The sequence below is a fragment of the Alteromonas sp. CH_MED4-4 genome (assembly GCF_037029575.1).
Lineage (GTDB): Bacteria > Pseudomonadota > Gammaproteobacteria > Enterobacterales > Alteromonadaceae > Alteromonas > Alteromonas macleodii.
This window is the reverse complement of the sequence record NZ_JAYMEU010000033.1, coordinates 1-54913: the sequence shown is the minus strand read 5'-3', so window position 1 is coordinate 54913 and position 54913 is coordinate 1. Positions and strand designations below refer to the sequence as shown.

Genomic DNA, 54913 nt, shown 5'->3' with positions numbered 1-54913 from the left:
ATACGGACGCAAACCATTTTAGTCAAAACAGCATGTTTACTCTTGCAATAACGGGGGAGACCATATACAGGCCCTAGAAGTAGCAAATCAACTTTTCGTCCACAAATTTTAACCGGTAAGCGTTATAACTACAGGTCTTTTAAGTAAACGTGTGGTGTCGTGTAGGCTGGAATTTGTTAAGTAGACTGTGTACTACATAAATAACGCACAGGCTAAGTGCAATAGCTACGACTACCGATGAAAAGCGATACAGCGCACTATAAAAAATATCCTGTTGTGGAGAGAGTGACTGGCCGTACAAAATGCCAAATGTGGTAAGTACGCCAAAGCCCGTGCCAGCACCACCACCGCTAAGTACATGCTGGCGGCTGATGAAAAATACCAATATCCATAAGCTGAAACTTGCGAAAAACAACGTGTCACTGTAGTTGAGCAAAATGAGCTGGGCGAGCAGGGCAAGATTACATCCAATTAGCGTGCCCAGCGCTCGCTGCCAGCCACTCAATGTGGCTCCTTTCCAACACAGTGGAAAAAGAATCAATACACTTGCTGCTTGTGCTGATATCGAATCTACTAAGTCGAAGGTTTGAAATACAGCAAACGATAGCGTGGCGACAGTGGTGCATAATATGACTTCGTGGCGAATACTTGCTTTATCTTTTGCCGCTTTGGGTAAAGGCGTGCGCGGCTCCTCATCGGGAAAAACAATATGCAAAGCGAATGCAATTATTAATGCCAACAGAATTGCACCGATGTTTGATATCACTAATGCGTAGATATCTATTCCATCGCTGCTGTAGCTGGCAAAGTGTAGCTGCAGCGAAAGTCCTACAAGGGAAAACGCACCGAATAAATACAGCGTACCTTTACTCATTTGCCAAAACAGAAAAGCGAAAGTGATGGCGATTAGCGGCGTGATCAGCAATGGGTGGCTTCCGAACAAGCCGTATACCACTAAAACAGCCGCCGCCGGAAAGATAGTTGCGGCAAGAAATTGTCGAATAATGTGACCATTTAAAACGGCTACCAGTCCAAGCAACAAAATAGGGTACAAGGTAAAAAATATCGGATTAGGCCAATCCAGCGCTTTCGATATAGCAAAGCCCAACGTGGCGCCGGAGGCGATCCTAAGCATCTGCTGGACATCATTTTTACTTAGCTGTGAATCCATAATTTAAGTCTAATAAATGAAGTGCAGCAGGCTTATAAAGTGAATTTGAATGTTCGCTGCCACACTTTCAATAGGGTTGTCTGGAACTATCTGCACGGTAGCGCGAGCGCCACTGGTGAGGTGGCTTAACGATATTTCTTGTTCTTCAAGCTTAATGTGGACACGTTGGCGCTGTGCATCTCGTACCCATCGATTCGACTTTTCAACGCTTGCAAGGGTGCCGTTGGCGGCAAGTTGGCCGTCGCTTACACCAGCTTCAAATTCTTCCACTTTAGCTTCAAATACTTTACCCGGTAGTGCATCAAAAACGACGTTAGCGCGAATGCCTTCTTTTACATTGGCGAGTGATTTCTCTCGAAAATCTGCAACCACATCTAGCGTGTTATCGACAACTGAGGCAAGGGGCGTACTTTGTTTAGCATAAGTGCCTTGAGTTACCTGCATGTTTGCCATTATGCCGTCATGCGGTGCTTTAATTTTGGTATAGGCTAAGTTCAACTCTGCCCGTTTAACCGCATTTACCGCTTCTAGATATTTTAGATTTTTGTCACCTTGCTTACCTCTTGCAACAACTTGCTGGTTTAGATCGGCTTCAAGCGCACTAATTTCGGCTTCAGCGCTTTTAAGTTGCGCGTACGCTTTGTCCACGTTTTGTTGAGATACCGCTCTAGTTTGAACTAAGGAATTAAGTCGTTGAAATTCACTGTTGCGTTCGTCGTAAACCGCCGATGCAGCCTCTATCTTTGCTCTAATCGCTTCCGCTTTCGCATCTATCTGAGCATTCTCTAACTCTACATTTGCCAAATCAATTTGCGCCTTTTCAAGGGCAATTAGGTAAGGTGTCTCATCTATAACAAATAAAACCTGCCCTTCCTTGACGGTTTGGTTATTTTTGACAAGCACCTCGTTTATCGGCCCATTTATCTGAGGAGAGATTTGCGTGACCTGATGATAGACTCTCGCCTGTGGTGTCATTGGCATGCGTATATCTGCAATAATAAAGTAGATAAAACAGATGGCAAAAGCGACTAAAGCCAGCTTTATGTACCTAGCAAATTCCTGATCTGGGGTTCGTTGACTCACTTAAGTGACTCCAATAATTTTGCGGCATTAACTTCAATTTTTTGAACACATTTAGCCATAATGCGTAACTCTTCTTCAGATACTCCTGCGTACACTTCATCTCGCAGCGCCATCAATGTACTTTCGATATCATTCATTCGACCTTTGCCCATATCTGTGAAGTAAAGTAAGCGACTTCGTTTGTCGTTAGTATCTGTAACGCGTTTGATTAACCCGGTAGTTTCGAGCTGTTTAATTGTGCGAGTTAAGCTAGGCATTTCTATTTCCAAGCTTTCAGCCACCATCTGTTGCGTACAGCCCTCACCAAGTAATGACATATGAATCATTACGCGCCATCTTGACTCTGTAAGGTCGAGATGAGCGACCGATTCAGTGACAGTTCTTCTGCACTTTTGCGCAGTGCGGGCAAAAAGCGCAATAAGTTGAAGTGGCATAGGTTCTGAAAATGACATGTAAAAACCGTTAATTTAATTAGCATGCTAACTATTTTATTTGTTTAGCATGCTAAGTAAATGGCATTGAGATGAGAAAGAGATTTTGCAAGTTGAGCGTGAATTGAACGGGGGAAGGCTCTCCATTGAGCAGGAAAATGGGGAAATTTCCTTACGGTGCCCGAAAATCAGGCATACTCTCTCAGTCCTTTTTAAGTTAATGCAGCCTTTGTGGAGTGATTAAAGCGTTAATAACGACTTTAGCTTTTTGAGATATCGACGGCTCACGGGAACTGAATCTCCCGTCTTCATTAGAAGCGTAGCAAGGCCATTATCCAGGAGTTTAATTTCCGCAACGCATGATAACCTCACCAAGTATTGACGGTGACATCGAACAAGCGCGGTTCTCTCTTCTAAGGTTTTCAATGTGAGCTGCGTGTCTGCTTGTTGTTCTAGCGATCTAACATGTACGCCCGCCACATCGCTGTAAGCAAAATGAATATCAGATTCGGGTAGCAGTAATATGCGCTGATGACCTACGCAAGGAATATGTACTAACGTGGGGGAGGCAATAGCGTCAATGTCAGTTTGGGGCTGAGTTCTCTTTTTAAGCCTGGCAACTGTTTTATCAAGCCGCTCTGGTTCCACAGGTTTGAGCAAGTAATCAAACGCGTTATCTTCAAATGCCTGAAGGGCATACTGTTCAAATGCGGTGACCAGCACAACATAAGGCATGGTGTCTAAATCAAGCATAGCCAGCATATCGAGTCCAGAGAGCTGGGGCATTTCTATATCAAGAAATATAACATCCGGACGGTGTTGTTTAATTAATGCCAACCCCTCTATGGCGTTCGCGGCTTCCCCTAAGACATGTACTTCATTGGTTTCGTTGAGTAACTGGCAAAGCTCCTCTCTGGCGAGCGGTTCATCGTCAATAACAAGCGCGCGAAATGCTGAGTTCTTAGTCATTGTTAGCCCTGATGAGAATGATAGTGAGTGTGTGGAATGGAAAAGGACATCCGAGTGAACTGGTTAGTTCGACACTCGATCACCAGGCCTGCTCGTTGACCAAACTGATGAATAAGCCGTTTATCTACAATATCCATCCCTAAACCTGCGTGTTGTTTTTTTGTAGGTTTGTACAAGCCAGCATTATCTTCAACGAGAATGTGAATGTGGTTATCTGTTGTACATCGTACATTCAAAGTTAAATGCCCACCCTCTATTCGTTGGGCGATACCGTGTTTAACCGCGTTCTCAACCAGTGGCTGTAACGTAAAACTTGGTAGAAGCGCTGACATGGCAGCATCGTCACACTTGATGGTAACCTGTAGGCGTTCGGCAAAACGCGCCTTCTCGATTGCCAGATAAGCATTAACGTGGTCAATCTCTTCTTTTAGTGTCACCACCGCGGTGTTTAGCTTTAAGTTTATTCTAAAAAAGCGTGACAAGCTTAGCACGAGCTCTCTGGCCCTTTTGGGATCGCGACGAATAATAGCGCTAATCGTATTGAGCGCGTTAAATAGGAAATGAGGGTTGACCTGTGCATGCAGCAGCTTGATTTCAGACTGTGAGAGCAGATCTTTTTGCTGCTGATACGCGCCGTAAACAATCTGACTTGACAGTAATTGAGCGATACCTTCTGCCATTGACAGGGTAACCGTCGACATAAACTTCCGTTTGGGTTCGTAAAGCTTAATGGTACCTACCACCTCAGAGCCTGAGTGAAGTGGAATAATCAACACTGAACCCAGCGGACAACTTTTGTTTAATGTGCACTGATAAGGGCGCTCAGCGCCATCTAAATGGACTATTTTGTTATTGTTCAGTGACTCCATTGTACTTGATGACGATATGGGGGTGTTTGGTAGGTGATGATCGGCACCCGTTCCGATAAACGCCAGAATCTTTTCTTTATCAGTAATCGCTACCGCACCCACATTCGTTTCTTCATAGATAATACGTGCTACTTTTTCTGCATTAACTGGGGTGAATCCAGATGTGAGCACGCCCACTGAGCGATCTGCTATGGATAGTGCACGTCGTGAAAAAGTGGCAGAGTACTTTTCAAAAATCGTTTTTTTGTCAGATAAGATACTGATAAAAAGTGCGGCCCCCACAGAATTTGCAATGACCATAGGTGCGGCTATAGCGCTGACCAGTGCGTAAGACTTTTCAAAAGGCTCGGCAACGGTAAGCAGTATAGCCATCTGAAACAACTCTGCTATGAAGGTAATGACACCAACTTTCCATGGGTTGAAAAGATCTAGACTTTTGTTCTGGCGAACATAGTAAACGTGCATGAGGCCGCCAATAAGACCTTCCAGCGTGGTGGAAATAGCGCAGGCAACATCAGTAAAACCACCCAATGAATAACGATGGAGGCCGCCGGTCAATCCTACGGCAAACCCAACTACTGGACCGCCTAGTAATCCTCCTATAACTGCCCCAATGGCTCTGGTATTGGCAATGGCGTCGTCTATTTGCAGACCAAAATACGTGCCCAGAATACAAAAGGAAGAAAAAACTACATACACCAAGTAGCGGTGTTTGCGATGAGAAGAAATGCTGAGAATAGGAAGAAAAAGCGGTGTTTTACTCAGCATATATGCGAGCACAAGATACACACACATTTGTTGAAGTAGCGAAAGTATGAGTTCCATGCTTGCCAATATTACCGCCGGTTAAAAATGAGCCTCATTATAACCCATGTCAAAAGTACAAATTAAATAGCCGCCCTATATAAAGGGCGGCTCATCATATTACACGTGTTTAGTGTAGGTAGTTACGCGTCTACCGGTTGGGAGGGCTTTTCAACATTCACAGATGATGGCTCAAGCGGCGCTTCACCTTTCCCCTTGGAAATTCGAATGAGGTAAACCGTGGTTATTAGCGATGCGATAAGCCCGATGGTTGTCGATACATTCATCGCCATACCGAAACCCAAGGTGTCGTTGTTTAGAATAAAGGTAACGCAAACGGCCGTCATAAATATTGCTGGTACCGTAGTTATCCAGTGCAGTTTATTATGTCTTAGTAAGTATGCAGATGCGGTCCACAGCATCATGACGGCTGTTGCTTGGTTGGCAAATCCGAAGTAGCGCCAAATAACGCCGAAATCGACTTGGGTAAGAATACCGCCAAGCACAAACAATGGGGCGGCCATGAACAAGCGGTTACGTATACCTTTTTGTTCAACGTTAAAGTACTCGGCCATGATAAGACGACTTGAGCGAAATGCGGTGTCGCCAGACGTAATAGGAAGAATAACCACGCCAAGAAAAGCCAGTACGCCACCAACAACACCTAAAAGACCGAATGATGAGGCATAGACAACGTTTCCAGGGCCACCATTGGTAATAGCTGCCGATAGTCCTTCTAAATTGTCGAAGTAAGAAAGGGCAATGGCACACCAGATAAGGGCAATCACACCTTCACCTATCATTGCACCAAAAAACACAAAACGTCCGTTCTTCTCGTTCTCCATACAGCGAGCCATAAGTGGGGACTGGGTGGCATGAAATCCAGAGATAGCGCCACAAGCAATAGTGATAAAGAGCGCCGGCCAAAGAGGCATATCGTTAGGATTCAAATTCGTCAGCATATCACTTGCCGTGAATTGGCTAAGTATCGAGTGCTGGTCAGAATAGCTGGCAGCGGCTAATAATCCCACCGACATGAAAATAAGAAGGGCTCCGAAAAACGGATAAAAACGACCAATAATTTTATCTACGGGAACAATGGTAGCCAAAATATAGTAGGCAAAAATAATGGCGACCATGGTGCCAACTTCAACATGCCATGATGTCTGATCATTAACGAGATTTGTGATCATGCCTGCGGGCGCTGAGACAAAAACTACACCTACCAGTAGAAGCAGCACAATAGCGAACAAGTTCATAAAGTGCTTAGCGCCTCGGCCCAAATAACGGCCAGATAAGCTAGGCACAGATTCACCATTGTTGCGAACTGACAGCATGCCTGAGAAATAGTCGTGAACAGCGCCGGCAAAAATGCACCCTAATACAATCCAAAGCATGGCAGCTGGGCCATATAGTGCACCCATAATAGGGCCAAATATAGGGCCTACGCCAGCAATGTTGAGAAGCTGAACGAGATACACCTTCGGTGTAGACATGGGAACAAAGTCTACGCCGTCTTTTTGGCTATGTGCAGGAGTGGGGCGTGCTGGTGTGACGCCAAATACCTTCTCAACAAAGGCGCCATATATAAAGTAGCCAGCAATAAGCGCGGCTACGCAAATTAGAAACAATATCACAGGGCGTTGTCCTTATTTTTATAAATAGGGTTTATAAAAAGGGTCTGTCACTTGTGTTGTAAACGGTGTGTACAACAATGTTTGAAATAGGTTAACGATGTGAAAGTGTGTATGCATGAAAAAAAGCAGTGAGTGGTCGCATAGCAAATTAAGCGGTAGGGAGTATGTAATTTCGCTCTACTGTTACGTGCAGTAAAATGCTAAAATCCGCGCAATTAATTACCAAGCCGTATCAAGCGTTTTACCGCAATACTGAATTTGCGCGGAAAAGCATTGCTTATCCGTTATAAAACGCGCCTGTAAGTAATTGTTTTACAGGGATAATAGATAACGAAGATAAGTATTGATGTCAGATAAGAAGCTTCTAGAAGAGATTAAAAAGCGACGTACGTTCGCAATCATATCGCACCCGGATGCGGGTAAAACCACGATTACCGAAAAAGTATTGTTATTCGGACGCGCCCTGCAAACTGCCGGTACCGTAAAAGGTAAAAAGTCAGGTCAGCATGCTAAATCTGACTGGATGGAAATGGAAAAAGAGCGTGGTATCTCGGTAACCACCTCGGTCATGCAGTTTCCATATAGCGATCACTTAGTAAACCTGCTGGATACTCCGGGACACGAAGACTTTTCTGAAGATACCTATCGTACACTGACGGCCGTTGACTCATGCCTTATGGTTATCGACGCCGCGAAAGGTGTAGAAGACCGGACTCGAAAGCTAATGGAAGTTACCCGTCTGCGCGATACGCCGATTGTAACTTTCATGAACAAGCTTGACCGTGATATTCGCGATCCTATGGAACTGCTCGATGAAGTAGAAACCGAGCTTGATATCCTGTGTGCACCAATCACTTGGCCAATTGGCTGTGGTAAAAGCTTTAAAGGTGTATATCACCTTCACCGCGACGAAACTATTTTGTATCAAAGCGGCCAGGGTCACACTATCCAAGACGTGCGCATCATCAAAGGGTTAGATAATCCTGAGTTAGATACTGCAGTAGGAAGTGACCTCGCTGAAACCTTGCGTGACGAGCTTGAGCTTGTACGCGGTGCATCTAACGAATTTGAACAAGAGCTTTTCTTGGAAGGCCAGTTAACGCCAGTATTTTTCGGTACAGCATTAGGTAACTTCGGTGTTGATCATATGCTTGACGGTTTGGTTGAGTGGGCACCTGCGCCACTTGGCCGCGAAACCGAAGAAGGGACTATCGAAAGTACCGATGGTAAGTTCAGTGGCTTCGTATTTAAAATTCAGGCCAACATGGACCCGAAACACCGAGACCGCATAGCATTCTGTCGTATTGTGTCGGGCAAGTACGAAAAAGGCATGAAAATGCGCAACAGCCGATTAGGTAAAGATGTGCGTATTTCTGATGCATTAACCTTCTTGGCTGGTGACCGTTCATTGCTAGAAGAAGCCTATGCCGGCGATATCATCGGCTTGCACAACCACGGTACCATTCGCATAGGGGACACCTTCACGTCAGGCGATAACTACCGCTTTACGGGTATTCCAAACTTTGCGCCTGAGCTATTTAAACGCATCCGCTTGAAAGATCCGCTTAAGCAAAAGCAACTGCTGAAAGGGCTGATCCAGCTTTCTGAGGAAGGGGCGGTACAGGTGTTTAGACCGCTTGCCAACAACGATTTGATTGTTGGCGCAGTAGGTGTGCTTCAGTTTGACGTGGTAGTCGCGCGATTAAAAGCCGAATACAACGTAGACGCACTTTATGAGCATATTAACGTGAGCACTGCCCGCTGGGTTTACTCTGACAATGAGAAGAAGCTTGATGAGTTCCGCCGTAAAGGTGAGCAAAACCTTGCACTAGATGGCGGCGATAACCTGACGTACATCGCACCTACTATGGTGAATTTACAGCTAGCGCAAGAGCGCTACCCTGATATTCAGTTCAAGAATACGCGCGAAAATTAAGCTAATAAAGATTAAACAAAGACACAATATATTATGAATATACATGCACTATTAGTTAACCGTTTCACTGAAGCTCTACAAGAAATGGGCGTAGAAAATGCGCCAGTGCCAGTTTCGCGCAGCGCTCGACCTGAATTTGGTGAATATCAGTTTAACGGCGCGATGGCGCTAGCCAAGCAGCTTAAGCAAAAGCCGCGCGATATTGCAGAGAAAATTGTTGAGACTGTAAAGCTCGACGATATTGCCAGCAAGCTAGAAGTGGCGGGCCCTGGTTTTATCAACGTTCATTTAAATGACGAATGGCTGTCTAATCAGTGTGAGTTGTCGCTAACCGACCCACGTTTAGGTATTGCTAAGTCAAAAGAACAAAACATTGTTGTTGATTACTCATCGCCTAACCTGGCCAAAGAAATGCACGTGGGCCACCTGCGTACTACTATCATCGGCGATGCTGTGGTTAAAGTGCTTGAGTTCTTGGGCCACAACGTTATTCGTCAAAATCACATGGGCGACTGGGGCACACAGTTTGGCATGTTGCTTGCGCACCTTTCAGACAAGCTACAAGATGAAGTGGCTGAAACTGCGCTCTCTGATCTTGAAGACTTTTACCGCGAAGCCAAAGTACGCTTTGACGAAGAAGAAGGTTTTGCCGACCGCGCCCGTGAATACGTAGTGAAGCTGCAGGGTGGTGACGCTCAGTGTCTGGCGCTATGGGAAAAGTTCATTGACGTGTCTATTGCTCACTCAGAAGAAGTGTACGACAAGCTAAACGTAAGCCTGACCCGTAAAGATATTATGGGTGAGTCGGCTTACAACGACGATTTAGCCAACGTAATCAGTGACCTTAAAGCGAAAGGCCTTGCAGTAGAAGACCAAGGTGCGCAGGTAGTATTTATACCTGAGCTTGCTGATAAAGAAGGTAACCCTGCGGTTTACATCGTTCAAAAGTCGGGTGGCGGCTATTTATACGCAACGACAGACCTTGCGGCAATGCGCTATCGCAGCGGCAAGTTAAACGCTGACCGTACGCTGATTCTTACTGACGCGCGTCAGGCACTGCACTTCAAGCAAACTGAAATTGTGGGCCGTAAAGCGGGCTTTATGAAAGAAGAGCAAACTTACGAGCATTGCCCATTTGGAATGATGCTAGGCAGTGACGGTAAGCCATTTAAAACGCGTACTGGCGGTACAGTTAAACTGGTCGAATTGCTTGATGAAGCCGTTGAGCGTGCGGGCAAACTTATCGCCGAGCGCGACAACGATTTAAGTGAAGACGAGCTTAAAGAAGTCGCTCACAAGGTGGGTATTGGCGCTGTGAAATACGCTGACCTATCTAAAAACCGCACAACTGATTACATGTTTAACTGGGACTCCATGCTAAGCTTTGAAGGTAACACGGCGCCTTACCTTCAGTATGCTTATACCCGTGTGAAAAGCTTGTTCAGAAAAGCGGGTGTGGATATGGCCACCATGCCAGTAGATATCAATATTGCTGAGAAACAAGAGCACGCGCTAGCTGTATTACTTATGCAGTTTGAAGAGGTGATTGGTACAGTATCTCGTGAAGCCACGCCTCATGTACTGTGTACTTACCTCTATGATGTGGCTTCAGCATTTATGTCATTCTACGAAGCGTGCCCGATGTTAAAAGACGGTATTGAGCCAGCCGTACGCGATAGCCGTCTAGCGTTGTCAGCTCTGGTTGCCAAGACGCTAGAGCAAGGATTAACCCTACTTGGCATCGAAACACTAGAAAAAATGTAGTGTTCGCGGTACAACATACATATTGATAACAAAGAGGCTGACATTGATTGTCAGCCTTTTTTTATGCGAAACATAAGCGTCAACCCTACAACGCTCGTTTGCGCTAATCGTGATCCTTATACCAGTGGGCATAGATTATTGCGTACTCAGCGAGATTTTAAATGTTCGTAATCGCGGCGAGTAACCGCAGGTACAGTGGTATTACATTTCGATTAGAACCAAAAGGGCGATAGCTTCCTATAAATCAGACAACTAGAACACTACTTAAATTAACGACAGGAAACTCAAATGACTAAGATCCTTGCATTTGCAGGTAGTACCCGTAAAGGTTCATTCAACCAAGCTATTATGAAAGTTGCCGCAGAGGGCGCACGTGAAGCTGGCGCAGAGGTTACCGTTATAGACCTCGCTGACTTTCAAATGCCGTTGTTTAATGAAGATGAGGAAGCCGAGTTTGGTATGCCTGAAAAAGCACAGGCGTTCAAAGAATTGCTAATGAGCCATGATGGTTTTCTTATTGCTTCACCAGAATACAACTCAAGCTATCCCGCACTGCTAAAGAATGCCATCGACTGGGCATCGCGCATGGGGGAAGGCGAAAAGCCATTACAAGCATATCGCGGTAAGGTGGCTGGAATTATGGCTGCGTCTGCTGGTGGGCTAGGCGGCATGCGCGTGCTGGTGGTACTGAGAATGTTACTTGAAAATCTAGGTACTATGGTGCTGCCGAACCAAAAGGCTATTGCGAAGGTAAATACGCTTATGGAAGATGGCGCAATTACGGATGAAAAGACGATTAAGCAGCTTAAAAATTTGGGTAAAGAAACTGCTGAGCTTGCCGCCAAAGTAAAATAGCTGAAAGTAGGTAATCAAATTTGAAGCCTACTAAATAAAGACTGGCCACCTTGTAATTGCAGTATCTACACGTGGCTAGTCTTCGGTGAATGTTCGAGGTTTTAGTTTTGTGCACGGTTAGTTGAGGGTGCTTAAATTCAACTTTTAGCGTGTTACTATAGACAAATCATTACTGCAAAATCTGCTACAGACGCACATATCTCCAAAAATAAAATATTCATGAAACTTACTCAAGAAATAATAAATCAAGCAATGCAGGCGTTCGGTGCCGGTGAATTTAGCCGAGTCATATCGACGCTTTCTCCTGTCTATGAGCAGCATCCAATGGCAAAAATGGTATATGCTACGGCACTAGGAAAGGTTGCTGAATTTACTACGTCGTTTGAAATATTTGAAAGCCTTCAGTCTGATTATCCTCAAAACACTGATGTGGCGTATAATTATGGGCTATTGCTAAAAGAAGCTGAGCGGTTTGATGACGCACAAAAGCAGCTTTCAAAAGCGATAGCAATTAACCCAAACTACCACGTTGCTTTTCATGCACTTGGAAATTTAATGTCTGAGCTTGGCCGATATGAAGAAGCACAGTTAGCATATGAGAAAGCAGTAGCAAAAAATCCTAAAAATATTCAGTACGGACAAAGCCTGAGTAAGTGTCTTTATCAGCAGGAAAAATGGTCTCAGTTGGTCGCGCATATTAAAAGAGAGGGTCTTCATCTAAGCGATAAACTTAGCGCTGAACTGTATACAGAAGCATGTTACAGAATTCATTCGAGAGGAGAATTAGCTAAGCAGAGTAATATGCTAAGTTCAACGTACTCAGATTCTTATTCGATCCACTATTTTTTGGCGTTGTCAGCATTGGAGTCGAAGCGTTACGTTCATGCAAAGCGTCATCTTGAAAAATCACTTTCCCTCGCTGATTCATCGGATAAAGAAGAGTTACTGACGTACTTAGACTATGTTTCTTGGCTACTCAATGCCACTAAAGACAACCTTGATGTCCTCAATAGAAAGTTTGAAAACACCGATAACATTCAGTTACTAGAGCTGGCCTTTAATATTAACGAAAACAGGCGTGAGCTAGCTGAAGCTGAGAAGTTTCTTGGCAAAATTCAATTAATTCAAGCTGAGGGCGACAAGGAGCAACACGAGTTAAAACGTTCGCTGTTGGCCTTCGCAAAAGGAGAGTTTGAAGAGGGGCTGCGAATTAACGAGCACTTCTTAGTAAAACAACCCAAAAGCCTTCCTCATCTTTACCAGAAGATTAGAACCCTTGAAAAGCTCAAGCGTTTTAGCGATGCCGAAGAGGTCATCAGGTTTATCGCACATAACGTGAATAACCTTCATTCCAGTAAATTCGCAGATTTGTCCTCTGGCGTCATGCTCAATGGTTTTGATGTATCACCTTCTCCTATCGTTAACACGTCAAGTAACAGCACAAACATTCTCTTTATTGTTGGATTTCCTCGTTCGGGAACGACATTGATAGAAAGTTTGTTACTTAAAAATGCGAATGTTGAGTTATTAGAAGAAACAGATGCTGTCGAAACCTTTTATAACCAGATGGTTGAACGCGAGATTGTTGACCCTGAGACGGGTGATATAAAGCGGACAAACCAAAGTGAACTAGACGCTTTGGCAAATGACTATCTTGAGCATTTAACGGCTTATTCTCCTAGTGTTGACAGCAATAAACTCATCGTAGATAAGATGCCGCTTAACTTCCCTTATTTACCTGCAATGTTGACCTTATTTCCTAACGCAAAAGTACTTTGTTGCCTACGTAACCCGAAGGCAGTTGCGTTGAGTTGTTTACAGTTCGAGGAAATAAACTTGTACACCGTTGAGCAATTCGCTGAGGCTTATAATAAAGTCTTCACGTGCTGGGAAAAAATGGAACCAATCTTAAGGGACAGAGCAATAAGCATTAAATATGAAGATGTTGTTGCTGACCCTGAATCTTCTATAGCATCCATATATCAGTTTTCAGGGCTGACAGAAGGGGAGACTAAGACCTTAGAAAGTAATAGTTCGCCTTTGTTCCAAACACCGAGCTACTATCAAGTTAGTCAACCAGTGTATAAGTCTTCAATGCAAAAGTATGAGAACTACCCAACGCTTTTCTCTGAATGTCCCCCTCTTTTAGATGAATGGGAGCAAAAGTGGGGATATTAAGAAAGTAAGTATGAATGGGTGTTAGTGAAGGTAATGGGCGCTGGCTATATCGAACGGCTCAATGTTTTCTTTCCACCCAATCACAGTTACCAGTTAATAGGACAGTTTATACATTCGTCCATGAAAGTGCCCTGAAATGTTGCGTAGTGGATGCGCGTGCCGGTTAGGTTCGCTCGATACAAACTTGCATCGTTCAGTTTTGCTTCCTGAATATTGGCGTTAATCAGTGAAGCACCTTCAAAGTTTGCTTTGTTCATCCAAACCCGCTCTAAGCGTGCGGCACGTAAGTTGGTGTTTACCATTGTCGCACCTGATAAACGCGCTTGGTCCAGGTTAGCACCTGAAAAGTTAGAGTTAGTAAAATCAACCCCTTGACCGAAAAGCGCCCAGCCATCTACGCCTTCTAAGTTAGCGTTGCGAACTTTTGAGCTGCGTAAATCTACGTGTTTTAAATTGGCGGTAGCTAAATCAGCGTGATCTAGGTTACTTTTCTTAAACGTCGCATAGCTTAAGTTGGCGTGCCTTAAATCTGTTTTGTTGAAGTTAACGTTGGTGAATACTGCCCCGTGCAAATTTGCATGGCTCAAATCAGCACCGCTTAAGTCTGTATCGCTACACACTGTCTTTGGTTTTATTTCACATCCGTTGATAATTTTCACGTCATCTTCGAAATCGGGAATGGCACTGGCACTGGCAGTTGCTGAATGTAGGACAACTAATAATATGGGGAGTTGTTTGGTTGCTTGAAAACGTAAGCGCATAAGAGCTCCTTAATGCCGAGAGGCGTTTTCACCGCCTCTCGGTTTGGTTTGTTGCAAAGATAAAGCTATTGTTTAGCGACGTTTTGCTTTTTATTGTGATTAGGAAGTTTAAATACCCAGAACGAACCACCTTGCGCGACAGGTTTGGTGAGTTCAGCCATATCTCCACCCCATAGAGGTACTGCACCACCATACCCTGACGCTAAGCCAATGTATTGCTCACCATCTTCTTCCCAGGTTATAGGGCATGAAATGATGCCCGAGCCCGTTTGGAACTTCCAAAGTTCTTCACCGGTTTCCTCATCGAAAGCTTTGACATAGCCATCGCCCGTTCCGGTAATAATGAGTCCGCCTTTCGTCGCCAGTACCCCAGCCCACATAGGAAGTTTCTCTTTGTGTGTCCATTTAATTTCACCTGAAATGGGGTCTACGGCACGAAGTACGCCCACGTGGTCGTCATACATGCGCTTAATTCTAAAACCCTGTCCTAGGTAAGCGGCACCTTTTTTATAGGTCACTTCTTCCGTCCAGTAGTCTTCTTTCCAGTGGTTTGCGCCCATATAGAACCAGCCGGTATTCTGGCTGTAGGCCATCGGGTTCCAGTTCTTTCCGCCCAAGAATGGAGGCGATACCTCTATTGACTTTCCTCGTTTTTCACCCGGCTCAGGCAGTGGCGGGCGCTGTCCGTCTACTTCAACTGGGCGACCCGTGTCAGGGTCAATGTGTGTGGCCCACGTAATGTTATCTACAAAGGGAAATCCTCTAATGAATTCACCGTTTTGTCTGTTAACTACATAGAAAAAGCCATTTCTGTCTGCATGAGCCGTCGCTTTTATGAGCTTTCCATTATCGTAATAGTCGAATAGAACAAGTTCATTGTTGCCAGAGAAATCCCATGCGTCGTTAGGTGTATGTTGATAGAACCATTTAACCTCACCAGTGGTTGCATCTACACCCACTTGTCCGGAAGTATAAAGGTTATCCCAATCTCGCGGATCGCCACCTTTGGCGGTGCGTTTCCATGTATTCCAAGGAGCGGGGTTACCTGCACCTATGATGATAGTGTTAGTTTCAACATCGAAGCTTGCACTCTGCCATGGTGCGCCACCACCGTGGTGCCAAGCCTCAACCATTTCGCCGTTTTCATCCTTTGGCCACGTTGTCACTTCGTATGAACCACCCGTGGGTGTGCTGTCTTTTCCATTTAATCTGCCCATGTGCCCTTCAACAAATGGACGCATCCAAATCTCTTCACCGGTTTCAGGATCGCGTGCAAACAGTTTTCCTACAACACCAAACTCATCACCTGATGAACCGTGAATAAGCATGACCTTTCCTGACTTTTGGTCTTTAACAATCGTAGGTGCCCCCGTCATGGTGTAGCCTGCACGATAGTCTTCAAAGCGCTTCTTCCATTTTACTTTGCCCGTTAGCCGGTCAAGGGCAACAACGCCAGCATCCAGCGTACCGAAAAAGACTAAGTCACCATAAATTGCTGCGCCGCGATTTACCACGTCACAACACGGTCGAATCCCTTCTGGAAGGCGGTGGGCGTAGTCCCATAACTTCTTACCTGTTTTTGCCTCATAGGCGTAGATACGGGAGTAGCTACCGGTTACATAGACAATACCGTCGTACACGATTGCCTGGGACTCTTGACCCCGTTGCTTTTCATCACCAAAACTCATCACCCAAGCCGGAGATAGCATGTGTACATTTTCTTTGTTGATTTGATCAAGTCCGCTGTAACGCTGAGCTTCTGGACCCATACCATACATCAGTACGTTCTCAGGCGTCTTGGCATCATTTTCAATGTCTGCCCATGTCACGCCATCGTCCGCATATAAATGTGAACTCGTACCTAAACCAATAATTACGCTTAAGGCCAATGAAGCCTTTGAATAGAACTTAGCCATAGTTTTATTTCCACTGTTACCTTGATGTTGTGTTAACAGTATGTAACTAAGTAGAGGCCCTGATAAACGGATTCCGTCCTTCAAAATACGGGAAAAATTCCCTTAGATTGAAGTGTAATGAAAACGCTAATATATTGATTTACATGAGGTATCTTTATCATGAGACAAAGTTAGTACCAAAGGGGTATAAAAAAATACGAAAGTACAGGGAAGTTTTCCCGACCTTGTTTAGTGGCGCTTGTTTAGCTGGCAATTTTGATATAACCCTGCTTTATGGCAAGGTGAACAAACTCGGCATTTGTCTGTAGCTCAAGTTTTCGCTTGAGCTGGGTGATAACGTTTGAGACCGTCTTTTCAGAAATATTGAGGCTTTCAGCGACCTGTTTTCGGCAAAGCCCGTTGGCTATACCAAGAAATATATCCAACTCTCTTTGTGTCAGATCTGTTAAGTTGCCTCCAGAATGTGACAGGTTGAATGTAGCGAGCTCAATGGCAGTATTGTGTTCTAAATAACGGCGGCCTTTAATGATAGATGTCACCGCGCTTATCAGTACATCAGGTTCACTTTGTTTACTAACATACCCCATTGCCCCTAGTTTCATAGCTCTATCGATGATGGAAATATCATCGAACATGCTGAACATAAGTACTTTTGCGTGCTCCCAGCGCTGAACAATATATTCCGCTAGCGTGAGTCCGCTGGTGGTTCCTAAATTAATGTCTAAAATAATGAGGTCGAAGTGGTTGGCACGAAGTGCATTTGTGGCTTGCTGCGCATTTTTTGCATTGGTGACGACAGCGCCTTCGAGTACCGAAGATAACAGTGTAGAAAAGCCTTCTCTCACTATTGCGTGATCATCAACAAGTAAAATTTCCATAGCTGCGCTTTATTCATATCACCATAGAATGAGCATGCCACGGTAGGCGTGTGAGACGAATAGCACTTTAGTGCTCATTCATCTCACACTTTAGTAGGATATAAGTTAATTCAAACCGCGCTGTGTTTCTAAGTAGCTGGCAAAGCTGCCAAGCCAATGGCTGCCCATATAGTGCATGTCACCAAACACCGCGTTGAGCCCGGCCTCACGATGTGAACTTAATGCTTTCTTAAGCACAGGTAAGCGTTTGTCACCTTCAGGCAAAGCTTGCATTATGCCTTCTATCATCCACGCTCGGCTGATGTTCAGCCCGTCTAGGTGAGCGAGTTTACCATCCGTCTTGTCAGTCACTGTAGCGGGAGCTAGCCAATTTGATGTTCTAGCTGTGAGGCTTGGAAAGAACGCTGAAAGCCATTGGCTATAGTCCTTTTTAGACATTACTCTTCGCATTAAATCAGCTTCGGCCAAACACGGTGATAAGAAATCTTGTCCCGAAGGCTCGTAGGCAAGAGGGCACTGTGAATCGTCTTGATAGTAGTCTTTCACCCTGGACGTTAACAGCGCTTCAAACTCCTTATTACCTGCTGTTTTCGCCCAATCGAACATTAAGCCAAAAGCAAAGGCGGTTTGGCTATGCTCACCCGTCCGAATTGGGTAAGCCAATTTGGGTAACCACGCGCTCACCCTGGCCACAATTTCGTCCTCGAGAGGGCGTAAAGTATTTAGCCATTTTGTTGCTTCAGGAAGGGAAGATTGACGTAGTTCAGCGGTTAGCTGCAGGAACCAAGCAAGACCATAGGGACGTTCAAATGAGGCATTGTTTTCACGCTTAAGCCTCGTCAATTCACCTTGGATATTTTTAGGCGTGAAGCTGATGTTGAGCTTTTCAATGATCTCATCCTTATCCACTGCATCTTGCGCAGTGTTTAGCATTCTTACTAAAAGCCAATGGCCATGAACCGACGAGTGCCAGTCTAAACAACCATAAAATGAAGGGTAGAGTTGATTTGGTGCCTTAACGTCATCGCCGTTATTCATCATGTGTTTCACTACATTTGGAAACTCTTGATGAATACAATGAAGCGCGAGGTTAGCAAAAACGCTTTCGTAATTGTTGTTAGGAATGTCAGTGTTGGCGGTCGCGTCTGCGGCTCGGTTAATACTAGTGTTGCTTGTGTTCGCAGTTTCAACAGTCGACGTACTGGTAGCAAAAGCAGTGTGTGCAGCAAACGCTGTGGCAAATGCAACTGTACAGCTAACAACGTTTTTTATTTTGATCATAATTTTGCGCGCTTTATCAATGAGAAGTATATCGCCAATGTATAGAGATAAACGCTTTGAATAAAGTGCTGCGCGATACATAACGCCCCAGCACTTTAAACAGCAGAAACAGGCTATTTAAGCAGGAGCTCCGATGGCCTCTAGTTTGGTGGTGTATTCAGCGAATGAGCCAATGGTCTTTTCTACCCAACCAGCATTATAGTAAGTTTCACTATACCGCTCTCCGCTGTCGCACATAAGCGTTACGATCGATCCCATTTCTCCTCGCTGCTTCATTTGTTCAGCAATACTTAATGCGCCCCATAGGTTTGTGCCGGTAGACGGGCCAGCTTTAATTCCCATGGTGTTGTTTAACCAATGCATGGTTGCAATACTGGCGGCATCGGGAACGGCAATCATGTCATCTATAACGTCATGTTGAAAAGAGGCTTCCACTTTAGGGCGTCCTATCCCTTCTATGCGGCTACCACGGGTAGCAGTAAGTGTATGATCGTTGTTTTTGAAGCTATCAAAAAACACACTGAATTCTGGATCTACCACGACAAGCTGAGAAGAGAGACCTTTGTAGCGAATGTAACGCCCTATGGTAGCTGATGTTCCACCTGTACCTGCACTCATAACCACGGTGTGTGGAATAGGGTGGGGCTCGGCTTTCATTTGCTCAAAGATACTCTCAGCAATATTGTTATTGCCTCGCCAGTCTGTAGCGCGCTCTGCGAAAAGGAACTGATCCATAAAATAACCATTAAGCTCGTGAGCTACTTTGGTTGCTTCGCTGTGCATTTGCGTAGGGCAATCTACAAAGTGACACTGCCCGCCATATCGCTCAATAAGCGCGATTTTACTTTGGGCGGTAGATTTAGGCATAACCGCAACAAACGGAACGCCAATCATTTTAGCAAAATAAGCTTCAGACACCGCTGTGCTGCCTGACGAGGCTTCTACTACAGTAGTTCCTTCTACAATTTTTCCATTACAAAGGGCGTACAGAAAAAGGGACCGGGCTAGACGGTGCTTTAGGCTGCCTGTTGGATGGGTGCTTTCATCTTTAAGATAGATATCAATATCTCTAAAGGCGATCTGCTCTAATTTGATTAAGTGCGTATCAGCCGAACGTTGATAATCTGCATTGATAATATTGATCGCTTTTGAAACCCAGCTTTTCATAACTTTCTCTCATTCACCCAAAATGTGAAACGTTAAGCGTAGTTCGCTTGACGCTAGCTGTATAAAACAAAATTAGAATATCAGTTAAGAGCGAGTATTTGATTCTATTATTTTAGTATTAGTGTTTTATAGTAAAAAATATTTCTTTAATGGGTCTCATTTGTGAAAATAAATTCCGTTTTTATGTAAGGGCGAGAGCATGACCATCGTTGTTGATACAACGATCTTTAATAAAACAAAAAAGTTCAGATAAGCCGCAAAAGTTGCTATCTTTGCATTTCGCTTTTACTTACAGGTAACAACATGAAAAATAAGGCGCTTTTCTGTGCAATAGCTTTTTTACCCGCATTATTTGTATCTACCCTGGCTAGCTCGCAAGAAGAGCAAATGCTTAAAGTCGCAACGTTTAATGTAAGTATGGAAGCCACTAACTACAAAGCGTTGGGTATGGAGCCAAGCGATCAGGTACTTCAATACGTTCTTTCAACGGGTGAGCATAGCCAAGTTAAAAACATTGCTGAAATTATTCAACGCGTTAACCCCGATATCTTGATGTTGAATGAATTTGACTACATTGCAGATAAGCGTAAAGGGGTAGATGCATTTGTTAAGAACTACCTGAATGTTTCACAAGGCGGCCTTGAGCCTGTGGATTACCCATATACGTATGTGGCCACAGTCAACACAGGGGAGCCCACGAAATTCGACTTAGATAACAATGGCAAAGCAGAAGGTTTTGGTGGCGATGCATATGGCTTTGGGCTTTATCCCGGGCAATATGGCATGGCGCTTTTGTCGAAATACCCTATTGATGTTGATGGTATTCGCACCTTTCAGACGTTTAAATGGCATCACATGCCTCATCCACAGGTTCCTATTATTCCCGATGAGAGCGGAAGTACTGATAAGGGCAAGCCATGGTACGACGTAGAAGAGTGGGCCGCGCTAAGGTTGAGTTCTAAGTCTCACTGGGATGTGCCGGTGAAAGTAGCGGGCAAAACCGTACACATACTTGCTATGCATCCAACACCACCTAATTTCGATGGAAGCGAGGATCGCAACGGCAAGCGCAACTTTGACGAAATTAGGCTTATGGCAGATTATCTTTCTCCGGATAAAGGGGACTACATTTACGATGATAATGGCGAGAAAGTCAGCCTGTCAGAGAACGCGCGTTTTGTACTTGTTGGTGATTTTAACGCGGCGGATATTGGAGATAAACATCGCGAGGGTGTAATTGAACAGTTAACTGAGCACCCGTTAGTTAATAACGACATCATTCCAACAAGCGCAGGTGGTGCAGGCGCGTCAGGTGCAGAGTTTAGTAACCGCTTTACTGCCTATTGGGGAGCCAGAGCTGACTATGTTTTGCCATCTCGATTTGGCTTCGATGTGAACGATGCTGGCGTTTTCTGGCCTGCAAAAACCAGTGACCTATATCGATTAGTTAAAGACCGCGAAGCCAGCTCAGATCACAGGTTAGTTTGGATTAGCTTGTCGTTGACCGACGATAACTAAAAACCACAATTTTTGTGTTAGTTAATAGATAGAGGTATTATTACACCGTCTATCTAATAATGTACCGAGAAGCCATTGAAGTTTGTGTCTCTCACTTTTGTGATGTGTTTGCTGTGGGTGATACCCATAGATGGCTTTTCGGTAGAGTCTTCTCAGCTCATGCCGCTCAACCGGTATTTCCCTCAATCGTGGGGAACGAAAGACGGGCTTCCTCACAACAGTATTCACGCATTAGCACAAACGTCCAATGGGTATCTATGGGCGGGTACTTGGGAAGGTGTTGCTCGGTTTAATGGTCAGCAGTTCACTGTATTTACCCGCGGCGCGCAAACAGGATTACCAGACTCCGGCATTCGAAGCTTGTATTACAACAAGCCCCGCGACGAGCTACTTGTGGCAGGAAACCGAGGCGGTATAACGTCGCTTATTGCCGAGCAGTGGCATGCTCAAGCGCCCCTGTCTTCAATGGTTAATCATGCATTCAGAGACAGTAATAACATGTTGTGGTTTGCGCTGGAAGACACGGGGATTGCAATGAGAACGCCTGACGGCACGCAAAAAGAATACATTGTAAATTCGAGTGCTTACCGCATAATCGAAGACGGATTTGGCGTAATCTGGTTTGCAACAAACCAAGGGTTATTCAAATACATAAACGATAAATTTCAGCTAGCTGTACCCGACCACAACATACTCTCTGGTCCATCATTTACTCTCGCTCTTGATAGCAAAAAACGTGTTTTAGTTGGCACGGAACACGGTGTTTGGCAGCAAAAAAACGGTACCTTTGCGCTACTTCACAGCTCACTTGCCGACAAATCAATTAGTAGTATTTTGCTTGATCATCAAAATAGCATTTGGGTAGGCACCATCAATCATGGCCTTTATCGTCTAAGTGACTTAGGCTTAGAAAAACTGGATGCGACAGCAGGTCTTCCCAATAACCGCGTTTTTTCACTGCTTGAAGATTTGGAAAAAAATATCTGGATTGGCACTAATGGTGGTTTGTTTAGGCTGCGTCGTGCGCTATTTACCACATTCTCGCAAAGCCAAGGAATGAGTGGAGACTTTTTGCGAACTGTTTTGCAAACGTCTGATGGCAAACTTTTATCAGGTGGAAGTGCTGGATTAGATATATTTTCCAATGATGCGTTTTCCAGCGCATCGCTTACTACGGGTGAAGCTTTTTCTGTACTCAGTTTGGCAGCGGTAACTGAAGAGGTAACGTTAGTTGGCACCTACACAAAAGGTGTACTGCGATATGAAAACGACCAACTTACTCCGTACCTCAATAGACATTTAGGGTTACCGAGTAATGAAGTAAGGGCCATTCTTTTAGCGAGTGATAACAGTGTTTGGTATGCCACGGCGCAAGGTGTAGTTCAACAAACACCAGATGGGAAGCTAAGCCATTTTAATGAACAAAATGGGCTACCTGCCCATTTTTCGATGGGCTTGGCAGAAGATCGTGAAGGACGAATCTGGATTGCTACAGGGATAGGGCTCGCCTATATCCAACAGGGTATTGTGCACGTAGTTTCGTTTCCTGAACATTCAGATGCGCAGCACGCGTTCAGTTTTAGCGTTGTTGAAAAGGGAACTTGGATTACAACCGATAGAGGACTTGCGTATTTTGACAATGCTACTAAGGCACTTAGTGTAATCGAAAAGTCGCAGGGGCTTCCCGTAGATAAACTGTTTTCAATCGGTATAGATCACAACAGCGGTGTATGGCTAAGTTCAAACCAAGGGGTCATTCTCACTTCACTATCAAGTCTTAAGGAGTGTCTGACATATCCAAGTGCATTATTGGAATTTGAACATTTTAAGGAAGAAAATGGCCTGGCGAGTATTCAAATCAATGGTGGGTCACAGCCATCTCAGTTTGTTGATGTAGACGGAAATGTTTGGCTTCCTACTGCGAAAGGGCTTGCCACAGTAACGCCTGCAAACCTTGCCATGTTGAGTGAATTCCCTATTCCGGTAAGTATAGAGGCGGTACTACTGGACGGTGCTGACCAGCAATTTGATACGGATAAAAGGGAAGTAGACGTAACGCCGTTAACCACGCGAGTTGCGTTTCAGTATGCAGGGTTGGGTTTCGCTATGCCTTCGCGTATAGAGTATCAGGCTATGTTAGTAGGATATGACCAAGATTGGGTTAACCGTCATCAATTTAGAATGACTGAATACACTAATTTAGCACCTGGTCGTTATCAGTTTAAAGTACGTGCTCGTTATATTGGTGGTCCCTGGCAAGAGATTACGTCACCATTTTCTATTCGCGTGTTACCCAGTATTTATCAGACATTTGCTTTTAAATTCTCGGTTTTTCTTTTCTTCTGTTTTGTTATCTATGCACTTTATAAAGTACGTTTTCATCACTTGAAAAAATCAGAAATGATTTTAAAACAAAGGGTCGATGAACAAACCAGATCACTAGAATTACAAACTAAGCGGTTCGAGTTCCAAGCAACTCACGATGATCTCACCGGCATTGCAAATAGACGAGCATTCGACCGCTGGCTTGTACAATATTTTGAAGAGGCTAAAGCGAAACAATCTCCTCTATGTCTTGCCGTTATCGATATCGACCATTTTAAACAGGTAAATGATCAGTACTCTCACTTAGTAGGAGATAAAGTCATTACTGAGGTGGCCCGTATATTAAATCGCGAAGTTCCGCATTATGCTAAATGTGCAAGGTGGGGCGGCGAAGAGTTTACTGTGTTGTTACCCGAATATGACTTGGTAAATGCAAGGGTTGCTATGGATCATGTTCGAAAAATTGTGGCAGCACATGATTTCAGTTTTATAGCGCAAACGCTGAAAGTCACAATCAGTATTGGTGTAGCAAGTGCAGATGGCGCGAGAGATCACGACAGAATGTTAACCCATGCCGACCAAGCACTTTACACTGCAAAAGAAAATGGCCGCAACCAAGTGACCATTTTCGAATAAACGATAAGTGAGGTAGTGGTTAATTACTACAACATCTTTGACCTGGCTTTGCCGTAAAGCCTTACTGTGGCGATTGGCTCAACTGCGTTTCTTCGCGTTCTCGTGAAACTGCTTCGAACAGCGTAAAGTAAGCCACCACAGCAAGATTAGCGACAAACCAAAGGTCTTTAATAACGAACTGACCTAGGCGGTTGACAATAGTCGTGCTGTTAAAGGTATCCGGCACAGTAAACAAAAACGTTTGTGTTATCAGAAAAACCGATAAACAAGCCAGTCCGCTCGCAATGATCACCGGCTTGTTCTTAGTAAAGATGCCCGCACCCAATAGCAGTGCAAAGAGGACATCAAACCCACCAATTACATTCGATGCCCCCTGTACGCTAAACACAGCATATAGCCACGACATAAACGGTGATGTTTCAACTAGCCCCACAATCGCATTAGCTTCAAACTCGAAAAACTTCATGCCTCCTATCCATAATAAGACCATGGCTACAGGAGCAAAGTTGAGGTATGTCAGTTGCTTGTGCGAAAATTTTTCGCGATAAAACAAGAATAGGAAAAGCGGTAATACTGCGAAGTACTTGATGATGCCTTGACCGCTGCCAATAATCGGGAAGCCCCCTAAATCGGCCATCCATCTTGTTGGTGATAATAACGTCAGCAATGGAATGGCAGTTACAAAAGCGGCATATAGTGTTACTGCTTTTGCTGAAACAAGGTTAAAACGTGCTGCAATGGTCATTAACGGTAGTAACAGCAATGCGATACCAGAAAAAGCACCAAGGGCACTCTCGCTCAACACAGTGTCTAACGAGTAGAAATTAAATGTAGCGATAAGTGCATTGGGGTTTGCACCCAATAAAAATGTTAGGCCAAGAACTGCGAAGCTAAAAGTGAGCAATGCGGTGACCATGTTTTCGGTTTGGTTTAGTGTCATAAAGCGTCCGTAAATACTGCTAGTTTTGCGAAGTGTATGTAGAGACCCGTCGAGGTAGCACTAAAATTTCATAGGTTTGATAATTTATTAGGCATAGCGCAATAAGCAAATAAGGATTTATCGACAAAATAAGAACTTATCTAATAGCGGTTGTCATAAGTAGCAGCGGTCTTAATTAAATTAGGTCTTAAGTAGTGTAGGGCTTAAATAGTAGTGGTTTAGAAAGTAAAATAAATTGAGAGAAAAAATGAAACAAGCAAGCAGTAGAGCACAGAAGCGTTTTAGGATCTGGTTAATAGCAGGCGTGTGTGCAGCCTTGTCTGCTTGTGGCGCTCAGCCTCCAGAACCTATTGATGAGCCAATCACGAGTGTTGAAGACGTCGAAAGATTAGAGCAAGTCGTTGATACCTCATTGCCTTTGGTGCAGCAGGCCTATTCCATTGAGTCTGAAAAAGTGTGCGATAAACACGGTGGTAACTGGAAGAAAGTAGGCCGACAGCAGGCGCATGCTTGTGTGCTACCAGCAAACGATGCTGGTAATGCGTGTAATGACAGCAGCGAGTGCGAAGTGGCTTGTGTTACGGAAAACAATAATATGGAAGCGGGAGAAAAGGCGCGCGGCGTGTGTTTAGAAAGTACGGACTTATTCGGCTGTAGAGCCTATGTGTCTAACGGCGTTGTGGAGCATACCTTGTGTGTTGACTAAGAGGTTGTTTAGCAAACGAACGTTGAATGAAGCGCACGCCATCGGCAATGCGCTTCACAACAACGCGGGTTAATTAACGTTGGGGAACTCGATTTTGTCCAGTTCGCTCGCCGTTTCATTGCACTCACCTAATAGGTGAAGCCTATCTTCGGTTTGGTGTGTATCTATTTCTAGAAAGCCCGTTTGGCAGTAACCGGTCTCATCCAGTTTCTCATCTAGAGATGTATAAAGTTGCTCAGTCATTCTATCGCTGCTATGTGACGAGCCTTCGCGATTTTCCTGTCCTTGGCGACCGCCACGACCACTTCGTTCGCCTCCCTGACCACGGCCGCCTTTACCGCCACCTTTGGTACTGTCACGATGCTGCATTAACGGAATGCTAAAGGCGAAGAGCTTGGTACCGTCTTGCTTGATCTTCGTTTCAAAAAATATTTCATCCATGTCTAAAGGTGGTGGCCTATGAGCGCACGCACTGACAATCAAAGAGGTCGTTATTACTAATAGTGTTTTATTCATTTTATTTAACGCTTATTTGAACCACGTCACTTTGAGATTCAAACGCCTCTTTAGTTGCAGCACCCAGTGTAAGTTTTAAGTAAAGCATTTCGGTATGCAAACTTCATAACGAGCGTATCGTTACAAGCAACACTCATTACGTTATGCATTTTACGTCAAAAAGAAGCGGCATTGCCGAAGCGACAAGTCTCAACCAGATAGTCAATAAGTGCTCGGGTACGGCTTGGCACATGCTTACGAGAAGGATAAATCAAGGTAAACAACAAGGTTTCACTTCCAAGTGAAGGGAAAATTCGTACCAGTTCGTTAGATGCGACTTCTTTTTGCACAGTTGAAGGTAGCAGTGTAGATATTCCCAACCCTGCTTTGACCATTTCTTGAACAAGGTGAGGAGAATTACACAGCTCGTAATGTTTGGGTGTAATGTCGATTGGTGTGTTGTCCAGCATTAGGTAATGCATGATTCGTGAATTTAACTGAGATAGCAAAATCCAGGTATGATTATTCAGTTCTGCAATAGTCTTAGGTTCACCATATTTCTTGATATAATCAGGGCTAGCATATAAGGCGAATTGTTCTTGATATAAGACCCTACCGACGAGCGAGTCGTCTCGTGGCAAACCAATTCGAATTCCTACATCAATATTCTGAGCGATAAGGTCGAGCATATCGTCACTGCTCACTATGTGTAAATCTATTTCAGGATAGCGGCGCTTGAACTCAGGCAGCAACGGTAATAAAAACTTGTGTGCAATGTCGTTGGTGACTGTTATTGATACTCTTCCTTTTGGCGCTGTTTGACGCAGCTCTTCATCAATACCATGCAAAATCTCGTGGCACTTTTTCGCATGGGAAAATACAGCATTTCCCTCGTCAGTAAGCATGAGCTGTCGAGTGGTTCTTTGCAGTAATCGCACGTCAAGAGATGCTTCTAAACCTGCCACTTGCTCGCTAACTCTAGATCGACTGGTGCCTAAACGGCGGGCAGCTTCCGCAAAGCTTCCACATTCTACTACGCTGGCAAATATGGCGAGTGCCTTAAGATGTGAATAGTTAATTGTACTCATATTCGTGACAATTCGTTCTGTATATGTCTACTTATCATAACAGTGTTTCACGCACATAATCACCTCTGTGTTCAACCAGTACTCATTTAATTGATAGAGGATAGATTATGATTGCAGTAACCGGCGCTAACGGACAATTAGGTCAAAAAGTTATTCAAACACTGCTTAATACAGAGAAGGCAAACACAATTGTTGCACTAGTGCGCAACCCTGATAACGCACACGCATTAAAGCAGTTGGGAGTAGTAGTACGACAGGCCGACTATAATAATCCGGAAACGCTTAAGTCAGCTTTTGAGGGTGTTGAGAAGTTGTTGCTAATATCAGGTACAGAGTTTGGGAAACGCTTTGAGCAGCACAAAGCGGTAATAGATGCATCTATGGCACAAAACGTTAGCCTCATTGCTTATACCAGTTTGTTGAAAGCTGATACGTCTCCTTTGCTGTTAGCGCAAGAACATAAACAAACCGAGGCTTACTTTAAAGATGTGTCAGCGCCTTTCGTGTTTCTTCGAAATGGGTGGTACACGGAAAATTATACCGATAATGTAGATGGCGTACTGCAGATGGGAGCGGTGGTAGGCGCTGCAAAGCAGGGAGTTTTGTCTACCGCTAGCCGACAAGATTATGCAGACGCCGCAGTGGCCGTTCTTCTATCATCGCAAAATCAAGCAGGCAAAATTTATGAGCTTGCTGGGGACACGGGCTTTACGCTAATGGAGTATGCTTCCACCCTATCTGAAATTACCGGCGAAGATATTGGTTTTTTAGACATGGATGAGAGCGCTTATAGAGAAGCACTCATTAAAGCTGGGCTGCCTGAAGGTATGGCAGCAGCGTTAGCAGATTCAGAGCATTACGCCGCCTCGGGGTGGCTCCAAGATAATAGCGGCAACCTATCATCACTACTTGGTCGTCCAACTGCGACTCTGCGTGCAACACTTGCTGCAAAAATGAAAAGCTGAGTATTTAAAAGCTAAGTGAATTACCATCCCATGCGCATTACCTTGAATTATCATTCAAGTGATGCGCTTATTGTGCAACACTTGCGTATTCATATTTTAAATCACTTGCATCCGCAATTTGCTTATTTACAGGGATAGGTTCCATGCTTTCCAACATCATTCGTTTTGCGAAAAACATCGTCGTGTCGTTAATTGCAATCTTTGTGTGTTTTGGTGTGCTCGACTTCTTGTGGCTTGGCGTTATTGCGGATGGCTGGTATCAAAGTGAAATGGCTCCTCTGCTTAGAAGTCAATTTATCACGTGGCCTTGGGTGGTTTTTTACCTCATGTATGGATGTGTGGTGTTTGTACTTGCTGTGGTGGCGAACAGAGATAAGTCGTTACTTTATGCTGGGATCGATGGGGCGCTTCTAGGGTTGGCCAGTTATGGCGCCTACAATTTAACGGCGTACAGCATAATTGAAGGTTTTACTTTGTTTATCATGTTGATTGATTGGGCGTGGGGCACGTGCCTAACCAGCGCAAGCGCCATGGCCGGCTGGTTAGGGTTTCAACTGGTTAAGGGAAAGAGTAGCGAATAATGCGTTTTAACACGCTGGCGTATTGTTTTAAAAAGCCGCCAGTGTTGTAGTGCATGCCGTGTTCTTCGAATACGGCTTTTACCTTGGGCGCCATCTCTCGGTAGCGTCTGGCTGGGATATCTGGAAACAGGTGGTGCTCAATTTGAAAGCTTAAATGCCCAGTAAGCACGTGAAACAGGTTTCCGCCCTTTATGTTCGACGAGCCCAGCGCTTGTCGGTAGTACCATTGCCCTCGGGTTTCATTAACACAATCTTCTTCTTTAAACGTTTCCACGTCGCCAGTGAAATGGCCGCAAAAGATAATAGTAGACGTCCATAAATTGCGTAGCAGATTGGCGATAAGGTTTCCGGTGAATACCCATAAAAATAACGGCCCAGCTAACAAAGGAAATAGTACATAATCTTTTACTAACTGACGTGCGCCCTTACTAAAAAAGCGTTTCTTAAGTTCATTATGGGTAACTTGGTTCTTACGGTTGTCCTTCTTTTTTCCAAAAAAGACCCGCTCAGCGGCCATTTCGTGATACGACACACCCCACTGAAATAAAACACTAAGTACGATGTAAGTCGCAAACTGCCATAGGTTTTTTACACGCCATCTAAAATCGTTAGATAAACGAAGCAAGCCGTAGCCAAAGTCTCTGTCTTTCCCAATAATATTGGTATACGTGTGATGCTCGTAATTATGAACGCGATTCCAGCTCGCACCATCGCAGGCAATATCCCACTCATAGCCTTTCGAATTAATGTGTTTGTCGTTCATCCAGTCGTACTGGCCGTGCATTACGTTGTGGCCTATTTCCATATTATCGAGAATTTTTGCTGTAGCTAAACTCAATACGCCGGCAACCCAGAGCAGCGGTTGAATGAACCCCAACATTAAAAGTATCCGTCCGCTCCACTCGCAAATTCGCTGAACAAGAATAATACGTCGGATATAGGCCGCATCTTCAGCACCCACTTTTCGTTTAATGTCAGCTTTAATTTCATCAAGCTGAGCGGCAAGTAACTCGTAGTTCGGTTTCTCTTTAGTGCTCGTTGACCGAATTGCTTTGGTTCCACTTATCGGAGCATGCGCTTGTTCGATGGCTTCTTCACGGTGTTGGTTGTCTATTGCAACGCTGGTGTTCATAGTTGAATCTCCAAATCAGTAACGGCTTGTGATACACACAGCTGAATAAGTTGCTCTGCGCTATCTGAAAGCTCACCCGTGCGGGTATCTCTCACTACGCCCCGTTTCTTAACACATTGGCATTGATGACAAATTCCCATGCCACAGCCATAAGTCACAGGTTGTTCTGCTTGCTGAAGTTGTATAAGTAGGGTTTGCTGATTGTCGATAGCCAAAGATTGGCCATTGTGTACCAGGGAAAAGGTTTCGATTTCGGTAAGGCTGGTGTTGCTCACCACAGGAAGCGCAGCGAAGTGCTCGCTCGAAACAGGCACGTTGATCGCTTTTGCATAACTTTCAACTTGCTCGAACATGGCATGTGGACCACACACTAACCAGTGTGCATTGGCAAAGTTACACAGATGCGCTTCTACGTCTCCGTCTTTTTGCTTGCTCAAAATATCATAGGTGAAGTGCTCACAGCGCTGACTGAACGCTGATAATTCATTGAGTAATACATGCTCGTCCGGCTTAGCAAAATAAAGTAAGTGTACCGGTGTATGGTTTAGCTGCGCGTTGTTGACGGCATCGTCAAGCATGGCAATGAAAGGAGTTATACCCGAGCCGCCCGCTATCATAAGTAGGGGCTTTTCAACCTTCGGCCAGATAAATTCCCCCATAGGGGCTGAGATATTTACCCATTGATTAGGCACACAAGAGTGAAGATAAGGTGTTAATGCGCCCTGAGCTTTAACCTTGGTTACAAGACGAATCTGCTTTTCTTTTTGTCGGGTGTTAGCACCACTCGCTATGGTAAACACGCGAGTGGTGAGCCTGCCATTAATTTCTATGGTTATTGCGATATGTTGCCCTGCAACATGCGTTGGCCAAGACCTCTCTGGTATAAGTAACACCTCGAGCATATCCGTGCTCAGTTTTTTTACGGTCACGACCCTAGCTCTGAAATACCCATCGCGCCACGCGGGTCTAACTTGCTGCATCAGCACTTCCCAGTAGCCCTTCCAAGAGGCATGGTGAAAAATGCGATCAGTGAATTTATCTAGTAATAGTCTCAATGTAGAAATCACACCTGTATTTCGTCGGAATATCTTAAATACAAAAAGGATGAAAATATTTTAGCTTACACTTGTACGCTAACTCAGCGCACAAGTGTAAGCTTAATTTTTTCTGCGTCAAGAGGAGATGCATGAAATTTGGGATAACGTCGTCGAAATACACCGGTACTTTTGTGAAAAATGCAAAAGTGCTTTGTTAAAAGTACGGGTTCTAAGCCAGCTATAGGGCCTTATATTTACCGTTATCTAAACGTGTAAATTGCAAGAATAAAGTTCAAAGGACTGTATTATGAAATTATTTGAAACCCTATCGCTGTCTGGAAAAACGCTGAACAATCGGGTTGTTATGCCGCCAATGACCCGCTCCCGCTCAACGCAGCCGGGAGATGTGCCCAACACCCTTATGGCTGAATATTACGCTCAGCGCGCAAGTGCAGGGCTTATTGTGAGTGAAGGCACACAAATTTCGGCACTCGGTAAGGGTTATGCGTGGACGCCGGGTATTTATACCAAGGCGCAAATCGATGGCTGGAAGTTGGTAACAGATAAAGTCCATGAAGCGGGTGGTGTGATGTTTGCGCAACTTTGGCACGTGGGCCGCGTATCCCATCCTTCAAATACAGAGGGGCAGCAGCCAATTAGCGCATCGGCGATTCAAGCAAAAGGCGTAAAAGTATTTGTTGATGAAGGCGGCAACCCTGGCTTTGTTGAGTCGGTCATGCCCCGAGAAATGAGCATTGAAGATATAAAAGCCGTGGTGGAAGAGTATCGCGTTGCGGCGCGCAATGCCGTAGATGCCGGATTTGATGGCATTGAGTTGCATTCGGCTAATGGTTACTTGCTTAACCAGTTTATTGATTCTCAAAGTAATACAAGAACTGATGAATACGGCGGAAGTGTACAGAACCGTATTCGATTCTTGAAAGAAGTGGTGCAGGCTGTGTCTGAGGAAATTGGCGCTGATAAAGTAGGTGTACGTTTGGCGCCCCTAACAACATTAAACGGGACGGTCGACGACAATCCCGAAGAGACCTATCTTGCTATTGCTTCCATGCTTAATAGTTTCAAGATTGGCTATATGCATATTGCTGAAGCCGACTGGGATGATGCGCCGCAAATGCCAATATCATTCAAGATGGCTATTCGGGAAGCCTATAGCGGTCTGCTCATTTATGCCGGAAAGTACGACACAGAGCGTGCCGAACAAGCTCTAACTGAAGGGTGGGCAGATATGATTGGTTTTGGTCGACCTTTCGTGGCGAACCCAGATTTACCCTACAGACTGGCGAATAATGTACCGCTGAATGAGCACAACCCCGATACGTTATTTGGTGGTGGTGAGAAGGGCTACACAGATTATTCTTTTGCTAAATAGCCGGAAATTCCAGCGGGTGTGTAAAAAACACTTTGCTCAGGAAAAAGGGGCAATCCATTAAAAGTGAGCATGGCTCTTTTTTTACCAGAACGAACAGCACTTAAAACATGTTGTTCGTTCTAAATCTTACTTTCGTCAGTCAGCAGTTAGACTCATTACGTAACAGTTATACGCAGTGATGTGTTAACACCGTTGATACTCACCGAGTCATTTCTGCACTTTACGGTTAATATTTACGATTGCGATATAGCCAAGTGAAAATTCCGCTTCCCGCTATTAGCATTGACGTGGCAAGCCACATTTTAGAAATGGGCGTGCCGTTGGGGCACTGCAACGCCATCGTTGCCCCCGCAAGGTTCTGGCAATCGACGAGTTGACCCAAGGCCAATACAAAAAGACCGAGAAGTACGCCGATAACGGCATAAGACAAATTATTGAACGACATACTTTTCCTAAAAGATTTTCCAATCAATTCGCACACTAAACGCACGCGACACTAAGTAGCAATGCTCCAAACTAGTGCAGCTGAAGGCTGCTTTTTCAAACATTTACTCTATTTGTATGGGCTAAGACAGCCTACCCAACAGTATGTGCGCGCCATTGAACGGTGAAAATACTCGCTTCAACGAAGGTGCTTAAAATCCATACGAAAATTAGCACAAGCTCAGTGTCGCAATATTTGCGCCAACCCCTATCAAAATTCCTTCAAATTCGGTACTATCCGCGGTCTTAAATTTTTAACGAAATAAGCGGACTATGTTTGAAATAAACCCCGTTATGAATGCGATAAAAGATATCCGCGAGCGCACTGAAGCGCTTAGGGGGTATCTTTGACTTTGATGCAAAGTCAGAGCGTTTAGAAGAAGTTAGCCGAGAGTTAGAAAGTCCTGACGTTTGGAACGAGCCAGACAGAGCGCAGGCCCTTGGCAAAGAAAAAGTGGCCTTGGAGCAAATCGTAGAGACGATCCACAAGCTCGATCAGGGAACTGAAGACGTTGAAGGTCTTGTTGAATTGGCTGTTGAAGCCGAAGATGAAGATACCTTCGTTGAGGCCCAAAGTGAGCTTGAAGGCTTAATTGAGCAGCTAGAAGTGCTTGAGTTTCGCCGCATGTTTTCTGGCCCTAACGACGAAAACGACTGCTATATTGATATTCAGTCGGGCTCTGGTGGTACAGAAGCACAAGATTGGGCCAATATGCTGCTGCGCATGTATTTGCGTTGGGGCGAAGCGCACGGTTTCAAAACGGAACTTATTGAAGTGTCGGAAGGTGAAGTCGCGGGCATTAAAAGTGCTACGCTGCGCGTTCAGGGCGAATATGCGTTTGGCTGGCTACGCACAGAAACAGGCGTACACCGCTTAGTACGTAAATCGCCGTTTGACTCGGGCAACCGCCGTCATACGTCGTTTTCATCTGCGTTTGTATATCCTGAAATTGATGACGACATCGATATTGAAATCAACCCGTCTGATTTACGTATAGACACCTATCGCGCATCGGGCGCGGGTGGCCAGCACGTAAACAGAACAGATTCAGCGGTACGTATTACCCATGAACCTACGGGCATTGTGGTGCAGTGTCAGAACGACCGCTCGCAGCACAAAAACAAAGATCAGGCGATGAAGCAGTTAAAAGCCAAACTTTATGAGTTTGAACTGCAAAAACAAAACGCTGAAAAACAAGCGATGGAAGACAGCAAGTCTGATATCGGCTGGGGAAGCCAAATACGCTCTTACGTTTTGGACGACTCCCGCATTAAAGATTTGCGTACTGGCGTGGAAACACGCAACACTCAAGCCGTGCTGGATGGCGACTTGGACAAATTTATTGAAGCCAGCCTGAAATCCGGGCTGTAAACCGAACAACGAAGTGAAAGGTTATGACTGACCAACAAACAGACGATAACAAATTGATTGCAGAGCGCCGTGCTAAGCTAAGCGCTATTCGCGAGCAGTGCCGTGCAAACGGTTTCCCAAACAGCTTCCGTCGCGAAAACTATGCGGATGAGCTTCAAGCTAAGTTCGGTGAATTCGACAAAGAAACGCTACAAGAGCAGGGTAACAAAGTAAGCATTGCTGGCCGTATTATGGCAAAGCGTGGTCCTTTCATGTTGCTTCAAGATATGACTGGCCGTATTCAGGCATACGCAGATAAAGACACGCAAAAAGCCCTTAAAGCAAAATATGGTGCACTAGATATTGGTGACATTATTGGCGTGGCGGGTGACCTACATAAGTCAGGTAAAGGCGACCTTTACGTGAACATGGAGCAATACGAGTTGCTAACCAAAGCACTTCGTCCATTGCCAGAAAAATTCCACGGTTTGAGTGACCAGGAAACGAAATATCGCCAGCGCTACGTTGATTTGATCACAAGTGAACAAACGCGCAAAACGTTCATGATCCGTAGCAAGATCGTAAACGGTATTCGCAATTATCTTACCGAACGTGACTACCTTGAAGTAGAAACGCCAATGCTACAGGTTATTCCTGGTGGCGCGACAGCGAAGCCGTTTGTGACTCACCACAATGCGCTAGACATCGATATGTACCTGCGTATTGCACCAGAGCTTTACCTTAAGCGCCTAGTGGTTGGTGGTTTTGAGCGTGTGTTCGAAATTAACCGTAACTTCCGTAACGAAGGCTTATCAACTCGTCACAACCCAGAGTTTACTATGCTTGAGTTCTACCAAGCGTATGCAGACTACAACGACCTGATGAACCTTACCGAAGATATGCTGCGCACGCTGGCAGAAGATATTCTTGGTACAAGCATTATCAAAAACACAACTAAAGACGCTGAAGGTAACGTAACGTCTGAAGTTGAATACGATTTTGGTAAGCCGTTTGACCGCTTAAGCATGGGCGAAGCTATTCTTAAGTACTGGCCAGAAGCTAACGAAGAAGCTATTCGCGACCCAGAGGCGAACCTTGACGCGCTTAAAGCAATGGCAAAACAGCTTCACATTAAAGAGCCTGAAGTTGATGGCATTTGGGGTGCGGGTAAGTACCTTTGCGAAATCTTCGAAGCAACCGCGGAAGAGAAGCTTATTCAACCTACGTTCATTACAGAATATCCGTGGGAAGTATCGCCGCTTGCGCGCCGTAACGACAACAACCCATTCATTACCGACCGCTTCGAGTTCTTTGTAGGTGGACGTGAATTAGCGAATGGCTTTAGCGAGCTTAACGACCCGGAAGATCAGGCAGAACGTTTTGCGAAGCAAGTTGAAGAAAAAGATGCAGGCGATGATGAAGCCATGCACTTTGACGATGACTACATCCGCGCCCTTGAATATGGCTTGCCGCCAACGGCGGGTGAAGGTATCGGGATTGACCGTCTAGCTATGCTATTTACTGATAGCTCTACCATTAAAGATGTTATCTTGTTCCCACACATGAAGCCTCAGGCGCCAAAAGACGCGCAAGAAGCGGGTGAACAAGAATAATCTTAATCCTCAAATAGCGTGATTTAGGTGCTCGGCGCTGTTAAAGCTTCAGCGCCTTAACACGCTCTACTAAAAGGGTATTCTCGGGAACGGGAATACCCTTTTTTGTTGCCATATCTACAATGTAACCGTTGATGGCGTCTATTTCTGTTTGTCTACCGTGAGCAACATCCTGATGCATACTTGAGTAGTTTTCTCCGGTCGCCTTGGCTACAGACAGCACATTTTCATGAACTGACAGTGCATCAAAATCTAGCCCGTAAGCATCCGCTACCTGAGTAAACTCATTGCAAATTGAAATACGGCTTTGTTCAAATTCAGGCTTAGCAATGTGCTTATTTTGGATATTGTGAAGCGCCGTTAGTGGGTTAATCACAGCATTAACGGAAAGCTTCGTCCACAATGCTCTTAGAATATTATTTTGGTATTGCACTGGCGGAAGAGCCTTATCTAACGTCGCAATTGCGCTGGCTAGCTGTGGCGCTATTTGTGAGAGGGCGGCCAATGTTTGAGGTGATGGCTTATCTACATTAGGCGCGCCAATTTGCGTTGCGCCAACGCCAGTATACTTAACATGAAAATCGCCGCTCGACGCGCTTACTTTTAACGCGCCATGACTGGTTGTAGCAAGAAGCAACGGATAATCGCCGCCTAGTAAATCTCTTGCGATCTCAAGTCCGCCCATACCGTTGTGAAGCAGCACAACGGTAGGTTGTTGTGTGAGATAGGGAAGCCATTGCAATAGGGCTGCTTTAAGTTGATATACTTTTAAGGGGATTATCAGCACATCACTTTTAGGTAACACGATAGGTGAAGGCTTCGCAGGTTTTAGCGCAGTGGTTTGGCCGTTTTGCCAGTGTGCGCAAGAGGGCATGGTTTTCATGTCTCTGGGGTAGCAGTCATACGGCACGCCATTTTTCTGGGCGCTTGCAGCAATCAGGCTTCCTATGGCACCGCCGCCAACTATATGTAGTTTACCCATTAGCACCTATTAAACATTGAAAGTAGCTTCTATTTTCTTATGACTATTAGCACCTATTAGGTTAGCACCTATTAGGCCGTTCGCGTTTTCCCCTAGCACGCCGGCAGAAAGCGTGCGGGCAGGGAAGGCCATGGATAAGTCTCAGGCGCATTAAGCCCGTTGTACCAAGTCTGCACATCGGCTTCGTTTATGACTTCACCTGTATCGAAAGGTGCCGTAACTGCTAATTCACCAGAAGATAAAGGAAGCTGTAAATGCCATGCATGAAGATACAGCCTGTCTGATGTCTCACCCCCATAAAGTGTATCACCCAAAATAGGTGCGCCAATGCTTTTAAGCGCCACACGAATTTGATGGGTTTTCCCCGAGTGAGGCTTTACGATAAAGCCTCGTGTGCCGGGCTTAGCCGCGCTACTGAAAAACTGAGTGATAGCCGGGTTTTCTGAGGTTTTTAGCAAAATCCGCTGGCCGCCTCGACGATTTTTCATGTCGCCCATTATCGTGCCTTGCTTTTTTTTGGGCTTTTGGCTGCTTAAAGCCAAGTAATATTTGCTGACGCGTCTTGATGAGAAAAGCTCGCCAATTTCTCCGGCTACAGCTGCATTTTTAGCAAGACATAAACAGCCCGACGTGCCCGTATCTAAGCGGTGGCAAAGATGCAGTTCTGTTACGGCTAACTGCTTTTTTAATCGGGTGACAATGCCGTCTATTTTTTTTGGTTCGCCGTTTTCGGCAATATTTTCTCTAACATCTGCCTCATTAGTGGCATCGTGCATAGCAATGCCAATAGGCTTGTTAACAATAATGAGGTCTGTATTTTCAAAGAGAACGGGGATCGGCTGCACTAGCTATTTTCTAACTCTGAAATGGCTTCTTCATAGTCAAGTTCGTCTACCGCATCGATAATAGCCGAGCGCTTTTCTTGAGGTAGGGCAAGGGCATCTAGCCATTCATCCAGTTTGTCCTGGGCGATAAACTCGCTCGCTTTCAGCGCTGTCATTAACTGTTTTCGCGCTTGCTCAGCTGCTGCTCCATTCGCCGGTGCCGGGGCAGAAGCTGTGACTTCTGGCTCTTTGATCAACGCATCAACCGCAGCAATGGTTTCATCTAGTACTGCGATAAAAGCAGGGTATTGTTCAGCAACGCGTTTGTCGTTTCTAAAGCCGCTTTCTACAGGCTTGCTCGCATTGTGCAAAGCAAAAAGCCCTAGGTTTCCTGTCACGCCTTTTAGTGTGTGAACAAGAGAGTAAGCCTCATTAAAATCGCCCTTAGCAACATGCGCCTGCAAGTCAGCATCAAGAGAACGGTATTCGTCTGTAAACTTACCAAGTAGGGTGAACAACAGTTTTTTGTTTCCACTTAGCTGTGACATTCCAAAATCAATATCGACTACTGTTGTTGACTGATCCATGCAACTATCCTTTTTATTTCGCAACTTCTATTGGGCTATTTCTATTCCAAATGGAAACCGTTTGTCAGTTCATTCGTACCACTTAGCGAATTCAACTGGCTAAAGCCTATTTTACAAAAGACTATGAAGTGTAAGTGTATTTCAGAAATACACAAATTAATACAATCATAGCAAAGTCGAAGCAAGTAAAGCGCTAAAAAGTCTGGTAGTCTTCGAAAATTCGCTTGCGCTATAGAGATAGCAACCTCTGTTTTCACCCAATAAGCCAAGTACCACTCAGTGAATATAGAGTGAAAAGGCAGAGTGAAGAATGTGTAGTAATTTAAAAGGAATCATCATGTCAGGAAAACTGACCCTACGTACCTTCGTTATGACCATAGGCGTCATTGCAGTAACAGCGTGTCAGCACGTACAGGAAGAGAAGACGAATAACCAACTAAACACAGTAGCTGATTCGTCGAACACCGTGTCTATTCCTTACGAAAAGTACACATTAGAAAACGGACTTACCGTCATTCTCCACGAAGACCATTCTGATCCACTGGTTCATGTTGACGTTACCTATCACGTTGGCTCTGCGCGAGAAGAGGTAGGTAAATCGGGTTTTGCTCACTTTTTTGAGCACATGATGTTTCAAGGCTCAAAACACGTTGCCGATGAGCAGCATTTTAAGGTTGTTACGGAATCGGGCGGTAACTTAAACGGCACAACCAATACCGATCGCACAAACTATTTTGAAACCGTACCGGCTAACCAATTGGAGAAAGTCCTTTGGCTAGAATCTGACAGAATGGGCTATCTGTTAGAAGCCGTAGACCAAACTAAGTTTGAAAACCAAAGAGAAACGGTTAAAAACGAGCGTGCGCAGCGTGTGGACAATCAGCCCTACGGATTGCGTTTCGAGCTTAATGGTGAAGCGTTATATCCCGAAGGGCATCCATACTCGTGGATGACTATCGGCTATGTAGAAGATTTAGACCGCGTTGACGTCAATGACCTAAAAGCCTTTTTTAAGCGCTGGTATGGCCCGAACAATGCGGTCCTAACTATTGGTGGCGATATCGACGTAGCCAAAACCAAAGCGTGGGTGAATAAGTACTTTGGGGAAATCCCAACAGGACCGAAAGTAGAAGAGCCTGAGCCTCAGCCAGTAACGCTAGACGAAACCCGTTATGTAACGTTAGAAGATAAAGTTCATCTTCCGCTTCTGCAAATAACTTATCCTACAGTGTATGGTCGCCATGAAGACGAAGCGCCACTGGACGTATTGGCCGATATTTTAGGCGGTGGAAAAACCTCACTGTTTTACAAAAACCTAGTGAAAGAAGGCATGGCGGTGCAAGCCGTGGTGTCTCACCCTTGCCGCGAACTTGCCTGTGAATTTCAGCTACTCGCTTTGGCTAATCCAGCAAAAGTCACCTCGCTTTCTACTCTCCAGAACGTACTGAATGAAACCCTTAAAGAGTTTGAAACACGTGGTGTAACGGCAGATGATTTAGCGCGTACAAAAGGGCAAATTGAAGCGCGTACGGTATTTGGTTTACAAAGTGTATCTGGCAAAGTGTCAGCCCTCGCTGCTAACGAAACCTTTTACCAAACGCCAGATTTGATTGCTGAAGATATTGAGCGCTACAACGCCGTAACTGCTGAAGACGTGATGCGTGTTTACAACAAATATATTAAAGACGCCAATAGCGTTGTATTAAGCGTGGTGCCCAAAGGGCAGGTTCAGCTCGCTGCGGCTAAGCAGACCTTTGAACGTCCGGTGAGAAATATTGAAATCGATACGGTAGAAGTGTCTGAAAATGAAGCTGTTACCAGTGCCCTATCTACCAATACCGCCCCTAGCTTTGATAGAAGCGTAATGCCGAAAGCCGGTGAGGCACCGGTTGTGGAAGTTCCTGATTATTGGGAATCTGAACTTGCTAACGGCATTGAAATACTTGGCGTAACCAGCACCGAAACGCCAACGGTAACGCTTACATTAGGTATGGATGGCGGCATGTTGCTAGACCCTGAAGGTAAAGCGGGTACGGCCTACTTAACCGCGTTACTTATGAATGAAACTACAAAGCATTACAGCAATGAAGAATTAGCTAGCGAACTTGCAAAACTGGGTAGCGCTATCCGATTTAGTACTGCAGGTAGATACTCACAGGTTTACGTGTCTACTTTAACCAAGCATTTAGATGAAACCCTAGCGCTATTAAAAGAAAAGCTGTTCAACCCTGCGTTCACTCAAGAAGATTTTGACCGCATGAAAGAGCGTGTTGTACAAGGCTTGCAGCAACAAGCGAAAACGCCGTCTAGCTTAGCCCGCCGCGCGCGTGACCTCGTTTTGTTTGGTGAAGAGAATCGTGTCAGCCTGCCGGATGAAGGCACGCTGCAAACTGTGCAGAATATTACGTTGGAAGATGTTAAAACGTTTTATGCCAATTACTATTCGCCAGATAAAGCGAGTATCGTCGTTGTGGGTAACTTACCGAAAAAAGACATGGTGAATACACTAGACTTTATTGGTCAGTGGAAGGGGAATTCCTATGAATTTGCTGATTACAGCGATTTTCCCAAGTACGAAGAAAACCAAATCTTCCTAGTGGATAGCCCAGAAGCGGTTCAGTCGGTAGTATTTATTGTTGATAGAAGCTTACCTTTTGATGCGACAGGCGATCACTTTAAGTCTCGCCTTATGAACTTCCCATTAGGGGGAGCATTTAATAGCCGCATAAATCTGAACCTTCGAGAAGATAAAGGCTTCACCTATGGAGCAAATAGTGGTTTCGTTGGTGGCAAAACCCTTGGCTGGTTTGAAGCAAGTACCGACCTCACTGCTGCTAACACAGGTGAAGGTATCGCTGAAATTTTAAAAGAGATTAATCGCTACCGCACTGAAGGTGTAACCGAGGAAGAAATTGCGTTCATGCGCAATGCCTTTACGTTAAGCGACGCACTTGAATTTGAAACACCTACCAGTAAAGCGCGCTTTTTAAGGCAATTGCTTAGCTATGGTCTTGATAAAGGCTATCGTGAAGAGCAGCTTGCTATTATCAACAATATTGATAAGAAAACGATGGATACCTTGGCAAAGCAATATTTGAATCTTGATAAGATGCAAATTATTGTAGTAGGCGATAAAGCTAAAATTTTGCCTCAGTTAAACGCGCTATCGATGCCAATTATCGAGTTATCAGTAGAGAGTAACACCCGAGAAACGTTAAACTGATAGATTGATTTTTGTTGAATTTACATTATTGCCCCCCATAACAGGGGGCTATATTGACATAACGGACCACCATTTTGACTGTAGACTCATCCCGTTTTGAAGCGCGCATTGCTGCGCTTAAGTCACCCGAATTTCTCGCTGCGCTAAAAGATATTAAGCGCGGCGTTGAGCGCGAAGCCCTTCGTATAAACCCGAACGGTACGTTGGCACAAACACCCCATCCTAAACCGCTGGGAACTGCGCTAACCCATGATTCAATCACCACAGACTTTTCTGAATCGTTGCTTGAATTCATTACGCCGCCAGAAAACAGTGCTGCCAAAACGATTTCTCAGTTAAAAGATATCCATAAATTCGTTATTGATAATATTGGTGAAGAGCAAATATGGCCGCTAAGTATGCCATGCTTTATAGATGATGAAGCGCACATTCCCATCGCCTATTTTGGTGAGTCAAATGTGGGCAAGATGAAGCGTGTATATCGCATTGGTCTTAAAAACCGCTACGGCAGTATGATGCAGGCAATTGCCGGCGTGCATTTCAACTTTTCTCTTCCCGAAACGTTTTGGAAGCTATGGGCTGAACTGAACGGAAAAGAACATTCTCAAGAGCAGACTTCGGCCGATTACTTTGGATTGATCCGCAACTACCGCAGGTTGTGTTGGCTTATTCCTTATTTGTACGGTGCATCCCCTGCATTATGTGGATCGTTTTTAAAAGGAAAGCAGCATGCGTTACCTTTTAAAAAGGTAGGTAAGGGCACGGTATACATGCCATACGCGACATCACTTCGCATGAGTGATTTAGGCTACACAAGTGCAGAGCAATCGTCGCTTAAGATTTGTTACAACAAGCTAGACAACTATGTCACCTTGCTGCGCGATGCGATGAATACGCCGTCATCCCGGTTCAGCCAGTTTGCTGCAGGCGAAGAGGGCAATTATCAACAGTTAAGTCGCAACATCATTCAAATTGAAAATGAACTGTACTCGCCTATACGCCCTAAGCAGCCCACTCAGTCAATGGAAAAGCCAACAGACGCTTTGGTTAGACGCGGTATCAGCTACATTGAAGTGCGCGCTCTAGATGTCAATCCATTTTCGGCAATTGGTATTTCACAGACGCAATTCGATTTCTTAGATGTTTTCTTAGTTGCGTGCTTACTAATGCCAAGTGCAGAACTTGACGAAGCGCAGCTTAAAGAAGCTAAAGAGAATATGAATAAAGTGGTGTTAGAAGGGCGAAACCCTGATTTGCTCCTGCAAAATGGCGGAGAAAATATTTCACTACCTGACTGGTGTGCCTCGCTGTTTAAGTCCTTCGAGCAAGCGGCCGAATTACTCGATTTAGCCAATGATACGTCGCGTTATACACAAGCGGTGAACGTCGAGGCTGAAAAAGTGGCGGATCCGGCGCTAACACCGTCAGGTAAACTACTTGCTACTTTGCTAGAAAGTGACAAAGATAATGGCGTGTTGGGCTTAGAACTGGCACAAGCTTATCAAGCTGAGATGAAGTCTTTTGAATACACGGATACGGATGCTGCTGGTTTTGCTGCCCAAGCTGACGTGTCGTTTGCTGCTCAAAAAGAAATAGAAGCTGCTGATGTTAAAGACTTTGATACATTTATTCGTGATTATTTCGCTGAGGCCCCAGCAAAAAAAAATGCCTGACATAGGTCAGGCATTAAAAGGTTCCAGGGAAACACACATTTTACTAGAACATTAGTTAAGACAAGCTATGAACCAAAAGTTCAAAAAATTGGTTGTTTTTTTATCAACTCTCATCGTTCTTTTTCCGCTGTTTATCGCTGGGTGTGCAACTACGCCTCCTAAAGACATCAGTAATTTGTGCGAAATATTCTACGAAAAGGACGATTGGTATGATGCAGCTGCTGATGCCCGTGATAAATGGGGTGTGCCTATACATGTTCCAATGGCCATGATGTATCAAGAAAGTTCCTTCCGCCACGATGCGCTTCCACCGCGTGATTACGTTTTCTTCGGGCTTATTCCTTGGGGGCGTGTTAGTTCGGCTTATGGCTATTCACAAGCGAAAACACCGACGTGGTCTGACTATATGAGAGAAACAGATAACAGTGGTGCGGATCGTGATGATTTCGAGGACGCTATCGACTTTATGGGATGGTTTATTTACAAGTCGCAAAAAGTGAACGGTATTTCTAAATGGGACGCCTACGCGCAATACCTTAACTATCACGAAGGATGGGGCGGGTACAAACGCAGAAGCTATGATAGAAAGCCGTGGCTGAAGAAAGTGGCGTCAAAAGTTAAAGCGCGCTCGCTGCGCTATGCTACTCAACTTAAAACCTGTGAGGAAGATCTCCAAAAAGGTTGGTTTATGAAGCTGTTTAGCTAAATTAAAGAAGCGAGAAAAAGCGACGTGATAGTCGCTTTTTTATGCGTCTATGAACGTTGATTAAAATAAGTAGAAAATATATTGAAGAAAAAAATTGAGGGATAGACGGGCGTCTATCCCTCAGCGACGCTAAGCCAAGACCGTTTTTTACCCAACGTCGAACAGGCATTTACAAGATAGTGTAAATGAGAATGATTTGCAATACCTTTTTGTAAATTAATTCTATCCCTAAATATGCAACAAATTTATCTGGCCCTGATCTTGTTCTATACTTTTCAAGTGGAGGAACGTATGGATATAGACAAGTTTAGTGCGCATGGAGAGGTTCACGCTCATTTTCAAGCAGAGCAAAATATTCTACATATAGACTTAGTAGGTCCGTTTAATCTTGAGTTCATGCAAAAGTATGAGCGTGTGGTTGGCGCACAAAGAAAGAATATTGATACACCGTGTTGGGGAAGCTTAGTAAATGTGCATGGTCTAGCACTTGCGCCCATGGAGGCTACTAACGCTGGGCAAGAAATTGTTAGTAAAGCCGTAGCATTGGGACTAATCGCCACGGCAGTGGTGCTTCATGAACCAGAAGGTGTGGCAATGCAAAAGAAGTTTTGGTCTCGTGTTTATGAATCTTCAACACTAGCATTCGAATACTTTGACGACACTGCTCAGGCAACACTGTGGTTGAGTGAAAAAGTACTTGCTTGTCTGCAGGCCCACAATGTTAATCAGTTCAATAATGCCAGACGATAGCCATAACAGTCCTAACTAGGCGAATTCGCCCTGTCAAAACTGATCTTTGCTCAGTGCTCCACTCTACCAATTGAATGAAGGCATAACAGGAGGTAGCCATGGTAGGTAGTCAGCATCAATACCGTTTTTTCAACGTCAACAATGTTCTATTTGATATACCAAGCAATGTATACGACGATAGCGTTGTCGACGGATGGTTTAGGAATATCGCAAGAGAGGGTCAGAAACTTGATAAGTGGGTAATTCTATCTATTCCCGACAAAAGTTTAACGATTACACATACTGCCGCATCTCAACTTTGCTCACGGCTTCCCTTTCTGAGAACGTATGGGTGTTTGGGTTTTCTTTTGCTTGCGAACCATGTAAACGCCAAAATCTTTCAACACAGTCTACGAGCAACACCCCCAAATTTTGATATACAAGTTAGTGAGTCGATGGAGCAGCTGTGCCGTAATGCGGAGGCCTTGCTTGGTTATGAGGGAAACCTGAACATATTCAATCGTTACAACTAAGTATGGCAAAGCCCCAATTGTGATGGCGCGACAAATATGGGGGATTGGTATTAACTGTATGTTGACCTGGATCAAATAATTAGGCCGACAGCTAACGACTAGAAATCGAATTTGATCTGGATCACATCCTCTATCTAACGCCTCTTCTACTATTTACTTAGTTGAAGAGGAGATTACTTATGTTGTGGACTATGATGAAAGACCCCGTAGTATGGGGCTCACTACTCGGTATAGGCATTATTGTAGCGATGATGATGTATTACACTTATTTGTTTATGCACAACAGTGCAGATGAAGACAAATAAGTCACCATGTATGGCTGTCCAGGCGCAAATTAACGCTTGTTGTTTTGAAGCGGTATGTCGATGAGTACCAGTAGTGCTGCTTGTCCACCGTATTCGAGGGGCGCTTGATGAAATGCACGTACGTGTGGGTGCTGAACTAAGTAATGGGGCAGGGCGGCTTTTAGCACGCCCTGACCAAAACCATGCATTACACACACGCAATCTATCAGTTCTTTTCTTGCCGTGTGAATAAGTGCGGCAAGCTCGGCTTTTGCCATCTCTCGGGTAAGGCCATGTAAATCTAAAGTCATTTCTGGCGAGTAGTCGCCACGGCGCAGCTGCTTCAAAATATGCGTAGACTCACCTTCTTGGCAGAAGCGCATGGGCCCTTCTTGCGGCAACGCTGCCTGGTACATATCAGAAAAGTCGAAGCTTGCCGCTAATTGCTTACTGTGTTTTAGGTGTTTACCTTTTACCTGCTGCGACTTCTTAAATAACTCAACTTGCTTATCAGGCTCAACTTTATCCTGTGATAAAGGCGTCACTCCCTGCATTGCATCGGCAAATGAAAAGGTCTCTTCCTCGGTATTCGTAGACATATTTCCATTACGGGCGCCTTCCTGTCTCGCCTGACTGTTATGGCGATGAGGTTCAGAAAGTTGCTTCTTTAATGCTTTGAGTTCTTTTTTAAAGGTTTTCATCAACAACAGCTTGGGTAAATACACTCGAGTTTAACGATTCAAAACGCCTAAATTATAACGAATAGAAAGATTCGGTACGTAGTTAATTATGTGAATCGGTATGAAGTTTGGGTATGATACCAGCTTTGAAATTTTTGATGTACCCAAACGCCATGACCGATAAGTTTTACCTTGAAGAAGCCATTGAAGATCTGCATACCCTGTTAGATATGACACGATGGGCAACCAGCCGTTTTAACGATGCGGCTTTGTATTTTGGTCATGGTACTGACAATGCATGGGATGAAGCGACAAGCCTAGTTATGCAAGCCTTACATTTGCCTCATCCTATATTAGAGCAAGTTGGGGACAGCGTAATGACGTCTCGCTTAACGAAAAGCGAGCGAGAGAAGATTGCAGAGCTTGTTTTAAAGCGCGTGCAAACTCGCATGCCATTGCCTTATATCACAAACGAAGCCTGGTTCTGCGGTATGCCGTTCTACGTAGACGAGCGAGTGCTCATTCCTCGGTCTCCATTTGCTGAACTTATTCAAAAAGAGTTTGCGCCATTTGTAGAATCGACGCCTAACAGTATTCTTGATATGTGCACGGGCGGTGCGTGTATTGCTATTGCGCTTGCTCATGCATACCCAGAGGCGCAGGTAGATGCCGTAGATATCAGCACAGATGCATTGGAAGTGGCCGATATTAATATTCAGGAGCATGGTCTTAGTCACCGTGTTTATCCCATTCAGTCTGACCTGTTTTCAAGTTTAGAAGGGCAAAAATACGACCTTATCGTGTCTAATCCGCCTTATGTTGACGCAGAGGACATGGCTGACTTGCCTGAAGAGTATCACCACGAGCCTGAGCTTGCCCTTGCCGCAGGTGAAGACGGTCTGGAACTGGTTGATATCATGCTTAAAGAGGCGCCAACTTACCTTAATGACGGTGGCTGGTTATTCGTTGAAGTTGGAAATAGCGAAGTGCACATGAGCGAAAGGTTCCCCGGGTTAGAAGTGATTTGGCTTGAATTCGATAACGGTGGTTCAGGTATTTTCGCCGTGCGCAAAGACACACTAGTACAGTATTTTAGTAGTAAGGATTAATAGTTAATTATGTCAGGTAACAGCTTCGGAAAACTTTTCACTGTAACCACGTTTGGTGAAAGCCACGGCATTGCAATTGGCGGTGTAGTAGACGGTTGCCCTCCAGGACTTGAGATCACTGAAGAAGATCTTCAGGTTGATTTAGACAGACGTAAGCCCGGCACCTCTCGTTATACTACGGCGCGAAGAGAAGACGATGAAGTACAAATTTTATCTGGCGTATTTGAAGGTAAAACTACTGGCACCAGTATTGGTTTATTAATTAAAAATAAAGATCAGCGAAGCCAAGATTACGGCAATATCAAGGACCGCTTTCGTCCAGGCCACGCTGACTATACCTACGATCAAAAGTACGGAAGCCGTGACTATCGCGGTGGTGGTCGTTCGTCTGCACGTGAAACGGCTATTCGCGTAGCCGCAGGTGGTATTGCGAAAAAGTACCTTAAAGAAGTGCACGGTATTGAGGTATTAGGCTATTTGTCTCAGCTTGGGCCGGTAACAGTAGATAAGGTTGATCACAGCGTAACCAACACTAACCCGTTTTTCTGTCCTGATGAGTCTAAGCTAGACGCGCTGGACGAGTACATGCGAGACCTTAAAAAGTCAGGCGACAGCATTGGCGCGAAAGTATCGGTTGTTGCGAAGAATGTGCCTGTAGGCCTAGGCGAGCCTGTTTTCGATAGGCTAGATGCTGAAATCGCCCACGCCATGATGGGAATTAACGCCGTGAAAGGCGTGGAAATTGGTGATGGTTTTGATGTTATTAATCAAAAAGGCAGTGAACACCGCGATACGCTTACTCCTGAAGGATTTACATCTAATCATGCAGGTGGCGTGCTAGGCGGCATCTCTACCGGTCAGGATATTGAAGTACACATGGCGCTTAAGCCGACCTCAAGTATTTCGGTTCCCGGTAAAACTATCAATAAAGACAATGAAGAAATCGATATCGTCACCAAAGGTCGTCACGACCCGTGTGTGGGTATCCGTGCTGTACCTATTGCCGAAGCCATGCTGGCACTGGTATTGATGGATCATCTGCTACGCCACCGCGCGCAAAATGCCGGTGTGCAGTCGACCACGAAACCAATTGCGGGTCAGGCATAGCAGTTTTTTAAATCGCAAGACCGCAATGCCAAGACTGCTACGTTAACGCGGATTAAAGATACACGCAGTATGAGCGCATGTTGCGCTAATTAATTTTATCATTCGCCACTGCCGGTTCTGCGCTAGTGGCGTTTTTGCATATGGAGATGTGAATTGTCACCAAATGGCCTAAACGATGCCAACAATACTGCGGCGAGCCCAGCAAGCAGCAAAACCGGCCTCTTTATTCTTGCTATCACCTACTGGCTTTACTTCGGTCAGCTTGGCGTGCTTGTGCCTTATTTAGGTATCTTCCTTGATGGGCGGGGATTTTCCTCTGCCGAAATCGGTGAACTTTTTGCTGTTATAACGCTAGCGCGTATTTTAGGGCCAGGCCTGTGGGCTGGCGTGGCCGATAAAACGGGTAATGCCATTGGCGTAATGCGTTTAGGCTGCTTGCTCACCGTACTAACTTTCAGTTCGGTGTTTTACTTCACCAGTTTTTGGGGGCTTACGTTGGCTTTCGGGTTAATGATGATGTTCTGGACAGCGGTGTTGCCTCAACTTGAAGTTATCACGATGAATACGGTGGCGAAAACCAATGCCACGTATGGGCAGGTAAGGCTATGGGGGAGCGTTGGCTTTATTTGTTTGACGGTAGGTGTGGGTCAAGCCCTAGATATTTTTTCTACCGACACGCCAGTGCACGCCAGTATTGGCGTACTCGCGTTACTGTTCATCAGTACCTTGTTCATACGTGCGCCCAAAGAAGCTGCACCTGAAACGTCTACGGCGGGAAGTATTTGGAAATACGCCAAACAAAAACCTTTCGCCATCTTTATATTCGCTTCAGCGTGCTTGCAAATTAGCTTTGGTGCGTATTACGGATTTTTCGCACTTTACATGCGCGACCTTGATTACAGCGGCCAACAAACTGGCATCTTTATCGCGCTTGGGGTACTTGCCGAGGTGGGGATATTTCTTATTGCCCGCCGTCTGATTAGCCAGTTTGGCGTGTGGAATTTATTGTTTGTGAGCATCGCACTGACAGGGCTTCGCTGGTATGTCATGGCGGCATTCGCTGATACCTTTATGGTGATTGTGTTGAGTCAGCTTATTCATGCGTTAAGCTTTGGTTTAACGCATGCAGTATCGGTGCATTTTATCCACCAGTTCCTGCCGAAGGCGTATCAAAGCCGAGGGCAAGCGGTATACATCAGTATAGCGTTTGGATTAGGTGGCGCATTTGGAAACTACATGGCAGGGCAGCAGTGGCAGCAAGGCACTAACGCCTATGAGACGTTCGTTACCGCAGCCGTTTTTGCAGCAATAGGCGCACTGTCACTGCTACTGTGTTCCAGAAAAGAAATGGAAAGTGCAAAGGCGGCTTAAAATCTTGTTCTGATGGCTGACCGCAGGCTTACGCCTGCGGTGCACGTTTACACTCTGATATCACGTCAATACCATCATCACCATTGTCTTGCTCTAAACGTACATCAAATTTCCACAGCCTGTGCAGGTGGCGCATAACTTCATCTTTTGAATCGCCTAGCGGAATTCCTCGCTGAGGAATATAGCGAAGAGTAAGCGAACGGTCGCCTCTTACATCAACGTTATGTACCTGAATGTTGGGTTCTAAATTACTCAAATTGTATTGAGCAGACAGCTTCTCTTTAATAATTTGATAACCCATTTCGTCATGAATAGCGCTCACCGCAATAAAGGGCTTGGTGGTGTCATCTTCAAGGGCGAATAACTTAAAGTCGCGAATAACTTTAGGCGATAAAAACTGACTGATAAAACTTTCGTCTTTAAAATTTTCCATGGCGAAATGCACGGTCTCAAGCCAGTCTTTTCCCGCAATACTTGGAAGATATTTATAGTCTTCTTCAGTGGGAGACTGACACACCCGTTTAATATCCATGAACATGGAAAAGCCTAACGCATACGGATTGATGCCAGAGTAATAAGGGCTGTTGTACTCTGGCTGCATAACGACGCTTGAATGACTGTGCAAAAACTCCATCATGAAGCGGTCGCTGACCAAACCCTCGTCATACATCTCATTTAGAATGTGATAGTGCCAAAAACAGGCCCATCCTTCATTCATTACTTGAGTCTGCTTCTGCGGATAAAAATACTGCGAAACTTTCCGAACAATACGCACAATTTCACGTTGCCAAGGTTCAAGTAAAGGTGCGTTTTTTTCAATAAAATAAAGCAGGTTTTCTTGCGGTTCTTGTGGAAAACGAATTTTTTCTTTGTGTTTGCTATGCGGGCTATTTGGCAGGGTGCGCCAAAGCTCGTTCACTTGCGATTGCAGGTAGGCCTCGCGCTCTTCTTGTCTGTTTTTCTCTTCTTGTAACGAAATTTTCTGCGGGCGTTTGTATCGGTCAACGCCGTAATTCATTAGCGCGTGGCACGAGTCGAGCATATTTTCGACTTCATCAAATCCATATTTTTGTTCGCATTTAGCAATGTAGTTTTTAGCAAAGACCAGGTAGTCGATGATAGAGCTGGCATCGGTCCAGGTTTTAAATAAGTAGTTGCCTTTGAAGAATGAGTTGTGACCGTAGCACGCATGAGCCATAACGAGCGCTTGCATGGTAATGGTGTTCTCTTCCATTAAATACGCAATGCAGGGGTCAGAGTTAATGACGATTTCGTAAGCCAGCCCCATTTGTCCACGACGGTATTGTTGCTCAGTTTGAATAAACTTTTTTCCAAAGCTCCAGTGCGTGTAGTTAAGCGGCATGCCGATGCTGGCGTAAGCATCCATCATCTGCTCTGCGGTGATCACCTCAATTTGATTGGGATAGGTGTCTAACTTAAATTTTTTGGCGATGCGATCGATATGTTGCTCATACTCTTCGATAAGTGGAAACGTCCAGTCGGGCCCATCGCTTAATAAGTGGCGTTTTGAAGTTTCAGGCTTGCTGTTTTCTTTTGCCATAGCGTCGGTTGTCATATTAGGCTCCTTGCTGCGCATCTTGTTCAGAGCGTTTGAATAGCTCTCTGAACACAGGATAGATGTCGGCCTGTGTTTGTATGTGCTTACATACAAAGTTGTCGTGAGTGGCGGCCACTTTCTCGTATTCTCGCCACAAACTTTGGTGCTGCCTCTCGGTTATTTCAATATAGGCATAGTAACGGGTTGCGGGTAGCAGTTTAGCGGTAAGCAAGTCACGACACTGCGGCGAGTCATCAGCCCAATTATCGCCATCTGACGCTTGTGCTGCATAGATATTCCAGTTTCCATCGCTGTAGCGCTCGCGAACGACTTCATCCATTAGCTTCAATGCACTTGAAACAATAGTGCCGCCGGTTTCTTGAGAGTAGAAAAACTCGTGCTCGTCTACTTCTTTCGCTTGCGTGTGATGACGAATGTACACCACGTCTACGTTTTCGTAGGTTCGCGTCAAAAAGAGATACAGCAAGATATAAAACCGTTTAGCCATGTCTTTGGTGGCTTGGTCCATAGAGCCAGATACATCCATTAAGCAAAACATTACGGCTTTGCTTGAGGGAAGCGGACGCTTGTCATAGTTCTTAAAGCGCAAATCGAAAGTATCAATAAAAGGCACTCGGGCTATTTTGGCTTTAAGTGCTTCAATTTCTTCTTTTAATGCATTTATGGCTAACGTATTGTCGTGCTTGTCTTCTATAAGCAGTGCAAGTTTTTCTTCAAGCTCTCTCAGTTTATTTCTATCACTTCCGCTTAAGGCAATACGCCTTGCCACAGAGCCTTTGAGTGAGCGAACAATATCTAAATTACTTGGCACGCCATCGGTCTGATAACCTGCGCGATAGGTTTCGTATTGGGTGACTTTATCAAATTGATTTTTCTTTAGGTTGGGAAGCGCTAAATCTTCAAAAAGTAGGTCTAAATATTCGTCTTTAGATATAGAAAATACGAACTCATCTTGGCCTTCGCCTTCATTGCTAGCGTCGCCTTCGCCTGCGCCCTTGCCACCGCCGCCTGGCGGCCTATCAATTTTATCACCCGCTGTGAATTGGTCGTTGCCGGGGTGGACAATATCTCTACTGCCGCCGCGGCCGGTATGAAAAATAGGTTCAGAGATATCTCTGGCTGGAATGCTAATTTGCTCGCCAGAATCTAAATCGGTAACAGAACGTTTACCCACTGCATCAGAAACAGCGCGCTTTATCTGCTGTTTGTAACGCTTAATAAAGCGCTGGCGGTTTACCGTACTCTTACCTTTGCTGTTTAACCTTCGGTCAATAAAATGCGCCATACACACCTGCTTGTCTTGTTGTGAACTACAAATACCCGTGCTGAAGCACGCATTACACGCGCTTCAGCACCACATGCGTTTAGCGCTAAGACGCTTTACGTACGCGCAGGTACCATTCACACAGCAACCGAACTTGTTTTTGCGTATATCCCTTCTCGGTCATACGATTTACAAAGTCGTCGTGTTTTTTCTGCTCCTCTGCAGAGCCTTTGGTGTTGAAAGAAATAACCGGCAGTAAGTCTTCCGTGTTAGAAAACATTTTCTTCTCAATCACGGTGCGAAGTTTCTCGTAACTGGTCCATGCTGGGTTTTTGCCGCCGTTATTTGCACGGGCTCTCAAAACAAAGTTAACGATTTCGTTACGGAAGTCTTTCGGATTACTTATTCCTGCAGGCTTCTCTGTTTTTTCTAACTCAGCATTCAGTGACGCTCTGTCGAACAGCTGTCCGGTTTCTGGGTCGCGATACTCTTGGTCTTGGATCCAGAAATCAGCATAGGTTACATAGCGGTCAAACAGGTTTTGCCCATATTCAGAATACGATTCTAAGTAAGCCGTTTGAATCTCTTTACCAATGAATTCCACGTAGCGAGGAATGAGGTAGCCTTTCAAAAACTCCAAATACTTATCAGCGGTTTCTTGAGGGAACTGCTCCCGTTCAATTTGACGCTCCAGTACATAAAACAAATGGACTGGGTTTGCCGCCACTTCTTGATGATCGAAGTTAAAAACCCTGGAGAGAATCTTAAATGCAAAGCGGGTGGATAACCCTTCCATGCCTTCATCGACACCGGCGTAGTCGCGGTACTCTTGATAAGACTTGGCTTTCGGGTCGGTGTCTTTCAGGCTCTCGCCATCATACACGCGCATTTTAGAAAATAGACTGGAGTTCTCTGGCTCTTTCAAGCGCGATAACACAGTAAACTGCGCTAAACACTCTAGCGTGTCTGGCGCACAGGGCGCGCCGTTAAGCTCGCTGCTGTCTAGTAACTTTTTGTAGATCTTAATTTCTTCACGTACTCGCAAACAGTACGGTACTTTTACTATATAGACACGGTCTAGGAAGGCTTCGTTATTCTTATTGTTTCTAAACGATTGCCACTCAGATTCGTTTGAATGCGCAAGTATAAGCCCATCGAAGGGAAGCGCAGAGAAGCCCTCTGTTGGGTTGTAGTTACCCTCTTGTGTAGCAGTTAAAAGTGGATGCAGCACTTTAATCGGTGCTTTGAACATCTCCACAAATTCCATTAAGCCCTGATTGGCCTTACATAGTGAACCTGAATAACTGTAAGCATCAGGGTCGTTTTGTGCATATTGTTCTAAGCGGCGAATATCAACTTTACCCACCAAAGATGAAATATCTTGGTTGTTTTCGTCACCGGGTTCGGTTTTAGCGATACCCACCTGGTCGAGCACTGATGGATAAACGCGAACCACCTTGAACTGGGTAATATCGCCATTGAATTCATGCAGGCGTTTGCGTGCCCACGGCGACATGATGGTTTTTAAGTAGCGCTTAGGAATGCCGTACTCTTTTTGTAAAATGTCGCCATCTTCTTTGACATCAAACAGACAGAATGGATGGTCGTTAACAGGCGAGCCTTTCAGCATGTAAATAGGTACGTGCTGCATCAGTTCTTTAAGTCTCTCTGCCAGAGACGATTTACCGCCACCCACTGGGCCGAGCAAATAGAGAATTTGTTTCTTCTCTTCAAGACCTTGTGCGGCGTGTTTAAGGTAAGAAACGATTTGTTCTATGGCTTCTTCCATGCCATAGAATTCTGAAAAAGCTGGATAACGAGAAATAACGCGGTTTGAGAAAATGCGGCTAAGTGCCGGGTCGTTGGCAGTGTCGATTAATTCAGGCTCACCAATAGCTTGTAGCAAACGTTCTGCTGCATTTGCATAAGCGGTTTGATCCTCTTTACAAATTTCAAGGAACTCCCCAATGGTGAACTCTTCCTGTTTTCGCTCTTCATAGCGACTTTGATAGTGTTCAAAAATACCCATGAATACCCCTTAAATACGGAACCCCGTAATTTCAGCTTAGTAGGTATTTGGGAAAACGATAGTAATTATTGTGTATAGTTTTTAATCTTTTCGTCTAATGAAAAATGCAACTTTAATAAGAATTTAGTGTCACTTAATGAACAATAGTGCATAAAAAAAGCCCCGCTTGGAAGCGGGGCTTTTTATAACTGATTGTCCCGTCCTAAAATACGTTGACGTAAAGAGGACTTCTTTATGACAACTTCAAGTAATCAAAGACCTAAGCGCACA

45 protein-coding genes are annotated in these 54913 nt (G+C 44.9%); 21 read left to right on the top strand and 24 right to left on the bottom strand.

Annotated features, from left to right (window positions below):
- Positions 1-139: 139 nt before the first annotated feature.
- From WA381_RS18100 to WA381_RS18075, 6 genes are all read right to left on the bottom strand, one after another.
- Complete coding sequence (locus tag WA381_RS18100; RefSeq protein WP_049585763.1) at positions 140-1171, bottom strand: DUF2955 domain-containing protein; 1032 nt, start codon at positions 1169-1171, stop codon at positions 140-142.
- Positions 1172-1180: 9 nt separating this feature from the next.
- Positions 1181-2254, bottom strand: a complete 1074-nt coding sequence (locus WA381_RS18095; protein WP_101563754.1) for an HlyD family secretion protein — start codon at positions 2252-2254, stop codon at positions 1181-1183.
- Positions 2251-2706, bottom strand: coding sequence for a MarR family winged helix-turn-helix transcriptional regulator (locus WA381_RS18090; protein ID WP_014948722.1), 456 nt, complete (start codon positions 2704-2706; stop codon positions 2251-2253). The genes WA381_RS18095 and WA381_RS18090 overlap by 4 nt, the downstream gene beginning before the upstream one ends.
- Before the next feature lie 219 nt (positions 2707-2925).
- A complete protein-coding gene (gene btsR, locus WA381_RS18085) occupies positions 2926-3654 on the bottom strand; it encodes a two-component system response regulator BtsR (RefSeq protein ID WP_156086087.1) in 729 nt (242 codons plus the stop codon).
- Positions 3655-3656: 2 nt separating this feature from the next.
- A complete protein-coding gene (locus WA381_RS18080; RefSeq protein ID WP_156086088.1) occupies positions 3657-5348 on the bottom strand; it encodes a sensor histidine kinase in 1692 nt (563 codons plus the stop codon).
- Positions 5349-5470: 122 nt separating this feature from the next.
- Complete coding sequence (locus WA381_RS18075; RefSeq protein WP_156086089.1) at positions 5471-6964, bottom strand: carbon starvation CstA family protein; 1494 nt, start codon at positions 6962-6964, stop codon at positions 5471-5473.
- A 346-nt stretch (positions 6965-7310) separates the two neighbouring features.
- Between WA381_RS18075 and prfC the strand changes: the two genes are divergently transcribed.
- From prfC to WA381_RS18055, 4 genes are all read left to right on the top strand, one after another.
- The gene (prfC, locus tag WA381_RS18070; protein ID WP_014948726.1) at positions 7311-8900 is read left to right on the top strand and encodes a peptide chain release factor 3; all 1590 of its coding nucleotides are present in this window, start codon (positions 7311-7313) and stop codon (positions 8898-8900) included.
- A 33-nt stretch (positions 8901-8933) separates the two neighbouring features.
- The gene (gene argS, locus WA381_RS18065; RefSeq protein ID WP_014948727.1) at positions 8934-10664 is read left to right on the top strand and encodes an arginine--tRNA ligase; all 1731 of its coding nucleotides are present in this window, start codon (positions 8934-8936) and stop codon (positions 10662-10664) included.
- 288 nt (positions 10665-10952) lie between these two features.
- Entirely contained in the window at positions 10953-11519 is a 567-nt protein-coding gene (locus WA381_RS18060) for an NADPH-dependent FMN reductase (protein WP_014975958.1), read from the top strand.
- A 219-nt stretch (positions 11520-11738) separates the two neighbouring features.
- Positions 11739-13697, top strand: coding sequence for a tetratricopeptide repeat-containing sulfotransferase family protein (locus WA381_RS18055; RefSeq protein ID WP_156086090.1), 1959 nt, complete (start codon positions 11739-11741; stop codon positions 13695-13697).
- A gap of 86 nt (positions 13698-13783) precedes the next feature.
- On the opposite strand, the gene WA381_RS18050 is transcribed toward WA381_RS18055, so the two are convergent.
- From WA381_RS18050 to WA381_RS18030, 5 genes are all read right to left on the bottom strand, one after another.
- Positions 13784-14458 carry a pentapeptide repeat-containing protein gene (locus tag WA381_RS18050; protein WP_156086091.1) on the bottom strand — a complete coding sequence of 225 codons (675 nt, stop codon included), beginning with the start codon at positions 14456-14458 and terminating at the stop codon, positions 13784-13786.
- 65 nt (positions 14459-14523) lie between these two features.
- Positions 14524-16374, bottom strand: a complete 1851-nt coding sequence (locus WA381_RS18045) for a methanol/ethanol family PQQ-dependent dehydrogenase (protein ID WP_014948731.1) — start codon at positions 16372-16374, stop codon at positions 14524-14526.
- Positions 16375-16616: 242 nt separating this feature from the next.
- Positions 16617-17252, bottom strand: a complete 636-nt coding sequence (locus tag WA381_RS18040; protein WP_014975961.1) for a response regulator transcription factor — start codon at positions 17250-17252, stop codon at positions 16617-16619.
- 105 nt (positions 17253-17357) lie between these two features.
- Positions 17358-18614: a DUF2891 domain-containing protein gene (locus WA381_RS18035; protein WP_156086092.1), complete on the bottom strand. Its 1257-nt coding sequence runs from the start codon at positions 18612-18614 to the stop codon at positions 17358-17360.
- Positions 18615-18650: 36 nt separating this feature from the next.
- Positions 18651-19700: a PLP-dependent cysteine synthase family protein gene (locus WA381_RS18030; RefSeq protein WP_061485126.1), complete on the bottom strand. Its 1050-nt coding sequence runs from the start codon at positions 19698-19700 to the stop codon at positions 18651-18653.
- A 303-nt stretch (positions 19701-20003) separates the two neighbouring features.
- Here WA381_RS18030 and WA381_RS18025 point away from each other — a divergent pair, with 303 nt between their 5' ends.
- Positions 20004-21218, top strand: coding sequence for an endonuclease/exonuclease/phosphatase family protein (locus tag WA381_RS18025; RefSeq protein ID WP_156086093.1), 1215 nt, complete (start codon positions 20004-20006; stop codon positions 21216-21218).
- A gap of 102 nt (positions 21219-21320) precedes the next feature.
- The gene (locus tag WA381_RS18020; protein WP_319633855.1) at positions 21321-24179 is read left to right on the top strand and encodes a ligand-binding sensor domain-containing diguanylate cyclase; all 2859 of its coding nucleotides are present in this window, start codon (positions 21321-21323) and stop codon (positions 24177-24179) included.
- A gap of 61 nt (positions 24180-24240) precedes the next feature.
- On the opposite strand, the gene WA381_RS18015 is transcribed toward WA381_RS18020, so the two are convergent.
- Positions 24241-25119 (bottom strand): DUF417 family protein, encoded by an 879-nt coding sequence (locus tag WA381_RS18015; RefSeq protein WP_156086094.1) that lies wholly within the window; start codon positions 25117-25119, stop codon positions 24241-24243.
- Positions 25120-25366: 247 nt separating this feature from the next.
- Between WA381_RS18015 and WA381_RS18010 the strand changes: the two genes are divergently transcribed.
- Positions 25367-25825: a hypothetical protein gene (locus tag WA381_RS18010; protein WP_156086095.1), complete on the top strand. Its 459-nt coding sequence runs from the start codon at positions 25367-25369 to the stop codon at positions 25823-25825.
- Between the two features lie 69 nt (positions 25826-25894).
- Here the strand turns inward: WA381_RS18010 and WA381_RS18005 are convergent, their stop codons facing one another.
- Positions 25895-26266, bottom strand: coding sequence for a hypothetical protein (locus tag WA381_RS18005; protein ID WP_156087322.1), 372 nt, complete (start codon positions 26264-26266; stop codon positions 25895-25897).
- Positions 26267-26496: 230 nt separating this feature from the next.
- A complete protein-coding gene (locus WA381_RS18000; RefSeq protein WP_156086096.1) occupies positions 26497-27408 on the bottom strand; it encodes a LysR family transcriptional regulator in 912 nt (303 codons plus the stop codon).
- A 107-nt stretch (positions 27409-27515) separates the two neighbouring features.
- Between WA381_RS18000 and WA381_RS17995 the strand changes: the two genes are divergently transcribed.
- Together WA381_RS17995 and WA381_RS17990 are read left to right on the top strand one after the other, a co-directional pair.
- A complete protein-coding gene (locus WA381_RS17995; RefSeq protein WP_156086097.1) occupies positions 27516-28373 on the top strand; it encodes an SDR family oxidoreductase in 858 nt (285 codons plus the stop codon).
- A gap of 143 nt (positions 28374-28516) precedes the next feature.
- A complete protein-coding gene (locus WA381_RS17990; RefSeq protein ID WP_014948742.1) occupies positions 28517-28954 on the top strand; it encodes a DUF2177 family protein in 438 nt (145 codons plus the stop codon).
- Here the strand turns inward: WA381_RS17990 and WA381_RS17985 are convergent.
- Both WA381_RS17985 and WA381_RS17980 read right to left on the bottom strand, forming a co-directional pair.
- Positions 28932-30086 carry a fatty acid desaturase family protein gene (locus WA381_RS17985; protein ID WP_156086098.1) on the bottom strand — a complete coding sequence of 385 codons (1155 nt, stop codon included), beginning with the start codon at positions 30084-30086 and terminating at the stop codon, positions 28932-28934. The genes WA381_RS17990 and WA381_RS17985 overlap by 23 nt on opposite strands.
- Positions 30083-31141, bottom strand: a complete 1059-nt coding sequence (locus WA381_RS17980; RefSeq protein WP_231506437.1) for a flavin reductase family protein — start codon at positions 31139-31141, stop codon at positions 30083-30085. The genes WA381_RS17985 and WA381_RS17980 overlap by 4 nt, the downstream gene beginning before the upstream one ends.
- A 289-nt stretch (positions 31142-31430) precedes the next feature.
- On the opposite strand from WA381_RS17980, the gene WA381_RS17975 reads away from it, so the two are divergent.
- Complete coding sequence (locus tag WA381_RS17975) at positions 31431-32516, top strand: alkene reductase (protein WP_156086099.1); 1086 nt, start codon at positions 31431-31433, stop codon at positions 32514-32516.
- A gap of 226 nt (positions 32517-32742) precedes the next feature.
- On the opposite strand, the gene WA381_RS17970 is transcribed toward WA381_RS17975, so the two are convergent.
- Positions 32743-32961 (bottom strand): hypothetical protein, encoded by a 219-nt coding sequence (locus WA381_RS17970; RefSeq protein ID WP_039222898.1) that lies wholly within the window; start codon positions 32959-32961, stop codon positions 32743-32745.
- A gap of 311 nt (positions 32962-33272) precedes the next feature.
- On the opposite strand from WA381_RS17970, the gene prfB reads away from it, so the two are divergent.
- Positions 33273-34371 (top strand): peptide chain release factor 2 gene (gene prfB, locus WA381_RS17965; protein ID WP_101563798.1). Its coding sequence is split into 2 segments (ribosomal slippage): positions 33273-33347 and positions 33349-34371, totalling 1098 coding nucleotides; the frame shifts between segments, so codons are not numbered across the junction.
- A 23-nt stretch (positions 34372-34394) separates the two neighbouring features.
- Positions 34395-35963, top strand: a complete 1569-nt coding sequence (lysS, locus tag WA381_RS17960) for a lysine--tRNA ligase (RefSeq protein ID WP_014948748.1) — start codon at positions 34395-34397, stop codon at positions 35961-35963.
- 40 nt (positions 35964-36003) lie between these two features.
- Here the strand turns inward: lysS and WA381_RS17955 are convergent, their stop codons facing one another.
- From WA381_RS17955 to WA381_RS17945, 3 genes are all read right to left on the bottom strand, one after another.
- Positions 36004-36945: a ketopantoate reductase family protein gene (locus WA381_RS17955; RefSeq protein WP_156086100.1), complete on the bottom strand. Its 942-nt coding sequence runs from the start codon at positions 36943-36945 to the stop codon at positions 36004-36006.
- A 92-nt stretch (positions 36946-37037) separates the two neighbouring features.
- On the bottom strand, positions 37038-37790 hold the full coding sequence (locus WA381_RS17950) for a pseudouridine synthase (RefSeq protein ID WP_156086101.1): 753 nt from the start codon (positions 37788-37790) through the stop codon (positions 37038-37040).
- On the bottom strand, positions 37790-38356 hold the full coding sequence (locus WA381_RS17945) for an Hpt domain-containing protein (RefSeq protein WP_014948751.1): 567 nt from the start codon (positions 38354-38356) through the stop codon (positions 37790-37792). The genes WA381_RS17950 and WA381_RS17945 overlap by 1 nt, the downstream gene beginning before the upstream one ends.
- A gap of 337 nt (positions 38357-38693) precedes the next feature.
- Here WA381_RS17945 and WA381_RS17940 point away from each other — a divergent pair, with 337 nt between their 5' ends.
- The 6 genes from WA381_RS17940 to WA381_RS17915 all read left to right on the top strand — a co-directional run bounded on the left by WA381_RS17940 (position 38694) and on the right by WA381_RS17915 (position 45525).
- Positions 38694-41579 carry a M16 family metallopeptidase gene (locus tag WA381_RS17940; protein WP_156086102.1) on the top strand — a complete coding sequence of 962 codons (2886 nt, stop codon included), beginning with the start codon at positions 38694-38696 and terminating at the stop codon, positions 41577-41579.
- Between the two features lie 74 nt (positions 41580-41653).
- Complete coding sequence (gene gshA / locus WA381_RS17935; protein WP_156086103.1) at positions 41654-43252, top strand: glutamate--cysteine ligase; 1599 nt, start codon at positions 41654-41656, stop codon at positions 43250-43252.
- A gap of 67 nt (positions 43253-43319) precedes the next feature.
- Positions 43320-43958: a transglycosylase SLT domain-containing protein gene (locus tag WA381_RS17930; protein WP_014948754.1), complete on the top strand. Its 639-nt coding sequence runs from the start codon at positions 43320-43322 to the stop codon at positions 43956-43958.
- Positions 43959-44249: 291 nt separating this feature from the next.
- Positions 44250-44708, top strand: a complete 459-nt coding sequence (locus tag WA381_RS17925; RefSeq protein ID WP_014948755.1) for a hypothetical protein — start codon at positions 44250-44252, stop codon at positions 44706-44708.
- A gap of 98 nt (positions 44709-44806) precedes the next feature.
- Entirely contained in the window at positions 44807-45220 is a 414-nt protein-coding gene (locus tag WA381_RS17920; protein WP_014948756.1) for a hypothetical protein, read from the top strand.
- Between the two features lie 179 nt (positions 45221-45399).
- Positions 45400-45525 (top strand): hypothetical protein, encoded by a 126-nt coding sequence (locus WA381_RS17915; protein WP_012517787.1) that lies wholly within the window; start codon positions 45400-45402, stop codon positions 45523-45525.
- Positions 45526-45554: 29 nt separating this feature from the next.
- On the opposite strand, the gene smrB is transcribed toward WA381_RS17915, so the two are convergent.
- Entirely contained in the window at positions 45555-46205 is a 651-nt protein-coding gene (gene smrB / locus WA381_RS17910; RefSeq protein WP_069943938.1) for an endonuclease SmrB, read from the bottom strand.
- A 152-nt stretch (positions 46206-46357) separates the two neighbouring features.
- On the opposite strand from smrB, the gene prmB reads away from it, so the two are divergent.
- The 3 genes from prmB to WA381_RS17895 all read left to right on the top strand — a co-directional run bounded on the left by prmB (position 46358) and on the right by WA381_RS17895 (position 49771).
- Positions 46358-47293, top strand: a complete 936-nt coding sequence (gene prmB, locus WA381_RS17905) for a 50S ribosomal protein L3 N(5)-glutamine methyltransferase (RefSeq protein WP_039226525.1) — start codon at positions 46358-46360, stop codon at positions 47291-47293.
- 9 nt (positions 47294-47302) lie between these two features.
- Positions 47303-48400, top strand: coding sequence for a chorismate synthase (gene aroC / locus WA381_RS17900; protein WP_014948759.1), 1098 nt, complete (start codon positions 47303-47305; stop codon positions 48398-48400).
- A 153-nt stretch (positions 48401-48553) separates the two neighbouring features.
- Positions 48554-49771, top strand: a complete 1218-nt coding sequence (locus WA381_RS17895) for an MFS transporter (protein WP_061485147.1) — start codon at positions 48554-48556, stop codon at positions 49769-49771.
- A 28-nt stretch (positions 49772-49799) separates the two neighbouring features.
- Here WA381_RS17895 and WA381_RS17890 read toward each other — a convergent pair whose 3' ends face one another.
- The 3 genes from WA381_RS17890 to WA381_RS17880 form a co-directional block, all read right to left on the bottom strand.
- Positions 49800-51347, bottom strand: coding sequence for a SpoVR family protein (locus WA381_RS17890; protein WP_014978686.1), 1548 nt, complete (start codon positions 51345-51347; stop codon positions 49800-49802).
- A 1-nt stretch (position 51348) separates the two neighbouring features.
- The gene (locus WA381_RS17885) at positions 51349-52635 is read right to left on the bottom strand and encodes a YeaH/YhbH family protein (RefSeq protein ID WP_061485149.1); all 1287 of its coding nucleotides are present in this window, start codon (positions 52633-52635) and stop codon (positions 51349-51351) included.
- A gap of 85 nt (positions 52636-52720) precedes the next feature.
- A complete protein-coding gene (locus WA381_RS17880; protein WP_014975982.1) occupies positions 52721-54643 on the bottom strand; it encodes a PrkA family serine protein kinase in 1923 nt (640 codons plus the stop codon).
- Positions 54644-54913: the final 270 nt, after the last annotated feature.

Coding starts and splice junctions, on each gene's coding strand:
- WA381_RS18100 (WP_049585763.1), bottom strand. CDS start 1,171: ATGGATTCACAGCTAAGTAAAAATGATGTCCAGCAGATGCTTAGGATC.
- WA381_RS18090 (WP_014948722.1), bottom strand. CDS start 2,706: ATGTCATTTTCAGAACCTATGCCACTTCAACTTATTGCGCTTTTTGCC.
- btsR (WP_156086087.1), bottom strand. CDS start 3,654: ATGACTAAGAACTCAGCATTTCGCGCGCTTGTTATTGACGATGAACCG.
- WA381_RS18080 (WP_156086088.1), bottom strand. CDS start 5,348: ATGGAACTCATACTTTCGCTACTTCAACAAATGTGTGTGTATCTTGTG.
- prfC (WP_014948726.1), top strand. CDS start 7,311: ATGTCAGATAAGAAGCTTCTAGAAGAGATTAAAAAGCGACGTACGTTC.
- argS (WP_014948727.1), top strand. CDS start 8,934: ATGAATATACATGCACTATTAGTTAACCGTTTCACTGAAGCTCTACAA.
- WA381_RS18060 (WP_014975958.1), top strand. CDS start 10,953: ATGACTAAGATCCTTGCATTTGCAGGTAGTACCCGTAAAGGTTCATTC.
- WA381_RS18055 (WP_156086090.1), top strand. CDS start 11,739: ATGAAACTTACTCAAGAAATAATAAATCAAGCAATGCAGGCGTTCGGT.
- WA381_RS18050 (WP_156086091.1), bottom strand. CDS start 14,458: ATGCGCTTACGTTTTCAAGCAACCAAACAACTCCCCATATTATTAGTT.
- WA381_RS18045 (WP_014948731.1), bottom strand. CDS start 16,374: ATGGCTAAGTTCTATTCAAAGGCTTCATTGGCCTTAAGCGTAATTATT.
- WA381_RS18040 (WP_014975961.1), bottom strand. CDS start 17,252: ATGGAAATTTTACTTGTTGATGATCACGCAATAGTGAGAGAAGGCTTT.
- WA381_RS18035 (WP_156086092.1), bottom strand. CDS start 18,614: ATGTATCGCGCAGCACTTTATTCAAAGCGTTTATCTCTATACATTGGC.
- WA381_RS18030 (WP_061485126.1), bottom strand. CDS start 19,700: ATGAAAAGCTGGGTTTCAAAAGCGATCAATATTATCAATGCAGATTAT.
- WA381_RS18025 (WP_156086093.1), top strand. CDS start 20,004: ATGAAAAATAAGGCGCTTTTCTGTGCAATAGCTTTTTTACCCGCATTA.
- WA381_RS18020 (WP_319633855.1), top strand. CDS start 21,321: ATGTGTTTGCTGTGGGTGATACCCATAGATGGCTTTTCGGTAGAGTCT.
- WA381_RS18015 (WP_156086094.1), bottom strand. CDS start 25,119: ATGACACTAAACCAAACCGAAAACATGGTCACCGCATTGCTCACTTTT.
- WA381_RS18010 (WP_156086095.1), top strand. CDS start 25,367: ATGAAACAAGCAAGCAGTAGAGCACAGAAGCGTTTTAGGATCTGGTTA.
- WA381_RS18005 (WP_156087322.1), bottom strand. CDS start 26,266: ATGGATGAAATATTTTTTGAAACGAAGATCAAGCAAGACGGTACCAAG.
- WA381_RS18000 (WP_156086096.1), bottom strand. CDS start 27,408: ATGAGTACAATTAACTATTCACATCTTAAGGCACTCGCCATATTTGCC.
- WA381_RS17995 (WP_156086097.1), top strand. CDS start 27,516: ATGATTGCAGTAACCGGCGCTAACGGACAATTAGGTCAAAAAGTTATT.
- WA381_RS17990 (WP_014948742.1), top strand. CDS start 28,517: ATGCTTTCCAACATCATTCGTTTTGCGAAAAACATCGTCGTGTCGTTA.
- WA381_RS17985 (WP_156086098.1), bottom strand. CDS start 30,086: ATGAACACCAGCGTTGCAATAGACAACCAACACCGTGAAGAAGCCATC.
- WA381_RS17975 (WP_156086099.1), top strand. CDS start 31,431: ATGAAATTATTTGAAACCCTATCGCTGTCTGGAAAAACGCTGAACAAT.
- WA381_RS17970 (WP_039222898.1), bottom strand. CDS start 32,961: ATGTCGTTCAATAATTTGTCTTATGCCGTTATCGGCGTACTTCTCGGT.
- lysS (WP_014948748.1), top strand. CDS start 34,395: ATGACTGACCAACAAACAGACGATAACAAATTGATTGCAGAGCGCCGT.
- WA381_RS17955 (WP_156086100.1), bottom strand. CDS start 36,945: ATGGGTAAACTACATATAGTTGGCGGCGGTGCCATAGGAAGCCTGATT.
- WA381_RS17945 (WP_014948751.1), bottom strand. CDS start 38,356: ATGGATCAGTCAACAACAGTAGTCGATATTGATTTTGGAATGTCACAG.
- WA381_RS17940 (WP_156086102.1), top strand. CDS start 38,694: ATGTCAGGAAAACTGACCCTACGTACCTTCGTTATGACCATAGGCGTC.
- WA381_RS17930 (WP_014948754.1), top strand. CDS start 43,320: ATGAACCAAAAGTTCAAAAAATTGGTTGTTTTTTTATCAACTCTCATC.
- WA381_RS17925 (WP_014948755.1), top strand. CDS start 44,250: ATGGATATAGACAAGTTTAGTGCGCATGGAGAGGTTCACGCTCATTTT.
- WA381_RS17920 (WP_014948756.1), top strand. CDS start 44,807: ATGGTAGGTAGTCAGCATCAATACCGTTTTTTCAACGTCAACAATGTT.
- WA381_RS17915 (WP_012517787.1), top strand. CDS start 45,400: ATGTTGTGGACTATGATGAAAGACCCCGTAGTATGGGGCTCACTACTC.
- smrB (WP_069943938.1), bottom strand. CDS start 46,205: ATGAAAACCTTTAAAAAAGAACTCAAAGCATTAAAGAAGCAACTTTCT.
- prmB (WP_039226525.1), top strand. CDS start 46,358: ATGACCGATAAGTTTTACCTTGAAGAAGCCATTGAAGATCTGCATACC.
- aroC (WP_014948759.1), top strand. CDS start 47,303: ATGTCAGGTAACAGCTTCGGAAAACTTTTCACTGTAACCACGTTTGGT.
- WA381_RS17890 (WP_014978686.1), bottom strand. CDS start 51,347: ATGACAACCGACGCTATGGCAAAAGAAAACAGCAAGCCTGAAACTTCA.
- WA381_RS17885 (WP_061485149.1), bottom strand. CDS start 52,635: ATGGCGCATTTTATTGACCGAAGGTTAAACAGCAAAGGTAAGAGTACG.
- WA381_RS17880 (WP_014975982.1), bottom strand. CDS start 54,643: ATGGGTATTTTTGAACACTATCAAAGTCGCTATGAAGAGCGAAAACAG.